The organism is Vibrio amylolyticus, from assembly GCF_023145695.1.
Classification (GTDB): domain Bacteria; phylum Pseudomonadota; class Gammaproteobacteria; order Enterobacterales; family Vibrionaceae; genus Vibrio; species Vibrio amylolyticus.
The window spans coordinates 1-57,671 of the sequence record NZ_JAJHVV010000008.1; the positions used below are offsets into that span (position 1 = coordinate 1).

A 57,671-nucleotide genomic window follows, 5' to 3' on the forward strand; every position below is an offset into this window, starting at 1 on the left:
GATCAACTTCACGCTTGGCATTTTCGCTTCGCAAAAGTCTATGCCAAGGTTTCGTGCGGGTTAGTTTGGCGTTTGCAAGCACTATTATGCGTGGCATATAAAAGTTTTGAACGTATTAGTTTGATTTATTAGTAAGCTGTTGCATAAGCTAGTTATGAAACAAATCTTACAATTGAGAACAAGGACGTTTAAATGAAAAAAATATTAATCCCAGTACTTGCTGTTTTGTTGAGCGCATGCGCTTCATCACCATATACCTACCACGTAGAACCAACACCACTAAAAAAGAAAGAAACGACCTATAACATTGCAGAAGTGAATGTAAACCTCACGTTGGGTCATGGTGCGAATGCGTCTAATGAAAGGTTTGCAACCCAAGAAGAAGTACAGCAGCAGTTTAAGAAATACTTGGTGAGAAATTTAGATGAAGAAGGTGTTTTAGCTAAGAACTCCGATGAAGCCGTCGATGTAATCGTAAATATTGATTATGTCCGTACATTCAATCACGGTGGTGAGTCTCTGAATAAGCCAGAAGTATCACATTCAGTGACCATCAGTTCAGATTCAACAAAGCTTGCCAGCTTTGCTCAACCAAAATACACAACAAAGTATGGGACGTTTGAAGAGATAGCTGTAAATCTAGAAATCACGGCATCTTCATGGGATGAGGAAGACGAACCTAAAGATATAGAATGGATTTCCAAATTTATTGCAAAAGACATAGCTAATGTGGGTTTGTAACTAAGCTTGGCTAACAAGGCACTAAACCCAAGACTTCACGGTTGGTAGTTTTGCTTCGCAAAAGCATATACCAAGGTTTCGTTCGGGTGAGTTTAGCGTTAGTCGGTTAAAGCTTTGAAAGATTTTTAGGTTAAAGCTAGTTCAGTATTCATCGCCCTATCGTTTTACTAGCAATGTTTTTTTGGCGCTAGTGGATCGCACGATGTTAATGTTCCATTTAGGGCGCTTGGTCTGGCCGAGTTAAATGTAAAGTTGTTGCCTAAGTAAGTTCTAAAAATGTCGAGCATTGGTTTTAATGACATTAGCTTGTGTCAATAGTCAGCATTCAATGGCAAAGCCACCGACTAACAAATTAATTAAGTGGACTTATCAACGCTCGGTACTTTCGGCTTGGAGTTTGATATGTTCGGAAAGGTTTGTGGTAACAGCCACTTATTAAGGCGCTAGTCGGCTAAAGCTTTGAAAGGTTTTAAGGTTAAAGTTAGTTCAGTAACCTTCACCGTATTGTTTCACCGGCAACGTTTTTTGGCGCTACTGGATCGCATGATGTTAATGTTCAATTTAGGGCGCTTCGTTTGGCCGAGTTAAATGGAAAGTTATTGCCCTAAGTAAGTTCTACAAATGTCGTGCATTGTTTTTAATAACAAAAGCTTGTGCTATTACTCAGCATTCAATGGCAAAGCCACCGACTAACAAGTTAATTAAGTGGACTTATCAACGCTCGGCTTGAAGTTTGGTAGGCTCGGCAAAGTCAGTGGTTACAGCCACTTATTAAAGCGTTATGACCTAGAGGGAACTATGAGATACAGTAAAATTACGCTCGTTCTGTATTTTTCTATGTATGTTTTGGCTGCTATGTTAGGCACTGAAGCAGAAAATAGTTTATTCAACGGACGTGAAATTATTCTAGCTACGGCTTCAATCGGACTGTTATTAGGCTTTAGTATTTATCGACGAAAAGATCCCCAAAGAATATATGCTCGATTTGAAGATGACCGTGCATTTCTTCGGAGACAGACACCTGATCTGTATGCTTGCTTCTGCATCGTATTCATAAGTACCATATGCTTTTCTACTTCCAAAGGTGATTCTTTTGAAGTGTTAGTTCCTGTCGTTGATAAATACAAAAGTTTATGGAGTAGAAATCCAGCCTATGTCTTAGATCTTGAAGATAATGCACTTGGAACACTTAGAAGGCTCACTTCAAAGCAAGAGTGGTTGCAACAACAACAGGGTAATCTGGTATTGCTTGAAGTACGTGAGAACATACTAGGCTTTCACTTAGTAGTCGAAAGTGAAGTGTTAGAGCAGTAATCTCAACTACGGTCATAACAAACGCTTCAAGAAGGATTCTGTAGTTGACCCGATCTAGTGGACACCTTCAATTCACATTGGAGGTGGTTATGCCAGCTTATATATCAGGTAAAAAGACGCAACAATATACAACTGAATTTAAGGTCACAGCAGTTCGACTTTCTCTTCGAGATAATTTTGAAGACATTAGTTTTGTTGTTTATGGTATACATGATCGTTTATTCGTTCGTTGTAGCAGTATCAGCAAAACGTACTCGTAACAAAGTTTTATTGCTCTTATTTACAGTTTTATTTCCTGCTGTGTCTGGATTTGTGCTGTATTACTGCCAAGGTAGGAAAGAATCTAGATATGACTCATCATACCCTAGAACAGCAGTCTGAGACGGGAAACTCCGTCTAACACTTTGGCAGGGTGATTTTAGCCTCAATGGTGTCGAATTTGACCGCAAAAGAAATGTAGGCTTGCATCATTTAGCAATACAAGATGCGTTAGAGTCTAAGCTATACAAGTTGTATGAAAAAATAAAAGCTCATCCTAGGTGCAATATGAAAGTTCTAATCGCAGGATCCAATGGTTACATTGGGTGTCATGTCACTCAGATGTTTGCTAAAAGTAGCCATGATGTCTTTATATACTGTAGAGATAACTGCATTAAGTCTTACTCGGGCGAGCATCAAAAACATAGTTCAGAGCTGGAAGGCTATTTTGATGTTGTTATCAATTGTGCCCGACCACATTGGTCACAATATTCGGCTAAAAATATCGCTGACATTGAGTCAAAGCTATTAGCAAGACTAGACAAATTAGCGTCCCAACAAGCAATGAAAATACATACGTCGGGGGTTTGGCTATTTGGACATGCCACGCCCTCTGAACTAGTACGTTTTCAGTTAAAACCATTTGATTCGGTGAGATTAGACGTAGCCACAATCAATACCGCGTTGAATAACAATTGGCATATCGTTTATTGCCCTAGTCTGGTTTATGGCGGCGAGAATTGTCAGCTGTTACGCATAACGGAAACTCTGCCAAATCAAACCATGCTAGTTGCAGTGCCGACTCAGGGTTTTAATCAATATATTCACGTAAACGACATTGCCAAATTCTATCGGCTGTTGGTTAGCACTCGAACAGAGGAAAAGCAGCACTTTATCGCTGAATCAATAGGGTACAGTCCTGAGGAGTTTTCTATGCTTTTACTCAATTTCAGCTTCGTGAAAAAGGTAAGTAGAATCCATTGGGAAGATTTTGAACGCATAAATGGTACCGGCGCTGTAGAAATAGAAAAGCTACATCTTGAGCTTCCAATTAGTCCATTGTTTAAAGCTACGGAGTCAGTTCAGAACTATGTGGAAAATCACACATAACAAAGCATGTAAGTTAGATTCATGAACGCGGTGTTAAGGCGTACCACAGTAAACTATAAGTACGCATCTATTCTAACTTATTGTTACGTTAGCTCACCTCTTCATTCTGAAGGCAAATGTTGCTTCAATTCTAGCAACATAAGATAAGCGCTTTTTCCTGTTAAATCATAAGGCTTGAACTCATCCGAACCCGAAAATTGCAAGTTGATTAACGAAGTTAAATGAGTTTGTGGCACGTCTCCCATAGACCAGTCACCAAACTGTCTCGAATGTATCTCTTCATAATATATTATCGTCACGTTGTTATGGCGTGAGTCGTTTATTATGTGGTTGTAGGTATTGTTTAGCTCTTCTCGAGAACCTTCTAAGCACTGTAAAAAATACTCGCTATTGTGACTCAACAGCCCTGTAATATTTCGCTCTTCGTTATGTTCACGTGATTTTGTTAAAATATCCTGAAGAGCTAGGGCATCACATTTTTCTGAAAGGGTACTAACGTAAATCAGTCGAGCTAAGGGCATAATGAATACTCAAAATTGTTCTTCAGTAATATAAAATATAATCTATATTACTGAAGTTGCTAATTAGTTATAGACCTGCTGTATTGCTAGAGTCAGCTTTTCTAACTATGTATAACAATTTCGCTGACAAAGATTCCGAAAAATCAGGCTGGTGGTAATGCTAGTTAAAGCGATTATTTGTGAGTCATTGAGTGCGTCCTTATATAACAGACTTAGCATGTATAGGGTTAGAGCATCACAACAGTTATAGCTACTCTGTAAAGCACTAGCTCTACACCGAAAAAATCCACATAACTAGTACCTCACCCAGCTAATCAGACGCTGGTAGCATCCAATACCCATCCCGCCCTCCCCCGCTTTAAAAGAGAGTAATACGTTAATCATCAAAAGGAACTTGTCTGAATCAGGTTCTTTGTATTCGTCGGCTTTTGTGGTTAAAGTGGTCAAACAAAGTTTAATATCAGTGTTTTTTTATTGATTAACAGATCGTTATTTTTCAATTAGGTTCGGCATTAACTAGGACGTTGTATGAATTTAGATAAAGCTAAGAAACGTATCGCAAAGCAGGTTAAGAAAGGCTTTAACGGTTATCCAAAAATCACAATCGCGTATTACGGCACAACCAAGGAATTGGCAACGGAAGTCGTCATTCAATTTGTGTTAGGCGAAGGAGACAGTGCTCAAGAAGAGCGGTTCAATTGTGACACTGAAATTCGAGATAACGAGTTAATTCAAACGACCTTACTAAAAATAATCGAAAGAGCGAATGTCAACTCAGTGATTGAGATTGAAGGCGTTAGCATCTTTTAGTTTCTATATCTTAATCTTAGGCTTTGCACTGCGTGATAAACATCTGAATTATTAAAACTGGCTGTCAAACACCGTATATCGTGCTCGTTTTTATTTAAGGGATCTGGTCGTATAGGTGAAGAGAAATTGGGAATTGTTTAACCACGACTGCCAGCAAGGTAAAGACAAGCACGGCCATACTGGGCCAGTATTTAATGACGACACAAAGCATTCAATAATGCACTAGACAACCATTCGGCCTGTCTAATTACAAGGAGGTAATATGTTTCAGAGAGTTCAGTCTCGAGCTTCAGGAAAGCGTGTATTAGTGTTGTTTTTGGCCGCTAATGCAGTCTACCTAACCATGGTTATTTATAGTATCCCTATGCTTATGGAGTACTCTGGTGGAGTGCCTATATTTGATATGACTCCTTTAGGGTACAGCTACCAAGAGGCAATGGCATTATTGACGGCGTTAGGTGAAGAAGGGCGTAACGCCTATATTTCAATTCAGCTAACCCTAGATCTGCTCTATCCAGCTCTCTTTGCGCTTTGCTATTTTACATTAGTCCAATGGCTAATCGTGACAGGTAAACTGACTCACCGTATTTGGCTGTATCTATCAATTATCCCTATATTTGCCTGTGTATTTGATTACGCGGAAAATATCTGTGTTTGGTTGATGATACAAGGATATCCAGTCATACCAGAGAAATTGGTGGTAACGAGTAGCGTTTTCACATTGGCCAAAAGTGTATCGACAATGATTTACTTTATCGGGTTGATATCGATACTAAGTATTGTTATTAAACGTTGGCTATTTCGCCGAATGTCAAAAAGAGTAAGCTAACAATACATGAAAACCAACACTGCAACACTTAACGACTATTTCCAATGAACATGTGACACAGTTAAATGCTATAGCGCGTTGCGTTATGGTTTCTCACTTGAAAAGGAGTTCAAGTTGAAAGATTTAGCCATGTTTGTTGTCGTTAGGGGAAGTCGACGACTTCTGGGACTCTTTTGTTATTGTTAAATACCCTTCTCGACAAGCTCTCATTGATATAACCCCATTTTAAAAATTCAAAGCATTAAAGGTTCACCGTGAAGCTGGCCTTAAAGGGCAATTAAATATCGAAACGTTAGTGTCTATTACTGATACAGACCAAGTATCGATGTAGCAACTGCTTGTTTTATCGTCAATCAGCCCCATATAAAATGAATAGAGATTGCATTAACAAGGATTGAGTACATGGAATACCTCTATGCTGTTGTTTTGTTTGCAGTGTCTTCCTCAGTAACACCGGGCCCTAACAATATTATGGTGATGACTTCAGGTCTTAATTTTGGCGCGAGAAAAAGTTTGCCACTATTAATGGGGATCTGTGTTGGCTTTACCGTCATGCTATTACTCGTCGGTTTTGGATTTTCTCAAATATTCGACATGTTTCCAGGCCTTCATTTCGTAATCAAGTGTGTGGGTGTTGCTTACTTACTATACCTCGCTTACTTAATCGCGGGGTCTTCTAGTACCGTTGAATCCAGTGATCAATCTAAGCCATTTACCTTTATGAAAGGCGCCTTATTTCAATGGATCAACGCCAAGGCTTGGGTTGTAGCGACTGGTGCGATTGCCGCCTTTACATCGGTAGGCGCAAATTTTCTTAGTCAAAATTTAATGATAGCCATGACTTTTTTTGTGGTTTCATTTCCTTGCGTTGGCGTGTGGTTATTGTTTGGATCACTACTAAAAAACGTGTTAAATAGCTCTAAAAGAAGACGAATTTTTAATTATATGATGTCAGGGCTATTGGTGCTGTCTGTGGTTCCAGTCGTCAGTGAGATTGTAAAGCAATTCTCAATATAAGCACTATGTCACTCTAATAATTAACAGCTATTAACTCACACGCCTACTGACCTTCATACTGAAGAATCTCTCCCCGGTAGTAGGCAGAAGCTCAACAAGTAATGGGGTTAAGTCGCCGATTCAAATGTGGGTTGACGATATTAGTAAACTTCCATTACCAAAAAATTCCCGTTACCATATCGCCAATTATAAGCAGAGTAAGTAAAGTTAATGTCACTACCTCCTTGTCCAAATTGTCAATCTGAATACGTTTATCAAGATCAACACGATCTCGTCTGCCCGGAATGTGCGTATGAATGGAACCCTTCTGAAGTCGAAGAAGTTTTCACCGTAAACGATGTAAATGGAAAACAGTTAGAACAAGGCGATAAGGTCACTTTGATAAAAGACCTCAAAGTAAAAGGAAGTTCATTGAACCTAAAAATCGGCACTAAGGCCGTAATTAAACGCATTAATGAAGGTAAAGACCATCAGTTAGATTGTAAAGTTGATGGCGGATCTGAAATTCTAATAACGGCTAAATACGTCAAAAAAGCTTAACAATATTAATGATATGCTTCGACTGAGATTGTAGCGTCAAATCGTTCAAACCACGCTACAATCTCAACCGTAAATACACAATTCTAAATCAAAGACTCAAAATCCGAACCAATACCAACTGCCCTTCTCAATTCTCATGTAACCTATCTTTCTAGGTTCATCGCTAAGAAGGCTGACATGTCTAATATCTATTCCAATATTCCCAACACGTTACCGCAAGAAATATTCACTGACCTTTTAAAGACGGAACACCTACGAGTTGAACGTATCGTGTCCGACGGACACAGTTCTCCAGAAAGCGGCTGGTACGATCAAAATGAAAACGAATGGGTGATTGTATTACAAGGTCAAGGCGTCTTAGAGTTTGAAGACGGTCGTATCATCACATTAAACGTGGGTGACCATCACAACATTAAAGCGGGTGAAAAACATAAAGTCCTCTCCACATCTGCGAATGAAAAAACCATTTGGCTTGCTCTATTCTACTCAAAATGAATGATATCGCAGTGAGTATTACTTTCCTTCTTAAGCCTATCCATTTCTCAAATAACTCTCCATAAATAAGGTGGTTAGTCTGCTAAGATAGAATTGTCTAACATTAATTGATCAGGGAAGTGATGCATGGAATACAACGAGGTTTTAACGTTTTGGTTTGACGAACTAGGCCCAGCGAAATGGTGGGTTAAAGATGAAGACGTCGATGAACTGATAAAAAAGCGATTCTTAGCGCAGCATGAAAAAGCAATGAAGTGCGAGCTTTTTAAGTGGCGAGATTCAGCAAAAGGTCGTTTAGCTGAGATAATAATCTTGGATCAATTCTCTCGAAATATGTTTAGATACACACCTCAATCTTTTGCATCCGATCCATTAGCTTTAGCACTCGCCCAAGAAGCCGTTAACCTAGGTGTTGATAACGAATTAAACACGGTTGAAAAAAGCTTTCTTTACATGCCATATATGCACAGTGAATCCTTATCTATTCACAATGTTGCCCTTAAACTCTACGAAGCCAATGGCGTCGAAGCGAATCTCGACTTTGAAATTAAGCATAGGGATATCATTGTCCAATTCGGCCGCTACCCGCATCGAAATGCGATATTAGACCGCTCTTCCTCGCCAGAAGAGATTGAATTTTTGACGCAACCAAACTCTTCTTTTTGATCAATACGATTTAACCTAATATTCGGCTAAACAGTAAATACAACTCGAAGTGCCAGTAGAATTAATACCACACCCGATAAGCGGTCGATAAGTACCGCTTTGGAGCGAATTTTGTCTAATAGCAGTGGGCTTGAAAGCATGAAGGTAATCAAGGTATACCACAAACCATCGACAACGAGTGGGGTCAAAATTATCAAGCTTTTACTTATTACATCACTACCAACAGCGATGAACTGACTAAACAATGCGATAAAAAACAGAGCAATTTTAGGGCTTAACAACGAGATAAGAAAACCTTCTTTTGCAGACTGCCATAAACTTGTGGTTTGCCCTGACTCCAATTTAGCCGCGACTCCACCTTTAGAGCGTAATGCATTCACACCCAAATACGCCAAATATGCGGCCCCTGCGTAGCTAATTGTTTTAAATAGTAAAGGCGATTGTTGTAAAACAACAGCAAGGCCTATTAAGGTAATGAAGGCGTAGATACCAATACCAAACGCATGAGCCCACGCAGCTGCTAAGCCGTTAGCACGCCCTCCCGCTAGACTGTGTTTTGCGACCATAGCCAGGCTAGGACCCGGTGACATGGCGCCTAATAAGCAGATGGTAAGCAGTGATAACCAGATGGTGAATGTCATGAGTTGCCTATTTGTTGTGTGCCATGTCATGCATGGCTGTTGTATTAAAAAATTCGGTAACAGTATGAGTAATAAGGTGGCGTAGTTCTGGATAGGACTGGAGTTCATCACGGATTTCATTCAGCCTTGCCATACTGGCGACCTCAACAAAGAGCATCATGTCCGTTTCACCACTGATTGCGTGACACCACTTAACACCATCAATCGAATAAATCTTTTTGGCGTAGCTTTCACAGTGTTGAGTGGTACTCGACATATCAAATTTCAATGCCAAATAAGCCTTAATCACTTCTTGTTGTTCATTTTGAACAATATTAGCGTGATAACCCAGTATGATTTTCTCTGTTTCTAGTTTTTTAATTCTAGCGGTCACAGCAGAACGCGATAAATTCGCTTCCCTTGCAATATCACTAATTGAGCGACGCGCATCGATGCGTAGTATCTCAACAATAATGTGATCAAACTTATCCAAATCAAACCTCACAATCCATCGTTTCCATCCACAAAAGAGTGTTATATCTATCGCTTTACTTTTAATGGGTTACGCGATTTCCTTTGTTTGTGAACTCTACAATTAATCATGTTTGCCACAGCTGTGCAAGCGTTGAAATTCTAGAATCTATCTCCTCGATCGCTATATTGCCAAAACCTAGCACTGCACCAGACCACGTCCTTTGCTTTGTAGCGTTTGACTCGTACATCGACAGTGGCCGAATTGTGATCCCTTGCTCCTTTGCCCTATCGCATAACTCTGTTTCTGAGACTCCCCCACTCCACTTTAACGTCACATGAAGACCGGCCGCTTGGCTTATTACCTCAACCTCGCCAGCGAAGTGTTGTTCAATGGCCGCTATCATCATTTCGTGTTTCTTCTTATAGAGACGTCTCATCTTGCGAATATGGCGTAGAAAATCCCCCTCCACAATAAAATCTGCGAGCGCGGCTTGAACGTGAGATGGCGTATCCCCACTTAATGCATCTTTAACCGCTAAACAGATAGGGACAAGCGATTTAGGTACAATTAAGTAGCCTAATCTGAGTCCGTTGAACATGACTTTACTCAGTGATCCCACATAGAAGACCCGCTCTTCAGCGCCTACCTGTTTCGAAAGGCCTTGCAAACTTGGGTAAGGCCGATGAGCAAATTGAAATTCACTGTCATAATCATCTTCAATGATCCAGCGCTCATGCTCTTTCGCCCATTGAACCAACTCAATACGCTGCTCTAGATTAATACTGGTTCCCATCGGATATTGATTACTTGGCGTAACATACAGCAGTTTTCCATCGCTCTGCTTTACCTGATCAACCCGTAAACCCGTTTTTACCTCTACTGGAATCGATTCAAATTGTAATTTAAGCAGCGCTATCACCTTTTTCATTTGCACGTAGCCAGGATTCTCCATCAATACCTTATCCTCAGGCTTGAGTATCGACATTAAGGCGATTGAAAGCGCTTGCTGAGCACCTGAAGTTATTATGATTTGGTCAACACTGCATGAGACAGAGCGGCTACTTGATACATAATCACACAAGGCTTGGCATAAACGTTTATCACCTTGGAGATCTTGACTACCCAATAAAGAGGTTCGAGAAGCGTGTCGCTGTAAAAATCGGCTCCACTTAACCATTGGGAACGCTTTTAAATCAGGTACGCCCGGTGCAAAACTTCGATTAAGATCATCAATCACATGCTCGTGGTTATGAGTATTGTTATGGATGGAACTATCGATAGAATTATATGGCTCAATCGACTGACTATTTTTTCGATCATTTAGGTTTTGTCTCGATAATACTCCCTCAGATTGACGAATTGAGACTATATCATTATCAAAAACAAAACTCGGTAATTCGACCGCCACGTAAAAACCAGAGCCCACTCTCGACTCTAAAAAACCTTCTGCCACTAGCTGTTCATAAACGGAAATGACGGTATTACGACTAATGGACAGTTCACTCGCGAGCTTTCGGGTTGAGGGTAATTTGCCACCTTTTGCCCATAAGTTTGACACTATTTTCTTGCTGATTGCGTTAAACAACTGCTTTTGCAATGACGATGAATGTCTGTCGAACGCTAAATCACCGGTATCAATCGGCTGCATAACTGGATCTACCTTTATTCAAAAAGTGGCTCTGTTTAAGCTACCAGTTCAACTTTATATTGCAACCATCAGCTTACGAAATAGAACGATAAGATTAAATAGCTCAAGGAGTGGGTATGCTATCGACAAGCCAAAGAACACAAATCAAAAAGAGCGCAAGAAAAGCAAATTTTGAACAGAAGAACCTGCATCAAATCATCGATGAAAGTTTAATTGCTCATATCGCGATTGAAGACAGCACCGGGCCTATTGTGATTCCCATGCTTGCATGGCGGGTCGAAAACAATGTCTATATTCACGGGGCGAAGAATAGTCGTTTGATTAGGCAGCTTAAGCAGGCAAAACAAACCTGCCTTACCTTCACTCTATTTGATGGTTGGGTGCTTGCTCGGTCTGCATTTCATCACAGTGCTCACTATCGCTCTGCGGTGGTTCTGGGGCAATTTTCTGCGATTGAAGACAATCAAGAAAAAGACCGTCTACTGAATCTTTTTATTGAGCAAATCGCGCCAAATCGTTGCTCTGATGTACGTTTGAGTAATCAAAAAGAGTTAACTGCCACCGACCTTTTGGTCATTCCTCTGACTGAAGCATCGGTAAAAATCAGTAACTCCGGTGTCAACGATGATAACGCCGATTTAGATGTACAGGCATGGGCCGGTGTTCTGCCATATCGAACGGTTGTTGGGCCGTTAGAACCAAGTGAAGACTTACACAGTTCTATCCCAACACCTGATTACTCTAAAGCTTACGATAACCGTTGGTTCGAACAGTAATAGGATAACCAGCAACAGAAAACAAAATGACGGAAAAGAGAAGTGAAACCGTCATTTTGACATTCAACTAAGACAAATTGGTAGCTGTGTTTCTATTGAAGAACCAGTAAGCTCAATAACAGGCCAAACACAAAGCCTACATAACTAACAAACGTACCACTCAAGGAGGGAAGCCATGAGTCAACTCAAAAAAGAGATCACCCTAATATCGGGAATCGGACAGCTCTCCACGACTTTAATGGGAACCGGGTTATTTATGATACCCGCGATTGCAGCAGGGATCGCAGCTGACATGTCGTTATGGGCATGGGGTATCCTATTTATTGCCATCTGCCCTATTGCACTTACCTTTGCTGAACTTGGAAAGCAATACCCGAGCGCAGGAGGCACAGCATTTTTCGTCCGTAAAGCCTTTGGTCGTAAACTAGAGCGCAGTGTTGCGTGGCTATTTGTGAGTGTTATTCCTGTTGGTGTACCGGCTGCAGTCGCGCTTGCTGCGGGGTTTCTACAACAAATCGTGCCCTCCCCCTTTGATACCGCGTTAATCACTCAAGTACTGACTGTTTTCCTGCTTGTAACGGTGAGTCTAATGGGCAGCAAATCCTCGGGTCGCCTTCAGACAGTGATTGCACTCAGTATCTTCGCGCTTATTGGGGCATTTTTATGGAAAGGCAACATAACGTCCGCTGATATGGTCATGCCGTCAGTCAGCAAAGAATCGATTTGGCCAATTACCGCCGCATTAGGGGTGATGTTTTGGTGCTTTGTAGGAATAGAAGCCTTTGCTCATATGGGGGAAGAATTTAAGAACCCACAACGAGACTTCCCTATTGCCATTCTCATTGGCTGTTTTATCGCAGGGGCAACGTATTGGGCGTGTTCTGTCGTCATACTTAAATTCTCAGCTTATGGCAGTTCAAACTTTGAATACGCCTCGATCCCTTACCTGAGTGATCTTCTTTTCGGGCCCAAATTTGCTCTGTTAATCAGCATTCTTGGATTCTCGGCCTGCTTCGCAAGCGTTAATTTATATACCCAAAGCCTTGCAAGAATGGTGTGGGCGCAAGCTCGGGAGTATCAACCACAGGGCTCCATTGCTAAGGTCTCCGCTAGAGGGGTTCCCGCTAATGCGACACTACTTGTCGGTTTTGTCTTATTGATATCGACGGTAGGAGGTGAAATCTCTGGGCTGAATTTAGAGTTTTTCTTGAAATTAGCCAATGGCATTTTTGTACTGGTCTATTTGCTCGCGATGCTTGCCGCCTATAAGTTGCTTACAGGGTTTCGAAAAGGATTAGCGATGGTCTCACTCATCTTGTGTACTTTGGTCTTCATATGCTTAGGTTGGTCGATGCTTTATGCCGTATCGATATTTACGTTACTTACTCTTCCATGGGGTCGCTGGTTAAAGAGAAATCGTCGCCAAACCACCTAGTGCTCTAAAACATGAAAGATCAAGGCGTTGTGTCTACTTGATCTTTCCTGCTTCCACCTGCTGCCAAAACTTCACAAGATCGCTAACTAGCTGAGGGTTTGTTAAAACCGTCGTATGATTTTCGTTATAGCCAGACAACTTTTCTGCCTGCTGCTGCGCTAACGGGGTTAGTTGACTGGTAAGATCAATGGTTCCATCGCCACTTGGGTTGGAAGAAATTCGACCATTATCAAAAGCAAACATCAAATAGTGTGGCGGTTTGTTGTCCGCTAACTCTTTATTAAAGAGGTTCGTTAAGGTTAACGAGAGTGCCGTGGGATAATTTACAATCCACACTTGATAACGGTCTTTATCCATTTGATTAATGATCGCTTCAAAATCACTTCCTGATGCGCCCATTCCGTGAATAAATAGTACTGGCGTTTTATTCTCGTCATAGCCTTCTAAAAACATCAGTCCCGAATAGCGCCTATCCACAAACTCTAAAGGGCTCCACATCCCCCCGTTAACAAAGAGAAAGTCAGTACCGATACTAAATAGATCAATTTCAGTGGAATACCCTTACCTTATCTCTCGCTTAAAAATGAAATATCAGTAATTAATGAGATTGAGCAATATCCGTAGGCCCCATTGAAACCCCTTTAATCTGAGCGTAAACATGACAACCTAGCCTCAGCCCTAAATCATCGCAAGCCCACGAGGTTACGTTGGCCCACAACTCATCGTCACCCAGTGCTACTTTAACGAGTACCTGCTCACCATTATCATTAGGATGTAATTCCTTAATCACACCACTGAGTATGTTTCTTATACTCGAGTTTTCAGGCTTGGAAGTACACAAAGAGACATGGTTCGCTTCCACTCTCACTTTTAGTGAGCTATTTTGCAGAGAACTGTCTAATAGTCCGTTCACCCATAAGTGATTTCCATCTTTTAGATCGAGTTGCGTCATCGGATAGTGCTCATGAGAGCCAACGACTTTGGCATTCAGTAATGAACTCAATTCTTGCGCTGCGAGCCATGGACGCATTTCATCACTATTCCACACCTCGGTTAGTGGCCCCTGTGCGACCACCTGACCTTCATTGAGCACAATCATGTAATCAGCCAATTGTAGAATTTCACTTAGACTATGGCTGACATATACAATCGGTATATTGAGTGATTTGGCGAGCGACTGAAGATAAGGGATCAGCTCTCTTTTGCGCGGAAGATCGAGAGACGCTAGCGGTTCATCCATTAACAACATCGTTGGTGACGTTAAAAGCGCTCGCCCAATCGCCACACGTTGCTTTTCGCCACCAGAGAGTGAGTTAGGATAGCGCTCAAGTAAGGCTTCAATACCCAGCAATTCAATGATCTGCGTAAAGTGCTCTTTATCCGCTTGCTTCACTCCGTAGTTCAAATTGCCTTTAACGGTATAGTGAGGAAATAAGCGTGCTTCTTGAAAAACATAGCCAATTTTTCGTTTCTCAGGGGGAAGGTTAACCGCTTTGGAACAACTGTCGGTATTAGTGAAAAGCGTTCGTTCGCCAAGTTGGATCTCTCCACTATCTGGCGTTGAAAGTCCCCCAAGGACATTGACCAATGAGGTTTTTCCTGCCCCAGACCGCCCAAAAATGGCACACACACCTTTGAGAGGAATGTGCGCTTGAACGTTTAGGTGAAGATCGCCTAATTGCTTTTCTATATTAAGTTTTAGCAACTGCCCGCCCCTTTCTGTTGTGCCTTTTTCGTCATCCACTGAGAGGCCATTAAAGAAGCAAGGGCGATAATAATTGAAATAATACACAAACGCATCGCTTCAAATTCAGCGCCAGGGGTTTCGATAAACGAATACATGGCTAACGGTATTGTTCTGGTTTCATCTGGAATGTTAGACACAAATGTTATTGTCGCGCCAAACTCCCCAAGGCTTCTCGCAAAACCAATGATCATGCCAGAAATAATTCCTGGAGCAGTAAGAGGTAAAGTAATAGTGGTGAACACACGCCATGGACTACTACCAAGCGTCCTGGCGGCGAACTCCAATCGATTATCTACCGCCTCAATAGATTGACGTATAGCTCGCACCATTAGCGGGAAGGAAACCACAGCAGAGGCCAACGCTGCTCCCTGCCAACTAAAAGAGAAACTAATGCCAAACCATTGATAGAGCCACTGGCCTATGAACCCTTGTCTTCCCATTGCAACAAGCAGCAAGTAGCCAATAACAACGGGAGGTAACACTAAAGGAAGGTGGATCAGGCTATCTAGTAGCGCTTTTCCTCTAAATTCAACTCTTGCTAATACCCAAGCGGCGAATATCCCAAATGGAAGGCTGACCAAGACAGCGACCGTCGACACTTTGATACTGAGCAATAATGCGGAAATCTCGTATTCAGTAAGCACTGATCAATACACCCCAAAACCGTGGTTAACAAAAACTCTCTTCGCGTCATCCGTTTGCAAATATTCAAAGAACTCAACCGTTGGCGACGACGGCGTCTTACTAACCATCACCATTGGGTATTCAATACTGTCATGGCTCTCTGAAGTGAAGGCGGCCAAAGCCTTTACTTGTTTAGACATCATGGCATCGGTTTGATACACGACCCCTAAAGGAGACTCCCCTCTCTCTACTAAGACTAGAGCACCTCGAACATTATTTGCCCTTGCCAAGTGCGGAACTAACGCATCCCACTGTTGATTACTTTGGAGGGCCTGTTTGGCGTAAAGACCCACTGGAACATGAGCTGGGTCACCCAGTGCTAATCGACCACCATCAAGTAATGAAAGAAGATCCCATTGCTTGTCGATTGTTGGGCTAATCGGTTCAATACCACTCTGACTCGACGCAATCAATACCAACGCGTTGCTCAACACTGTCACGCGGCTCCTCGCATCGACGGCATTTTGTTCAATCACATAATTTAGCCATTTTTGATTTGCCGGAAAGTAGATATCAGCAGGCGCTCCATAAGCAATTTGGCGAGCGAGAGCAGAAGAAGAAGCAAAGGATAAGCGGATACGGACATCATGCTGTTTCTGATACTGGGTAGATATTTCAGACAACGCGTTTGTCAACGAAGAGGCGGCGAATATAGTGACCGTCTCTTTAGCCATCGCCGTAGGCATTACCGTATTCCAAACCAATACAGTTACTACAAAAAAGTGCGATATCGCCTTTATTTTATTCAAATTCGTTAACATATCCCAATCAGAATGCTCTTTTAATAGTACAACAATGTATGACAACACAACGCGTTCACCTTTTAAAGCCTTAAGCGTTTATTCTGTGAGAGTTTAAAGCTCTAATGGCAAATAACGGATCTAAGAAAAGTGGATATTATGAGTAGCAGAAGAATCAATTTAAACTGTCATTCAAAATGGTGTTAAATGCAGAGTGTGGCGACTATGACCTGCCCGTGGGAGTAGTAGGGTTAGCACGGATTAAGTGGTAAGAAGCCCATTGCGTTGATGTCATTCCTAGATGTCATTTATAGCATTGTCATTAGAATGAAACCTCAACTCTATTTCTTCTACTCTGTTTAAGCTATGTGCTCGCGTTTATTAAAGTGAACAAGGTTGTGAATGAACGATATAGGTTTAATGCACTTAATTTTATATTCCAATTGCATTTTGCAATTATAATCGCACTATGCAAAAGCACTTTGCAAAACACGATGAATATAACAACAGAAAGAGACGGAATTGCAGTCAATTAGGCTCTATAAAACTTGGCACACATACTGCAATAGTAATACTGACCCTTCTTAAGCCGAGGGTCACCTAGCCAACTGACGTTGTTAGTGAACCTCTTTGTTCACACTATATATAAGCCAATTGCAAACTTGCAGTTGGCTCTTTTTTTGCCTCAATTTTGGTCTTGGTCATAGATTTTATTTCAAATCAGCCATTTTTGATCGCCTTTTTTCCAGCCTTGTTAGTAAAATGATTCATCTTGCTTATAGATTAAGGTTATTTTGATGGCAACGGATTATCATCAGCGTTTAACCCCTGTTATTCGTCACCTTGAGAAACATTTTAACGACCCACTCAACTTAGAAGAGGTCGCTAAACTTGCCTGTTTATCTCCCTACCATTTCCATCGAATTTTCAAGGCTGTTACCGGAGAGACGCTTAACGACTATCTAAGACGTCTAAGACTCGAGCAAGCGGCTAATGCTCTGTTTTACAAAAAGCCCGCGATCACTGCTGTTGCTTTAGAATTTGGTTTTTCAAGCTCCCAAAGCTTGGCAAAAGCATTCAAACAGTACTTCAACCTCACACCTAGCCAAATTCGCCAATGCGACACCATCGAATCATTTTCAATGCTACTAAAAGACAGCAAGATAGGACACTCGCTGCGCAAGATTGGACACGATTCAAACAATGCCAATTCATATACTGCTCCTGACCCCACACAAAGGAGTAACACCATGAATAACGACGCTTTAGAAATTAAAAATTTTGACTCATGCCAGCTTGCCTATGTTCGTGTAACCGGCCCGTACGGTGAAAATTATGAACCTGCCATTGGAAAACTTTATGGCTGGGCAGGGCCAAATGGCCAAGCTGGAAACACCAATATCTTTATTTATCACGACAATCCTGAAATCACACCAGATGAGAAATGTCGTACCGATATATGTCTATTTATCGACAACAATACCGATGTCGGAAATGGGATTGAGACCAAAGCGTTTCCAGGTGGAAAATACGCCGTCGTTCGCACAATGATCACTGACAAGTCACACTATGCATCGGCATGGGATTCCCTCATGTCTCAGATTGTTGAGCAGGGTATTGATAGCGATGATCGCCCCTGCTTTGAGCTCTACCACAGCTACGATCATAAAACAGGGCATGCCGATGTCAGTTTCTGCTCAGCCATCCGTTAACGGCTCCTAATCAGTTAACTAATCTCTCAATTGACCGTCACTGCTCAGGTTTCTACAAGCTTGTGCAGTGGCTAACCATAAACATGTTCCAAAAGCAGCACCTCAACACTGCTGCAACATTTTTTCAAATACAACACAACATCCAACCAGTTTTACCACACGCCTTTCTATATTTTTTCAATTAGCCAATCAGTTGATTTAATTGACAATTAACACATTAAGGTTTTGCGCAAACGTTTTTATCTATCGTCATCTATTGACTCATAGTTTTTTGGCATCATAATCCTCGCGTTTGCCTGCAATTTGGCTACTATTTTTACTAAATAATGTTGTGGAGAAAAAGATGTCTGCTGATAATAACTACAGTCTCGGGCCGGTTCCATCATCGGCTAGAAAGGGAGTATTATCCCTAACCATGGTAATGCTCGGGCTTACTTTCTTCTCTGCAAGCATGTGGACCGGCGGTTCGCTAGGAACTGGGCTCTCTTTCAACGATTTCTTCCTAGCCGTTCTTGTTGGTAACCTAATTCTTGGTATCTACACTTCGGCACTTGGCTACATTGGTGCGTCTACTGGCCTTTCCACTCATCTACTCGCTCGCTTCTCTTTTGGTTCGAAAGGTTCATGGTTACCTTCTGCGCTGCTAGGTGGGACTCAAGTTGGCTGGTTTGGTGTTGGCGTTGCGATGTTTGCTATTCCCGTTCACAAAGCAACAGGCATTGATACAAACACATTGATTATTGTCTCTGGCCTATTAATGACCGCAACGGTTTATTTTGGTATTTCGGCGCTGATGGTGTTATCGGCGATCGCTGTTCCAGCCATTGCACTACTAGGCGGATTCTCGGTATTTCAAGCGGTTGAGAGTGTTGGCGGTGTTGCTGAGCTGCAAAAAGTTCAACCAGAGCAACCTATCGATTTCTCAATTGCACTGGCTATGGTCGTCGGTTCATTCATCAGTGCGGGCACGTTAACTGCTGATTTTGTTCGTTTTGGTAAAAAACCAGCCAATGCCGTTCTAATCACCATGATTGCCTTCTTCATTGGTAATTCACTGATGTTTATTTTTGGCGCAGCAGGTGCAGCGGTAACTGGTCAATCAGACATCTCTGAAGTCATGATAGCTCAAGGTCTATTGATTCCAGCCATCATCGTTCTTGGTTTGAACATTTGGACGACCAACGACAATGCACTTTATGCATCAGGCCTTGGCTTTTCAAATATCACCGGACTATCAAGTAAATACCTTTCTATGGCGAATGGTGTAATTGGTACGTTGTGTGCGCTTTGGCTTTACAACAATTTTGTCGGTTGGCTAACCTTCCTGTCACTTGCTATTCCACCAATTGGCGGCGTGATCATCACAGATTTCATCATCAACCGTAAACGTTACCAAAACTTTGCTGAAATGGAGTTTAAGACCATTAACTGGGCAGGTATCATTGCTGTCGTTATTGGCGTTTCAGCGGGACACTTTTTACCCGGTGTTGTCCCTGTAAATGCGGTTCTTGGCGGTGCACTTAGCTACCTCGTTTTAAACGCTCTACTAAATAAAGAGACGCAAGCTGAAAAATCAGTAGCGTAAGGAATAATAATGACAACCTTGCTGATCGAAAACGCTCGACTAAATAACTCGCAAAAGCTAAATAAAATTCTTATTGAAGATGGGAAGATCTCTCGTATCTTTGATAACCATGAAACAACAAACCAGAGCATAGAAACACTTGATGCCCAAGGTGGTATTGCTGTCGCTCCATTCTGTGAGCCTCATATTCACCTTGATACCACACAAACCGCAGGGGAGCCAAGTTGGAATATCTCCGGCACGCTGTTTGAAGGCATTGAGCGCTGGTCTGAGCGCAAGCAAACCCTTTCTATTGAAGATGTAAAGTCACGAGCAAAGCAAACGCTAAAATGGCAAATCGCTAACGGTGTGCAACATGTAAGAACACACGTTGACGTCTCTGACCCAACGCTTATCGCCCTAAAAGCGATGGTTGAAGTTCGAGAAGAGATGAAACAGTGGGTCGATATTCAGATTGTGGCTTTTCCACAAGAAGGGATTCTTTCTTACCCAAATGGCAAGGAACTTCTTGAAGAAGCAGTTCAACTTGGTGCGGACGTTATTGGTGCCATCCCTCACTTCGAATTCACACGCGAATACGGTGTTGAGTCACTGCACTACGTCTTCGAATTAGCAAGAAAGTATGACCGCTTAATTGACGTTCACTGTGATGAAATTGACGATGAGCAATCACGTTTTGTTGAAACGCTAGCCGCACTTGCTCATAAATTTGAAATGGGCCATAAAGTCACAGCAAGCCACACTACTGCAATGGGGTCATACAACGGCGCTTACGCATCGCGCTTATTCCGCCTACTAAAAATGTCAGGCATCAACTTTGTCGCAAACCCACTGGTAAACATTCACCTACAAGGCCGCTTTGACGATTATCCGAAACGCCGTGGTGTGACGCGAGTGAAAGAGATGTTAGCCGCAAATATTAACGTCTGCTTTGGTCATGATGATGTGTTTGATCCATGGTATCCATTAGGTACGGCTAACATGCTTCAAGTTCTGCATATGGGGCTGCATGTTTGCCAAGTGATGGGCTATGACCAAATCAATAACTCACTGGATTTAATCAGCACGAATTCAGCGCGTACATTGAACATTCAAGATCGTCATGGTATTGAAGAAGGGAAGCCAGGAAGCCTACTGATACTGCCTGCTGAGAATGGTTTTGATGCGGTACGTCGCCAAGTACCTGTTCGCTACTCCATCCGAAACGGTAAAGTGATCGCTGAAACGAAACCTGCTGAGACAATCATCAACCTTGAGCAGTCTGAACCGGTCACGTTCAAGCGTTAAATAAGAAGAATTAGTTTATAAATACAAAAAAGGGAAATGAGGTTTACTATTGCCAGTAACGTCATTTCCCTTTTTATTATGTACTTTCCTAAAACGGTACTTCAACCTGCATCATGACGTCACCGTCGTACTTATCATGCCAGCGATAGTCTAAACGCATGCGAGGTTGGCCTGACTTCTTATCGCCAAACCCGACACTAAACTGAACACCATGGCTCATTAGCCACTCTTCTGTGCTCATAGAGCTGACTTGGTCTTCAAGAACTTGAGGCATCCATATGCCTAAGCCAAAATAATTAGACGAAATACTCTGTGTTAGCATTGGATCAGACGCAGACTCCAATACCCAATCATCCCAATAAGAACCAATGGTTGTTGGCTCTTCATCAAAAACATGACTCAAGGCGACCCACTGTTTTCTCGCGTAGTTTACTGTTTCGTCGACAGAAAAACAGACACCATTATTACTACTATCACTTAATACTATTGAGTCAACACGATAATTCGGTGAAGATTCAAAAAGATCACACGCATTAACTCCAAAAGGAGCAATGACCAGCAATGACAATACTGCTGTTTTGAGGTTCATTTACTCTTTCCAGATACACCATTCTGTAACGTATTGTCTAATATACTGATAATTCTTTCAATAATTTAGCCACTTTTTGTGTGGTTAAACCTTCAATACTGGAACCATGAGCAAGTTTTGTTCGTATGTCTGTGCTGCGTATCTTCACTTTTTCAGGGCAAGCCAGTACATTCCAGCGCGTTAAAATCTCTTGCGACTTATAAAACTTACCAAAATTCAATAGATTATCTGGGCCCACAACGAAAGTAAGTTCACTCCCTGGGTGTTGTTTTTCTAACGCTTCAAGGACAGCAAAAGTTGTCACTGATTGATCAGGCTGAAAGAGTGCTTCTTCAACCTCACTGCGTTTAACATTATTCACCGATAGATCATCAATAAACGCATCGACCAACTGGCAGCGAATACCATAATCAAGCATCTCTTTGCCCCAAGCATGGGAAATACTCGGAATAAGCAATACTCGTTCAAAATGTGCGAGCGACTCAATCACACTCTTATGCCCAAGGCTTGGTGGATTAAACGCACTCCCAAAAACCGCTATTTTGCTCATTTTATTTCCTATCCATTCACGAAAACTGTTTTCTCGGTTTTCTCACACCATGATTAAGGTATGATAATACTAAATAACCTGAATTCAGGTTAACAACAATTTGAATTTATATGCTTGCAGGAAAGGTACACTAATGGAACAGATAATCCGTGATGAAATGCGCGTGCTCCCATCAATTGATCCTAATTTTGAGATTTCGAGACGCGTCGAATTTATAAAAACTAAACTGCAGCAATCTGGCTGCAAATCTTTAGTTCTGGGTATCAGTGGTGGCGTCGACTCTACTACTTGTGGGCGCTTAGCACAGTTGGCTGTTAATGAGCTAAATGAACAGTCATCAAGTGACGATTATCAGTTTATCGCCGTCAGATTGCCTTATGGTGAGCAAAAAGATGAAGATGAAGCTCAGCTCGCATTATCTTTTATCAAACCAACCCAGTCTGTTTCTGTCAATATTAAGCAAGGCGTTGATGGCGTTCATGCTGCAACTCATACCGCTCTTGAAGGCACAGGGTTACTGCCACAAGATCAAGCTAAGATCGACTTTGTAAAAGGCAATGTAAAAGCGCGTGCCCGTATGGTCGCTCAATACGAAATCGCAGGCTATGTGGGCGGCCTAGTATTAGGTACCGATCATTCTGCCGAAAACATCACGGGGTTCTACACCAAGTTTGGTGACGGTGCTTGCGATTTAGCGCCACTCTTTGGCTTAAACAAACGCCAAGTTCGTGAACTAGCAGATACGTTAGGTGCGCCTGAGTTGCTCGTTAAAAAAGTACCTACTGCAGACTTGGAAGAGCTTGATCCACAGAAAGCAGATGAAGCGGCGCTAGGGCTGAGCTACGATCAAATTGATGACTTTTTGGAAGGTAAAGAAGTGAGTAAAGAAGCGTCTGATCGTTTGGTTCATATCTACACAGTGACGCAACATAAGCGCCTGCCTATACCGACGATTTACGACCAGTGAAGATAGATGCTAACCATTATCTTGGTTAGTAATCACTAGGCATAAAACAATAAAACCTTGCTGTTATTAGCAAGGTTTTATTTAACGATACAATCTTGGTCAATTATAAACTCAGTTTTCCTTCCGTCTGCATCGTAAATAACGTTAATGGGAAACTGTGCCACATTCATGCTGTAGTTTAATTTGGAACCTTTACTAACAGTGCTGGACATCCGGTTACCTGAATCGGAACGCAACTGTACCTTTCCAGATGAGTCACTCGTGGTAACAAGTAGTCTGATAAAAGAGTCTTGTTCACTGCACGCAATAGAAAGGCCTCTATGCTCTATCATAGGTTCACTTCCTGACGCTGATGTTGAGATGAATACAGCGGTGCTGAGCACCGCTTTTTTAACGTTTAGCATAATGTTGCAAAAGTCGTGGTGACTTATCGTTGTACAATAGTAACAGAGTTATAATCAGAACCCGTTAAGCTAACATTTGCCCAGTCTTGAGAAGTTTGTTCAATGTAAATGCCACCACGTACATCATTGTGATTAGAGTCAATTAGGTTAACAGTAGCCCCTGAACGCTCAGAGTTCTGTAGAACTTTAATCAAGTTATCGTCTGAGTCAGCTAGATCCACAATAGCAGTATTGTTTGTTTTTTGAGCCACAACAATTCGGTTATCATCAGAACCTACTAAGTCAATATCAGCACTATCTCTGCGTGCTTGCGTCACCTTAATATTGTTGTCATCAGAGTTATCTAAAGTTACAAACGCTCCATTGTCACCATGATAGTTATTTCTATTTTGATCTACATTGATGACATTATGGTCAGAGGCAGTTAGATCAACATCAGCTTTGTTAAACTTAGACTCAGAGTTTTGCACAATAGATATTCTGTTGTCATCAGACTCTGTTAGATCAATATACGCTTCGTCACCGTAAGTTTGCGTAACTTCTACACGATTTCGACTTGAATCAGCCATATTTAGCTCAGTCAGGTTCCACTCTGCTTGAGTAATTGTCACTACATTTTGGTCTGAACCATTACTTAAATCAACGTAAGCACCGCCGAAATGACCTTCATTACGTGAAGTCTGAGCAATTGTTACTCTATTGTCATCTGAATCAGAGATAGCAACTTCGGTATTGTTATTTTGACCTTGGGTGATACTCAATCTGTTATCGTCTGCGCTTGTTAGGCTAACAACCGCTGCATTGTTTGTAGCTTCAGATGTACCATGCTGCTCAATATAAACTCTATTATCATCAGAATTACCAATAACCTTGACCTGAGCATCGTCACTTTCACCCATCTGCTGCAACTCAACATAGTTGTCGTCAACGTCGCCGTCCATTTTTACAAAGCCTTCATTTAAAGAGCTTGCTTGATCAATCACAACTGTGTTGTCTTCACCACCTTTAACATCAACAACAGCGGTATTACCATCTAGCCCATAAGGAGAGGTGCTCGTTTGCGATATCTTTACCGTGTTGTCTTTGGTGCTGGACAATTTAACATCAGCTTGATTATCTTCATATTGAGAGTTCACAAATGAACTCAGATCATCAATAGCAGCTTCGTTGCCAGAAGATGCCAATGCACTGCCAGATACTAATGCTACTGAGATAGCAATCGCTAGTTGTTTTTTCATAATAAACGTCCTTTTATCCTAATACTCTATTGTTTAGTTGTTTAGCTGTTAAGTATTCAGTTACTGCTCAATACTGATGTTTCTTTTCATACTACTTTCAATTACAAAAGTCGCATCACCTGACTGATTAATGCTGTAGTCAGATCCGCGAAAGTCGATAATTCTTGTATAGTTACCACCATTCGACTGGGTCAAATTGACATTCCCTGAAATTCCAAATTGAGTTATATCTGCTCTATTGAAATCACCGTCTTGAATTATGTATGCCTCATGCCAATATCCCAACTGATTCAGCTTTGCCTCATTCGCGCCATTTCTTTGCTCGATCACTGCGATATTTCCCGACCCAATCTGATTCAAAAAAACTTCACTTCCTGATGCATTTGTCATTGACACTTTAGCTTTGTTGCTTCCATAACCAATTTGAACCTGCGTGACTACAACCTGACTATTGTGTGTATTACTTAGACTAACTTCTGCATAGTTGTTATAGGCAACATCAAGCTCAGAAAAACCATCTAGGTCTAAGTCACTGAATGAGTCTGTTGTATAATTAGGTGCTGCTGATACTGCCCCCGACAAAAGCAGGGTGGTAGTTAGAGCAATTGAGCCAACCTTCACTAAATCGAATCTCATCACTTTCTCCCTGCTCCGTAGCGTTAAAGTGTTCTCAATGAACGAGGGATATTATTGGTTTTTAGATGCTAAGCAGCAATAAACTTTGAATTGAATATAGGGGATAAATGATTTTCTTTTGATTGAATAATCATAAATATATTAGTAATAATTAATAAGATTTAAAACACCAAATTAGCACTAAAGTTTATTTACATTATAAATACTAACAAAGCCAAAAATCGCACTTATATCCCCCCCCTAAAGAGGCTATCTCAATAATGAGATTATAATATTTAACTAGATCAATAAAATTTTATTCGATTGATATGGCGTCAATATATATTTAGTATCACTCCTTGGATGGAGAGTACCTAACATTATTTATGCGTTCCGATTCGGTGAGCAGTATGAAAAGAAAAGTAGTAATCACATTAATGCTCAGTGCTGCTTTTATTAGTTTCAGAGCACACACCAGTAACAGTAAACCTAGTAATAATTTAGAACAAAGCGCCCCATTAGAAAGCGGCCAAATGATAGAAGAACAAAAAAACAAATTTCAAAACTTCGATGAGGTATCAGGTCTTATTGTGGATAGAACCATGACCAGACTTGGTGAAGATTTCTACTTTTTTTTCTCTCAGAAGTTAAACGACAGATATGAAGACTTGAAAGAAAACTTTGAGATAAGAGAGAGACCAACAGCACTTTCTGGGAGTATTGTTGGTGTCTATCACTCAAGAAAGCCAATTTACAGAACAGCGTTGTCACCAGGGCGCCGTCAAGCTCAGGAAAAAGCCGACGAAGCTGTAAAAGCTGTCAGTGACTATATCATTCGATGGCAGGCCGAAAGGTTGTTTCAAGATACCTTCGATCTAGAGCACGATGAATTTTAAGTGTAGAGGCAAGAATGAAAATCAAGATTTCAATGAGTTTACTCCTATATTTCACGCCTATTTTAAATGCGTCTGAGATGATATACACGCCAAACAACCCTAGTTTCGGTGGCTACTCAGGAAACAGCTCTCATTTATTAGGCGTAGCAAACGCGATAAACGATTATAAAGCACCAGCGAGTAGTAGTGCGTTTGAAGAAGAATCGGCAATAGACAGACTCGCATCAAGTTTGGAGTCTCGATTGATAAGCCAGTTGTTAGCCGATATCGGGACAGGGAATACGACTGGAAACCTAGTAACCGAAGCCTTCACTCTAAACGTACAAGAAGAAGGTTCCGGATTAGCGGTTATTATCATTGATAATGAAACCGGTGAGTCTACAAAAATTAATGTTAGTGGCCTAAACCCTGACTTATAGGAAATACAAGGAAGTACGATGAAAGGACTCGTTATATTAGTCACTGTGTTGAGTTTGGCAGGGTGTTCTAATTCACTCAGTGTTCCAGAGGCCGATGAAGCGCCCCGCCTTATGCCTCGCGGCGCAACCTACTCTGATCTAATTGCATTACCCAAACCTAAAGGTAGAATCCTCGTCTCTGTTTATGATTTTAGAGATCAAACAGGGCAATACAAACCGTCACCAAACAGTAATTTCTCTACTGCAGTCCCACAAGGTGGTACAGCTTTACTTACAACGTCACTGTTAGATTCGAACTGGTTTACTCCGTTAGAGCGAGAGGGGCTTCAGAACCTGCTAACAGAGAGAAAGATCATTCGAGCAGCGCAGAAAAAAGACCAATCGGTCTCCAATCATGGTGCTGACCTTCCCTCTCTAAGTTCTGCTAACGTAGTCATTGAAGGCGGTATCGTTGCCTACGATTCAAACGTAAAAACAGGTGGCTTTGGAGCACGTTACTTAGGTATTGGAGGGGCAACAGAGTATCGAAGTGATATGGTCACCGTTAACTTGAGGGTCGTCGATGTCCGGACTGGACAAATTCTACTAAGTGTCACTACCAGCAAAACGATTTTGTCAATGCAAGTCACTGGTGATGTATTTCGATTTGTGGATTATAAAGACCTGCTAGAAGTAGAGGCCGGATATACCAATAACGAGCCTGTTAACGTCGCGGTTATGTCTGCCATTGATGCGTCTGTGATTCATTTAGTTATTGAGGGAATAGAGCGAGGTATGTGGCAACCCGCTAACCTTGAAGAACTGAATAGTCCAATTATTGAAAGGTATGCAAAAGAACAACATCATATCTTATAGCAAGATTAGCATTACCAAAATTAAAATAAAAAACCTTAATTAGTTAAGGTTTTTTATTTGAGAGAAAATAAATTATACGAACTCTTCGTTGCCTATATTTTCTTTTGCCCAAATTAGTGCTTGTAACCTATTTCGAACATTAATTTTCTTGAATACATTATGTAAATGTGTTTTTACTGTATTTTCACTAACAAATAGTTTATCAGCAATCTCAATGTTAGTATCACCATTACCGAGTAGTTTTATAATCTGCTGCTCTCGTTTGGTTAGTTTACTGTATGAATTACTGGTTTTTACACTTGCTGTTTTTCTATAGTGAAGAATATACTCCTGTGCTAGTTTACGACTCAGCCATAGCTCACCATGCAAGATTTTATTTATGCCCTGAGCAAGAAGATCAATATCGTCAATATTATAAAAAACGCCCACCAGGTTCGTCCAATGCGTAAGATCCGAGTACTGGCAAGACTTATCACAGTTAATTAGTGCTTCAACACTATTGGGAAAATAACTCTCTCTGCACGTACTGTATATTTCAATCTTATCTTCAGTACAAACACTCATATCAATGATCACGAGATCATTTACACGTCGCCCCTTCAGAAAAAGAGACTCTGATAAAGTGTTAATGGAAATAATATCAATATCTGTCCCGAGTAGCTTTCCCAACGCATCTTTTAATAATGAAGATTGAAGGCTATTCTCGGTTATAAGTGTAATCGTCTCGTAGACTTTTTTAATGTTTTCCATAACGCCACTGAATTTATTATGTACTTAATAGACAACCTAATTCTCCTACCAGAGAATAGTGTCAAATTATGAATAGTTGGGATGAATGTCAAGTTACAGAGATCTAAATTCTATCGCCCAGAATCTTGATGTAGTTTTATCGCTTATATTTCATAACCTTACGTACCATCTCACGCTTGAGAATGTGCTAACAATTCTATTGATAACAGTGATGTATTAGCTAAGGTTCAATATTGGCGGGCGCTCGTATGATTAGCGATACGTTACGAAAAAGAAGTACAAGGTGATAGCACAGCTAGAGCAGGCTACAAATCGTCTGATGTAGATAGCAGGGATACCTCTTGATACTCTAGCTGCAACATATCCACCGACTAATGTCCCCAGCAACACGGCTCCACCTCGATTCCAGTCAATGACATCCTCAAACAGAAATAACCCGATAGCCGAAATAGAGACACATGATGAAATAACCAATTTAAGACCATTCATTAAGTGGATATTTTGGTAGCCTGCTAAAACAAGGTAGCTCAGTGCCACAATGCCAAGGCCAGCATTGAAAAATCCACCGTAGGCCGAGACTAATAAGAGCAATACTGAGGAAGTGATGGCGGCGATCCGATGGCTACTCTGCTGCTTAGACGCTACTCGCTGAATCATCGACTGCAACTGTTCACCAAACATAAACAGCATGGTCGCAAACGCAAGTAGCCAAGGGATGGAATTCAAAAAAGCACTATCAGGAATGTTGAGTAGTAACAATGCCCCTATAACGCCACCAAGGGAACTAAGCAGCACTATTTTTAATAGTGGCGTATTCTCACTGCGGAGTTCATGTCGAAAGCCATAGGCACCACTTAAATACCCAGCACTGACCGCAAAGGTATTGGTCGCATTCGCTGCTATGGGAGGCACACCACATGCTAAAAGTGCCGGAAAGGTAATAAAGCTTCCACCTCCCGCTATAGAGTTCAGTACGCCACCAGCCGTACCTGCGAGAAACAGTAGTATCCACTCAAGTGCCATCGACTCTCCTTGTCTGTGGCTAAATTAGATAGCTTGTGACAATACACTTAACTAGCTAAAAAGTAACCTATAACTATCAAGGGATACAAGCTCTGACTAGACTGATTCTGTTAGACTATGCACCGATAACTAAAACTAAGATTGATAAACTTGTTCTCCCATTTGAATTGTTTTGGTGACCTTCAATTCATCGTCCAAAAATACTAAATTCGCTTTATAGCCCTTTTCTAGCTTACCGTAACAGTCATCTACACCAATCGCTTTTGCAGGATAAATCGTGGCCATATTCAAAGCTTCTAATAGAGGAACTCGTGCATGGGTAACCAGATTTCGGATACTTTGACTCATGGTAATAGCTGCACCGGCAATAGTTCCATCTTCATAGTGACATTTACCGTTGGTTACGAATGCTTGCAGACCAGCCATGTTATAACAAGCTAAATCCGTACCTGCAGGAGTGACAGCGTCCGTCACTAAAAATAGCTTTTCTTCTAGAAGTTCACGGGCAATTTGCAACGAAGTGTAATCAACATGGATACCATCCGCTATAATCCCTGCATACGGCTTTTGATTAAAGACATACCCTACAGCTCCGGGCTCTCGATTGGTCAACGGTGACATGGCATTATATAAATGCGTTGCCATTTCGATCCCTTTTTTAGAAACAAGTTGGTCATAACTAGCATCGGTATGCCCCATAGAAACTGTAATAGACGACTTAGCAACGATATCTAGTACTTGCTGATCTATCTTTTCAGGGGCAATCGTTAATATTTTAATATACTGCTGATTATCAGATAGGTAATGCGCAGTGTTAATATCAAGTTCTCTAATATACTGCTGCTGATGCGCTCCTTTACGCTCAACACTTATAAAAGGCCCTTCTAAATGTAACCCTAGAACCCCCAGTTTTTCAGCTGAACCCAATTTAGAAACAAGATCAATTGCCTGTGTCATATGATCGACCTTACTAGTAATCAAAGTCGGCAAAAATTGAGTTGTCCCGTATTTCACGTTGGTGGTATTCATAATGTCTAATGTCTGTAAGGAAATATCAGTATTAAACAGAACACCTCCACAGCCATTAAGTTGTAAATCAATAAATCCTGGGCTAATCAGGTGATGCTGAGCATCAATTACTATCTCAGGGAGTTCACTAAATGCCGTTACTTCCCCTATGGCAACAATGGTATCTCCTTCGATTAGTATTATCTGATTATCTGCAATCTCGCCTTTCAAGAAGAGACGAGCATTCTTAATCGCGTATTTTTTTGCATTAGCTTGTTGAAGTGTATTTAGCGCGCCTTTTTTCATACTGACACCTTTTTATTCTGATAATACTCATTCATTTAATCTCTCATGGCTACATTTCTAGAACAAGAACATTCCATCAATCACTTCAATCGATATTTCCTATCTCAAAAACTGGGCTACGCCACCCTGTCTTCTCAAATTTAGGTAATCGAGAAAGTGCCTTACTGCTGTAAATCCTCGGCAACACTTTTCCATTTATTCACCTCTTTTTTGAAGTGCTTCCACTGCTTATCACTCATGCTTTTCGCGATCATCACAATGTGCTCTTCACTGACTGAACGATTGTGTTCAATCATTTCAATAAGTTCAGGGGTGAAAAGTCGGTCAGACTCAAACAACAGTCGCTGAAAATTAGGTTGGAAATAACTGAGGTCATCGCGCCGTTCCAGAACTGTCTGCCATTCATTATGCATGGTGGTTTGATACGCCATCCACTCATACGCAGAAATCATAAAACGATCACCCCACTGCTCGACAATCTGTTTTTGTTCTTTGCTCAAACGTCCTATCCACGTTTCCACTTTGTCACCAATTCGCTCCTGATAACGCTCGTGAATTTCTTCATCAGACAGTTCTTTATATTTATCTCGATACTCTTGGTGACGCTCAGCGATACTCTCTAGCAACTGCTCGACCTGTTCATCGGTTAGCGTCTGCGTCAGAGCATAAAGATCGGGGGCAACTCGGTTTAATAGACGCTCAGAATGAAGCTCAATTTGCTTAAAATGTGCAGCGATGTCTTCTTGAGTCAACGTTTGAGGAGCAAGAGATAATAGGGAGTCCAAATGTTGCACATAAAGTGGCAACTCTTCAGCTCTATGCCAGTCGCTTAGCTGTTCGATTTGTAGGGTGAGAATATCGTCCTGATCACTGGTTAAATCTACGAAATCATCGACGTACTCTAATATGAACCAGTCCATATTTCGATAAGCAAACTTTGTCCCGCAGCTAGCTAGAAGCACACAGACTAACGCAACGATAATGACTCGCATGGGTACTCTCCTTTATTGGGCGACTACCATTAGTACAATACAGCATTCACCAAAACTCCACTTATCCGCACTCAACCTTGAGACTCATCACACTCAATAACTGTAATTATATCAACCTATTGCGACTATCACTCTTAACACAACAGAGAAATTTTTATGTACAAAACAATGCGCCTTTCTCTCCCCCTGGCGTACATTGGACTTTGCTTATCAACTCATGACCTAGCCGAAGATCGTAACAAGTCTATCGAAGCGGGTGCGACATTTATCGGCGACCAAACTTTAGCAACTTTTGGCTATAGCCATGACCTTGGCAACAACGTTGACTACTCGCGATTAAAGATAAAGTCCATTTAGTAATGTTTTTCCTTTTTAAGTGCTGGTCTCCATGACCTAAAAATTCGCACGATGGCTTTCGATGATTCGAAAGCCATTTTTTATTGCTGAGCACCTACAAAATAGAAGCTACTCACTCTCAATAGAAAGCAGATGCTTTGAGATCATTTTCTCTATCTTCCCAATGACTGGATGTTGATAACAAGCTCTATGGAACTGCATACCAATATCAAACGTCATAGACTCTCCATTTAAGCTTAGCGGAACTTGCTTTAAGCTCTCGGGCATCAAATCTTCCATAATGTTAAAACAGATAAAGAGATAAGGGCTAACTTGAATACACTCTAGGGCGGCATGCACTGACGCTACCGTTAGTTTCTGGTTCAGTTGAATACCTGTTCTTCTATGTATTCGACCATAATAAGAATTGTCGTCTAGAGACCCCATAGAAACTCGAACGGTATCCATATCACTCAAAACACTAAGCTCAATACTCTCTTCATTTGCCAAGGGGTGGCTTTTAGATAAATAAGCATACAAAGAGAGTGTGCCTACCTTTCTTTCGACTAAGCGTTCATTAAGATCATTCGGGTACCCAGCAATCCCAATAGATAAACTGCCACTCTTTGGAAACTCTACGCCTTCTAAAGACCAGTCCACAAACGATACTTTAGGTTGAAACTCTTTATTGGTGAGCCCTTTTAGTAGTGGAACGGTCAGCAGTGAACTCAACGGGTTAGCAACGTAAAACATATACTCAATATCCGCATCATCGCCTTCAAAGCTCAATGACATCTGTTGAGCTTGCTCTAACTGCTCCAATGGCTCTTTAATAATTCTGATCAACTGATTGGTAAACAACGTTGGTTCATAGATCCCCTTCGTTGCAATAAAAAGCTCATTGCCAAAAAGATCACGACAATCTGATAAATGTCGATTAAATGTAGCTCGACTGATGTCCAGTGTATGACACACCTTTACCTGAGATTTCTGCTCAAACAGAAGATCCAAAAAGCGGTATAGATTCAGGTCGATGGTATTTTTCAAGCATCACCTCGATAGCAATTAATATCCATATATAACCCTAAGTTACTCGCCTAGTAGTAATAACGCGAGAAAATCACCCTTTATACCGAAAATCCAGGCTCATTTGTGAGCTTGGTCATACCCATAAACGGGAAGTAACGTCGCATCATAAATCAACTGGTTATTTATGAACGGTGAACCAATCGAAGAGACAGCGATACAACGAATAGAAGTCTATAACTTTTCAATGTCTGACGAGCTTGCCGATTCGCCACTAGCAATTCACGACCAACCGAGTAAAATCAGCGTCACATCGACTCAGTGCTCGTTTTGGTTCCTTTATGCCTAGCTCAAAAATGCCTCACCCTGCTCCTTGCTTTACGCCATTTATCGCTTCAACAGGTGGGGTTACACTTCCTGACCGTTTTACTTTTCCATTTTACTATCAACCGCATCCATTAAGTGAATTGGCAGCACAAGAGCTTCAAGACAAACTAGCAACGCAAACTGATTGGCAATACGATTTTGGACTAGAAGTTGGTTCAACATCGGGGACCGGAAAAATGTTTGGTGTGCTGGTCGTCAAAAATGGCCAAGGTGAGTTAGGCTACCTAAGCGCATTCTCAGGAAAAATCGCGGACCAAAATCTATTGCCCGGGTTTGTTCCTCCAGTGTTTGACATGCTAAGTAGTGATAGCTTCTTTCGTTCTGAACTGGCAGAAATCACCCGAGTCAGCGAAGAAGCTAAACGACGTCAATCCAATCCAGAACTTGGCAAATTGGAACAAGAACTGAAGCAGCAATCTTCTGATTTTGAACATAGAATGTCTGCGCACAGACAAGCGATGATAGAGGGAAGAGCGCATAGAAAACAGCAAAGAAGCCAGCTTGATGACAATGACGATCAACATAAACAAGCACTCATTCAACTTAGCCGAGAGAGTGTAACTGAGAAAAATCAGCTCAAGGCATTAAAAGATCAGCAAAAGAAAGTGCTCTCTTCATTAGAAGAAAAAATCTCGGTTTTAAGAGACGAGCTCAACCAACTACTCAATCAGAGAAAGTCGATGTCGAATGCGCTTCAGCATAAACTGTTTGAGCAATATCAGTTTCTTAATCAAGATGGCGTGCAGAAATCACTGAACGATATCTTTTCTGCTACAACAACGCCCATTCCACCAGCGGGCTCAGGGGAATGCGCCGCACCAAAACTTATGCAATATGCGTTTATTCATGATTTAACACCTATCTGCTTAGCCGAGTTCTGGTGGGGCGTGTCGCCAAAGTCTGAAATTCGCCAACATAAGAAGTACTACCCTTCATGTCAAAGTAAGTGCTTACCTATTTTGACCCATATGTTAGAAGGTATGGAGCTAGACCCCAACCCACTGCTTGAAAACCCAGCGGAAGGGAAAGAGCTGGATATTCTCTACCAAGACGACGCGATTGTCGTGGTTAACAAACCTGCTGATTTTCTTTCTGTCCCAGGTAAAAACATCAATGATTCTGCTTACTCTCGTTTGATAGAACAATTTCCCAATGTTGAAGGCCCATTTGTTATCCATCGCTTGGATATGGCGACCTCGGGGCTATTGGTATTCGCATTGACTCGTCGAGCTAATAAGAGTTTACAAAAGCAGTTTATCACTCGAACCGTCAACAAACGCTATGTTGCGCTGATTGACGGGGAACTGTCGGAATCCGAAGGTGACATCACACTTCCTTTACGTGGTGATCTTTATGATCGCCCAAGGCAACTTGTTTGCTTTGAACATGGAAAGCACGCTGATACACATTGGGAAGTTATTAACGTTCAAGATGGACGAACAAAAGTCTACCTTTATCCAAGAACTGGTCGGACCCATCAGCTCAGAGTTCACTGTGCTCATCACCAAGGCTTAAACATGCCAATTGTTGGTGATGACCTTTATGGGCTTAAGGCCGACCGACTTCACCTTCATGCCGAATCGCTAAGCTTTGAGCATCCGTATACAAAAGAGCCTTTAAGTTTTCAGGTTGATTCCGACTTCTAAGTAACACATGTAAATAGCACTTGTAAGTAACACCCGTAAGTAACAATGGAACTAGCGTACTAAACTGAACTCCTCTCCGTTTATCGCTCACTAAGCGCTAATCAATACCTTTACTGGTCGCCCTCGTTAACTTGGTTATCGCTAAGCAACTAGGGCAGTTTTCATCGTTCAACGACTCATTGAGAGCACACAACCTCCTTTGACAAAAAATAAAAGTGATCCTTAAGAAAAGATATTCCGTACTAATCTTCGTTATTCAAACACAACATTTAAAAATTAGAAGGACAGGATTATGTTTAATAAAATACTAACTGCTTTTGTATTTGTTTTAATGAGTTTTTCATTGGTTGCCTGCTCAAGTAATAAAGAAGCGACGCACAGTGATAATATGATGACAAAAGACAGCATGATGAAAAAAGACATTGTTGACGTTGCTGTTGAGAATGGCTCATTTAACACTTTGGTAGCGGCAGTAAAAGCAGCAGGATTAGTTGATACCTTGAAAAGTGACGGTCCATTTACTGTCTTTGCGCCAACCGATGAAGCGTTTGCAAAACTGCCCGCAGGTACAGTAGAGACGCTTCTAAAGCCAGAAAACAAAGACCAGTTGATTGATATTCTGACTTATCATGTTGTCTCTGGGAAAGTAATGGCATCAGATGTGGTTAAATTAAATAGTGCAACCACAGTAGAAGGGAAAGATGTCGCTATTGAAGTTAAAGGTTCAAACGTTATGATAAATAATGCCACTGTTATTGCAGCAGACGTGCCTGCTAGTAACGGAGTTATTCACGTCATTGATAGCGTACTGCTGCCTAAATAAATAGTTGAGTGTTACTGCCGTTTTATATTTTCCAAGCTTTTACATTCCTACAGTTTATATTCACTACAATAAAAAAGCCCCTCATAAAGAGGGGCAAAGTTTCCATCGCTTATAGTTATAATCTTTTACGCCAGTAAAATCCTAATTAACCGAAGTCGCCGTTCACATAACCTTTAGTACGATCATCTTTAGGGTTACTAAAAATGACTTGGGTTTCGTTATGTTCCACAAGCTCTCCCATTAAGAAGAAGGCTGTTCTATCTGAAATACGACGCGCCTGCTGCATTGAGTGCGTTACAATAACGATCGTATAGTCTTTTTTCAGCTCTTCCATCAGCTCTTCAATTTTATGTGTCGCAATCGGGTCAAGCGCTGACGTTGGCTCGTCCATCAGAATAACATCCGGTTCCATCGCAATCGTACGGGCGATACATAGACGCTGCTGTTGACCGCCAGACAAACCAAACGCGTGTGCTTTTAGGCGATCTTTTACTTCGTCCCACAGTGCAGCACCACGTAATGAGCGCTCTACAACTTCATCTAGATGCTTCTTATCTTTAACACCTTGCGCACGTAATCCGTAAGCTACGTTCTCGTAAATACTCATTGGGAACGGGTTTGGCTTTTGGAATACCATGCCCACTCGAATACGAAGATCCGCAACATCGATTTCGCCATAGATGTTCTGTCCATCCATATCTAGCGTACCGTTGATCGTCACACCTTCAATAAGATCATTCATTCGGTTTAAACAGCGAAGTAGCGTTGATTTACCACAACCAGACGGACCAATCAGCGCCGTTACTTGGCGAAGTGGAATTGGCAAGTTGATCGATTTAAGCGCTTGGTTTTCGCCGTAAAAAAGGTTTAGGTTTTCAATATTAAATTTATTCATTATCTTGTTCTCTAAATTCGGTCATTCGTTCGATTTCAGTACTCACCTTGAGCCTTTCTCTGAAATCATCTCCCTTAACCTCAATATTCGTTAAGGGCAACGTATCGTTGTAACGAGCTATATAAATAAGTAGCTATGTCAGTTAATTGCTATGTTGGTTAGTTGCTACATTAGTAAGTGGCTGTATTAAAGCGACTTGCAATAAACTTGGTTAATGTATTGATAAGTAAAACAACAACAATAAGAACCGTGGCAGTACCGTAAGCTTGGTTCCACTCGTCAATAGTGAATAACTCAGTCGTTAGCTTGAACAGGTGAACGGTTAATGTGCGTCCTGAGTCCAACAAAGTGTCAGGAATACGAGCCACCATACCTGCCGTCATAAATACTGGAGCAGACTCACCAATAACACGACCAATACTTAAAATAACCGAGGTAAGAATACCTGGCATTGCACTTGGCAAAATTAAACGCCAGATGGTGTAAATCTTTGGTGCACCTAGACCGTATGAACCTTCTCTATACGTCTGAGGCACCGCCATCAATGCTTCTTCTGTCGTGCGAATAATCACGGGTAGAATCAAAATACTCAGTGTTAACGCACCTGACAAGATTGAGAAACCAAAGCCCATAATGACAACAAAGAACGTCATACCAAACAGACCAAAGATAATCGATGGAATACCTGCTAGTGACTCAGTACAGAATCGGATGACTTTAACCAGCTTGCTCCCTACCTTCGCGTATTCCGTCAGATAGATTGCCGTCATAATGCCCAGTGGCGCCGCGACTGCAATTGAAGCAATGACCATGTAGATCGTAGAAACGATCATTGGGAAAATGCCTTGAGAGTCACCCGTTCGGCTATAATCGCCCGAAATGAATGCCCAATCGACATGTTGTAAGCCGTTCGACAGAATGTACCAAATAATCCAAAACAGGAACCCAACCGTCGCGGCCGCTGCTGCCCATACGAAGCCATTAAGAACGTTATCTTTGAACTCGCGAGAGCGCTTCAGTTTTGCGTAATCCATTTTTTTAACTTTAGACATAACTATTTCGCCTTCTCGCGGTTAAGGTATAGAAGAGCCGCATTAAGAATCATGATAAATACCAGCAGAACAACACCAGTCGCATAGAGTGCGTTCGCATGAATGCCACTTGCGTAAGACATTTCAATGGCGATGTTTGCCGTTAAAGTACGCGCCGAGTCTAAAATGCCTTCTGGCATAGCCGGTGCGTTACCCATTACCATGATGATTGCCATGGTTTCACCAAGAGCACGACCTATACCCAAAATCACACCTGTCATAATTCCTGAACGAGCCGCCGGCACAAGCAGTTTGAAGATAGTGAAGATTTTAGAAGCGCCTAAAGCAAGAGAACCTTCTTTATACGTGCGAGGTACCGCACGGATAGACGTTTCTGAAACTGTAATAACCGTTGGGAGAATCATAATACCCAGAACGATGATACCGGCCAGAATAGTGTTACCTGCTGGAACGTTAAAGATGTTCTGAATCAGCGGAACAATAATCACCAAGCCGAAAAAACCGTAAACTACCGAGGGAATGCCCGCTAACAGCTCTACTGCTGGACGAATGATATTCGCAACGCGTTTTGGTGCGATTTCAGCGATGAAGATGGCGGTTAGAACGCCAATTGGAACACCGACAACAACAGCGCCTAATGTTGATACGATAGAAGCAACAATCATGGTTGCGACGCCATATAACGCTGGCGGTAACCAGTGTTGCCCTAAAACGATACCTGATACACCGACAGCTTGAAACGCTGGGATGCTCTCTTTAACAATGAAGTAAGCGATAACGGCTAACGAGACAATACCAATAACGGCACTTGATAGAAATAGACCGTGAAAGATGCGCTCTTTCCAATCAATACGTTTTTTGGCTCGTAGTCCTGATTGACTCATTCGAGTTGTGTCAGTATTCATAAGCTTTTCACTATTTGCGATGGTCATAAAGAAATCTCAACTGTCGAAAACAACAAAAATTCGACATGGGATAGAATAGGCTCGGCCCAAAAAGTAGGCCGAGCAATATAAATTCGTTAAAGAGTATTAGTTAACTGAGATGTAGCCTTTCTTGTCTGCAATTGCTTGAGCTTCGTCAGCAACCATCCAATCTAGGAACTTTTGAGTTTCAGCTGATGGAGCACCCGCTTTGTATAGAACTAGGAATGGACGAGCAACTTTGTAAGAACCGTTTTTAACGTTGTCAACGGTCGCAGCAGCGCCATCAATTGATAGTGGTTGAACAGAGCTGTCTACTGTACCTAGAGAGATGTAGCCAATTGCGTATGGGTTGCTAGCAACAGAAACTTTCAGTGCGCCGTTACCGTTTGCAACTTGAGCACGTTGAGAGATAGCTGAAACTTTCACATCACCAATTTTCTTTTTAAGGCTCATGATGTCTTCGAATGCACCACGAGTACCAGAAGCTGTATCACGAGTAATTGCTACGATTGGCTTGTCTGCGCCACCCACTTCTTTCCAGTTTGAGATTTCACCTTTGTAAATAGCAGAAACTTGCTCTGCCGTTAGAGCTTCAACCTCGTTTTGCGGGTTTACAACAACTGCGATTCCATCACGAGCAATGACTAGCTCTTTCAAATCTTCCGATTTTTCTTCTGGTTTAAGATCACGAGAAGAAATACCTAGGTCAGCACTTCCATCTTTAGCCGCACGAACACCTGCTGATGAGCCCGGAGCTTGAATTTCAATGAACACTTGCTCACCGGCATTCATGTATGTTTCTGCAAAAACTTCAACCAGTGGAGAAGCACTGTTAGAACCAACTACAGAGATAGTTTCTTTAGCAGAAACTGAAGTCACTGCCATTGCGCCTAGTAGTGCTACTGCACCAATAACTGTCTTTTTCATCACATTTTCCTTAAGTGGCGTTATTGCCGTTGTGTTTTTCTCGAACGATGCTCACTTTAGGCTTTGAATATGACAGTTGTGTTTCAGTTAATTTAAGCCTCTATGACAAAAGTGACTTTGCTGCAAAATTAACCGTTCTTCTAAGAAACAGAATTAATACTGTTTTCCCTCCTAACGTTGGAACTCTCCGCCTAAAATAACCACTTCAAAAACAAGACATTAAGTTGCATATTGGTCGATCGCAAAAAGAAATAACTTAGTCAAAGAAGTGATTGACCTATTCATAAAGGTAATTACAATCGACAATCTATTTTCGCAAATGATAACAATTTGCATTTGAAGATTATTGAGAGGATCTCATGCGCCAGTTACTTAACGGCTTATCAATCAAGCTACAAGTAGTAGTACCGGTCATATTCACGATGTTGCTTTTACTTGCAGGAATGATGTATAGCACATCCAATTTAAAACAAGCATTTAGTCAGGTTTCAAACTCCACTGAAGAATTAATACTGCACAAAGATGAGTTAACCGATATCATCGACAACACTTATGCAATGCGAATCAGCGCTATATATAGCCTATTTAAACCCGACGAGGTAAAGATATTACCTAGCGTTTTAAGGCAAAAAAGAGAGCTAAATCAAGTGTTATTGAGCTCTCTAAACAAATTACAAGGCATGGAAAACGAAGTTCAAGCGATGAATCAAGCGATGGATGCGTACATTAACCATGCTATCAACATCATGATTCCTCTACTGAACACCAAACACGAGCAAGCCAACTTACCCGACAGCTTCGACATAAAGTACCAACGTGCTGCAGATGAGTATCGAGATGCGGGTAAACGAATGGTCAAAGCCATTTCCGATTTATCCAATAAACTTAATCAAATTTCTCTAAACAACGTTGAGACGAACGCGAAAGCTCACGATAATGTCATTACTAATGGTTTTATCGCTCTATCGGTGGTGATTGCAGTGTGCTTGTTATGTTGCTGGGCGCTTGCTGGGATGATAGTCAGACCAATTTTTGGTATTCAGTCGACAATGAAGCAGGTGGCAAGCGGAAATCTATTAGTTAAAGCGAGTGAGGAAGGCGACAACGAAATAACCGCATTAGCTAAAGATGTAAACGCAACCGTTCAACAACTGCACGGAACCGTAGATGCTTTAGCGAGAATCAGTGTTGATGTGGCCTCTGCATCCACTGAGCTTGCTGCGGTTATGACCCAATCAACCGTGAACTCTGATCAAGAGAAAAAAGAAGTTGAACAAGTCGCATCGGCAATAAATCAACTTGAAAGCACGTCTAGAGAGGTTGCAACTAACGCGAATATTGCAGATGGGGCATCCAACCAAGCCAACGAACTTGCCGTCAATAGCCTCGAAATGTTTGAAGAGAGCAATCGAGCCAATGCCAAAATGGCCGATCAACTCAGTGATGCCGCGCAAGTCGTTACATCGTTAAAAGATCAATCAGAGCAGATAGGTAAAGTTATTGAAGTGATTGAAAGTATCTCCGAACAAACGAACTTACTGGCGCTCAACGCCGCAATTGAAGCTGCTAGAGCAGGAGAAAGTGGCCGCGGATTTGCTGTTGTTGCCGATGAAGTGAGAATGTTGGCAGCTCGAACGCAAGAGTCGACAAAAGAGATCCAAGTCATTATTGAAGAGTTACAATCACAGTCAGGCAAAGCCAACGAAAGCATGCACTCCAGCTTAACTATGTTGCAAGACAACCAAACACTCTCTGGAAAAGTCAGCGCTGCTCTAAACGAGATTTGTGGGTCGATATCAAAATTAACCACTATTAATGCTCAAGTCGCCGTCGCTTCAGAAGAGCAAGGACAAGTCACCTCTGACATTAATACTAATCTCGGCAACATTTACGAACTCGTCAGCCAAAATGTTATCGGAATTACCCAATCGGCCGCGGCGAGCCAAGAGTTGTCAGAACTTGCTGAAAAACAAAAACAGCAGCTAGACTACTTCAAAGTATAGTCGGATAGAATCAATCAAAAAAAACCGCCTAGTTTCAAACTGGCGGTTTTTTGTATCAATCTTATTAAGCGATATCGAGTTAGACGATAAAGTATTACTCGTCGTCCACTTTTGGCGCGACTTTCTTCTTAGGGATGAATACCGTATCACCCACTGCCACATTATTGTGGAAGCTCTTATCGCGCTTGACTGGTTTCTTCGGCGTTTTCTTCGCTTGTGGGCGACCTTTCTTAACGTCTTTTTTGCCACCACGGTAATCTTTCTTAGGCGGTCTTAATCCTTTGAACTTACCTTTCAAGCCTTCTAACACAGAGAAAGTCAGATCTTGCTGAAGGTACGTTTCTACACGCTTAAAGCTGTCCCAGTCTTTCGGTCCAACTAAAGAGATTGCATCACCTTTGCTTCCTGCACGACCGGTACGACCAACACGGTGAACGTACTCTTCAGTATGTTTTGGCATATCGAAGTTGATTACGTGCGTAACATTCGCAATATCAAGCCCGCGTGAGGCTACGTCGGTCGTAACAAGAATTTTAAATACCGCTCGCTCAAACTGGCTCATGATGGTATTACGCTGAGGTTGAGTCAGGCTGCCACTTAATGCGACTGCCTTTAGCTTCTGCTCATTCAGCTTTTCCGTTAAACGTTCGGTATCCACACGGGTTGCAGTGAAGATAATAACCTGACGATATTTCGCTTCTTCAAGCACTCGCTCTAAGATCGCTTCTTTATGATCAAGGTGGTCACACAAGTAGAATTTCTGGGTAATATCTTTGTGTTCTTGGTTAGACGAGCCCACTGAGATGCGTTTTGGCATATCCAGCATTTCAGCGGCAATCTCATTCACGTCAGTATGCTCTAATGTTGCTGAGAACATTAATGTTTGACGCTTACGGTGTTTAGCCGCGTTATGGATTTTACGTAGTTCAGGTGCAAAACCAAGATCAAGCATGCGATCTGCTTCGTCAAGAACTAAGGTATCCAAGCCATCTAGAATAAGCGAGCGGTGCTCTAAGTGATCCGCAAGTCGCCCCGGTGTAGCAACGATAAATCGAGGGTAACGACGCAGCGCGTTCACTTGGTCATTGAAGTTTTCACCACCTAGTATTAACGTCGCTTCGTACGAAAGTCCACCAAGCATGGTTTTTAATTCACCGTAAACTTGTTTCGCAAGTTCACGCGTCGGAGCCAAAATAACGCCGCGAGGATCTCTTGCAGAAAATGCTTTGCTCTTTAGTGATTTATGAAGCATTGGAAGAACAAACGCTAATGTCTTACCTGAACCTGTTTTTGACGACGCCAATAGATCTTTACCAGCAATAGCCACAGGAATGGCTTTCTGTTGGATCTCAGTCGCTTTTCTAAAATCATAATGGCTAAGGTTTTTTAATAAGCGATTGTCTAAACCTAAATCTTTAAAGTGCAAAGTACTCTCCAGTTAATAACGAATTATTCCCAATTAAGTGTTAATGCGTAAGGTTAGAAACACAAGGGAAAACAAAAACGCGACATAATACCGTGAAACAGGCAGACAAGGATAGAGATCACACAAAATTAATCACGCGATACACAATTAATTTCAAGAGACAGAGCGATAATAGATTATTCACCCGCTAAGTATCCCGATTGAAGGGCAAGGTTAATGCATTCGGAAAACAAGATAAATTGCCTCCCCACGCCAACATATTGGATTCATTACCTTATTATTTGATCAAAGTAGCTGTTTTTTCTTAACCTGATTTTTTCGCATTTTGAGACGCGTTTGTACAAAAATTCTCTCTTATTTGTGAGATTCATCTGTATTCTCACGCTAATTACTTAAATTATTGGCTTTTTTTGACGTTCTTAAACTAGGAGTTCTGCTAAATTGTTACTACAATTTACTTCGTCACTATATTTGTTAAAAAATGTATAGGGCGATTTTTTGATACTGATAATTAAGGAATTCATATATGAACAAGATGTTAATCGCAGCTGCAGCGTCTTCAGTACTTCTACTTGCTGGTTGTGCATCAGGTCCAGACGAAGAAACAATGGCTAAAATGGATGACCTAAGTAGTCAAGTTACCCAGCTTCAGCAAGATGTAAATTCACTGAAAAGTGAGCATGCGATGCTAAAATCTGAAGCTCAGAAAGCGAAATCTGCAGTGATGGCCGCTCAAGAAGAATCTGCTCGCGCTAATGAGCGTATTGATAATATTGCTCAGTCTTACACTAAATAAATAATCAATATCATTCTATGATTTAAAAGGGCCTGTCTAAATGACAGGCCCTTTCATTTCTATTCAACAGTTACTCGACTAATTATACGGGGCAGCAACCACTTCTACAGGCACACCATTTTGCGCCAAAATAGCCGCTCTCGCTTTACTGTCTGGAATCTCAAATTCATCTAACCACCAACTCAGCTCTTGGGGTAGCGTTAGTGACTTCTTACTCCCATCATTTCTGGTTAACGGCTCATGCGCCTCTAGGAAAACACTTCTATCAGGCTCTAACGTCACTTTAATAGGTTCATCAATGATTTTGACAGGAACCCCAACATCAACTTGATTAAATAACCATTCGATATCTTTTGGATCCATACGAATACAACCTGAGCTTACACGAAGTCCAATACCGAAATTCTTATTGGTACCATGTATAAGGTAATCGCCAGCACCATACGCAAGACGAAGCGCATACTCACCCAATGGGTTTTCAGGGCCAGCAGGGACAACAGCAGGTAACTCAATCCCTTTTTCTAAGTACTCTTTACGAATCGAAGCAGGTGGCGTCCACGTTGGGTTAGCTCGCACCTGGCTAATTCGAGTCTCCATTTCCGGCGTGTCTCTGCCAATTTTTCCAATACCGACAGGGAATATATGGACGATATCTGAATCTGGTTCGAAGTAGTACAAACGCAGTTCCGCTAGGTTGATCACAATGCCTTTATATTCGACATGGGGCAGGATTACTTGAGATGGGATAGTTAATACATAATCCGTTTGAGGAAGAAATGGGTCAACCCCCTTATTCGCCGCCATCAATGAGAGAAACCCAACGTCATAGTGCTTGGCGATGTCCGCAAGGCTCTCACCCGCCTGAATGGCATGGTATTGCGTTCGGCCAACAATACTACTTCCTTCGGTTGGTAATTCGTAACTGGCTGAATACGCTGATGCACTCACAAAGCAGAGCGCAAATAATCGGTACAACATGTACTAATCCTTATAACGGCAATCGTGCAATGATAACTCATTCATCCCATGCTTTCTCCTCTATACGCCTAAAACCATATCTCACGAGAAAGTAATGTCACTCATATCGGCTCGTCTTCACATGACACTCTCAGTATACGACCTAAATCAAACCTTGGTTCTGCTCATCAAATCGATTGCCTTACCGCTTTCAACATATTTCGTTATCAACACCCACCAAAAGTCACTCTCAGACTAATTATGTGATGAACTTCTCAAGATACCCTGCTGTTACTCGCTAATATTGCCCCAACAGAATCAAAGCGATTCAACAAAATTGGTAATTTAGGAGCTATCCTTCCTTAAATACCGTCGATAACTTTGGAGAATGACAATGGCTACCCCTCATATTAATGCTAACCCAGGTGATTTTGCAGAAACAGTTTTGATGCCAGGCGACCCACTACGAGCAAAATACATTGCAGAAACATTTTTAGACGATGTTAAGCAAGTATGTGACGTACGAAATATGTTCGGTTACACAGGCACTTATCAAGGTAAAAAAGTCTCGGTAATGGGCCACGGTATGGGTATCCCTTCATGCTGTATCTATGTTCATGAGTTGATTGCTGAATACGGTGTGAAAAATGTGATTCGCGTGGGTAGCTGTGGTGCGGTGCGTGATGACGTTAAATTGATGGACGTTGTCATCGGTATGGGTGCTTCTACAGACTCTAAAGTAAACCGTATTCGTTTTAACAACCATGACTTCGCTGCGATTGCTGATTTCGGCCTTCTAGAAGAGTCGGTGAAACAAGCTCGCATCCAAGATGTACCTGTTAAAGTTGGTAATGTGTTTTCCGCAGATCTTTTCTACACACCAGAAGCTGACATTTTCGAGAAAATGGAAAAGCTAGGCATTCTAGGTGTTGATATGGAAGCCGCTGGTATCTACGGCGTTGCTGCTGACCTTGGTGCTAAAGCACTGACCATCTTAACGGTTTCGGATCATATCATCCGTGGTGAAAAGCTCAGCTCAGAAGATCGTCAAAAATCATTTAACGATATGATGAAGGTCGCACTAGAAACCGCAATAAATATCTAATTTCATCACATCATCGGCTATTGGGTTATCTCGATAGCCGTTTATTTCTCGAGGGGGTGATTGTGTCAGACGGCAAGCTACCAAAGGAAGCTGCAGGGTTACAACTCAACTTTTGTAAAACATTGGCGTGTGACAACTTTGGATTGAGCAACGCAGAACGTTATGTACTGCAACATACGAATCCTAAACGACCAGCGATGGTGTGCCGTGAGTGTGGCGCTTTCCCCCCCTTACTTAATAACCAAGAAGTTCTTAATGAGCTTCAACGTCTCCAGCACCTCCACAGTGAGGGGCTTCCCGCTTGTCGTAATGACGAGTGCGAAAATTTTGATCTCTCCGTACATACGCATAAACACCTTTATCATGCCTTCGGTTACAGTGGCGATCGCCAGCGTTATCGCTGTAAAGCCTGCCAATCCACCTTCGTCGATAAATGGTCTGGTGGAAATAAAAATCTCACTTTTCAAGAGAACCTTTTAGGGTTGCTGTTTATGAGTTATTCAGTAAGAGAAATCTGCCGAAAACTCTCAATTAACCCAAAAACGTTTTACGATCATGTTGATCATATTGCGAGTCGCTGCCGTCGAAAGCTTGCGATGATCGATGCTCGATGGATGAAGCATGGAGAGAGTTACCAACTCGCCTCGGATTACATGACCCTGCAACCAAACAGCAATAATGGTGTCTTTTGGATAGCGACAGGTGAAGCGAATACCGGCTATATCTTGTGTCAGCATGTTAATTACTCCGCACATGAAGAAGCAGACGGTTCCGCGGATCATGACCCTTACTCACTTCCTGCTCGGTTCGTTTCCAAGTTACACTCTTCAGAAGCAAATAGCAGCACAGACGCTCAAGCACAACCTCTTAGGACACGGATAGACAAAAAATACCAGACGATTCTAGCGAGAGGAAATGTCGAAGATCCTATGGGGAATTTAACAAGCTTTAAGTACCCATCGAAAGGAGCACTAATTCGAGCCCCCTACACGTCCTATGCCCATTATTTACACATCCTAGAACTTTGTGATGACAGTAAACGAATCAGCCTATTTATGCCCCAAGATCCTCTTTTACGGTCGGCAGCACTGAGTGTTTGCGTACCAAGAATTTCGAGTCAAAATGTTGACTTGATGTATGTCGAAGAAGATCATGGGTGGGAAAATGGCGCGACATTTAATAAAGTCGACATCGTACATATGGGGTGGTGGCGAGACCGTTGGGCAATCGCAAATCAGGAAGAACTCGCCAAAGGTATCTGTTACCTCGCGGGTGAGAAAACAGACCCAACCCATTGGTTACAAACCGCTTCTATTCAATACACTTCATTTTATCAACAGCGATTCCAAATCCTGTTCTCTACCTTTATCAATGAGCCAAGACGTAAGTTACGCCCTGGTGGCATTCTGCCCATGCTCGATATTTTTAGAGCGTGGCACAATTTATGCTACCAAGATAAACAGGGGAGAACCGCCGCTCAGAACCTTGGTATAGCCGAATCACCATTGACGCTAAGAGACTTATTATCCTAGGTATTCGTCGCCCTTTGTCCGTTTTCTAGAGAGGCGCGTGAACTACCCCGTAGTTTTCGTTATATAATAGTGAAGTAGTATATACTTGTGTAAGTTAGTTAGTGCTAAATAACTAAGAATTATTATAATCTTTTATAAAGGAACGAGCCTCAAACTCATTTAGGGATAAACTAGATTTGGACAAAACTCAGCACCTTCTGGAAGTTGAAATAGAACAGCTAAAAGCTCGAGTCGAATCCGAGCCAGAAAAGGTATTGGTGTCTGCTGAGCAGTGCCACATTCGAGCGACACAGACTCAGTTTCAAGAAGGCATCATACAAAGCCTGATCATCATGTCCCGATGCTCATGGTGTCTAATGGATTATCGCAAAGGGCTTAAATACATTAAAGAAGCCTTTAACTGCCAAAACGCTCTTGATACCGACGATTACCTCCCAGAGATTCTTCATGTACACGCCATGCAATTTTGGGGGCAAGCTAAATACTATTCCGCACAACAATATTGGATTAACGCGCTTGAGCAAGCGGCTTTGGTTGAAGAGGTTGAAATTCAAATCGAATGTCTCATTGGGCTTGGTAACGTTTGGCGTATTACTAATGAGTATAAACTGGCCTGTTCAACCCACGAACTGGCGGTAAAAGTCGCAAATAACATGCGCATCGACTGGTTAGAAGGTAAAGCGCGTATTCTTCTGGCTTGGGATCTCTATCTGCTAAACAACTTTATTGAAATGTTGACCGTACTTGATGGCGCGGAAGAAGTATTAAAAAACCACTACGATAAAACATGGAGTGCTGAGGTTTGGGACTTTAGAGGTTTGGCGTTACTCGGGCTTGAGCGTATCGACGACGCCGAACTTGCCACAAAAAAAGCCCATGACTTAGCGGTCAAAAATGACCTTGTTTGGATGAAAGCGCACTCCTACATTAGTCGAGCCCGATTAGAGCTTCTTAGAAAAAACCCAAATAAAGCATCAGAGCTTCTTATTGAAGCTGAATATTCTGCGGTTAAATTTGATAACGGCGAGCTTCTTTCACAAATTTGTTTCCAACAATCTTTAGTCGCCGAGCAGCAAGATGATTTTGAAAATGCATTTGTCGCGTTTAAAAAATACCGCAAATACTCACTCGAAATGCTCAGAGAACAAACGGCGCGTGTTGGCCTAGATAAGGCACGTACATCGAAACGACAACTAGAGCAACGAGCAAGAAAGCTGATTAATCGCATTCGCGGCCAACATGAATTTGATCCAGAAAAACACTTAACCAATATGGTGTCCGAAACCTATTGGTGGGAACAACTTGTTCTCTTTAAAACCGAGTTAAAACGCTCTAATCACGCCATTATCATTATTCAGCATAAAGAAAATGCCTACTTAGACGTATGCACACAGATTGCTCACTCCTTGTGTAATCATCAAGACCTTCTTTCTAGATTGAGTGGCGATAGAATAGCCCTCCTGCTCAGTGACAAAGACGATGTCGCAAAGCAAGTTTTTCAGATTTTAGCCAAAATGATCGAAATATACCCTTGGAGCCGTAAAGGGCTCAATAGCACCCTTCCAAAAGTGATCCTACAAGACATCCTTACTTTTCCATTCACGCTCGAGCAGCTGGAAGAGAGCCTAGATTCGGAGGAGTCCAATGGAATTATTAATTAATAAAATATCGGATTCCGGCCTAGATGCTTCCTCAGTATCTGGGGAAGAAGCGATTATTTTTTGGAACCATGTTCGGCAGCATATCGCTTCGACCAGCCAAGAGCGTGCGCAAACATACATAATCAGTGCTGAATATCGTTCTGAACTCAAACAGTTCCAAGCGTGTATCGATGAACTCAAATTGGCTCTAGGGCAACTTCAATTACCCGGCGATGCAGAAACTATACTATCGGTAAAAAATAGTCTCAGTGAGCATCTCGTTGATATCGGTGATTACTCGTCCGCACTATCTGAATACAGCTCCTCCTCAGCAATCGCTGTGGAACATGGTTTTATTGATGCGTATGCCCTTTCAATATTAGGGATGGGTAACTTATGTGATGCTTATGGCGACCATAATCGTGCGCTTCGCTATTACCAAAAGATTGATGGTATCGACCACGCTATTTCCAGTCGCTCATTGCGGTTAAGATATAAGCTTTATATGCTCTCGTGCTATATCGAGTTGGGGCGAATCGCTGCCGCTAACGATCTAATTAGAGAATGCGAAGAGCTCAGTATATTAGTGAGCAATAAAATCCTTGCGGGTCAGATTCACTTATATCAAGCAAAGCTTAACCGCCAGCAAGGCAACAGCCACGACGCGCTGCTTTCCATTTCCAATGTTCAATACAGTTCAGGTAACATCAATTCATCTTGGCTTTCTAGTATGGTCCGCCTTGAACTTGCATACTGTCTGGGCGACGTGAATAAACCTCAACTTGCAAAGTTAGTTCTTCACCATGTTAGTAAGCGGATCAAGCTCGATTCCGCACCTATTCTCTCTAAGCGCCTGTTTGATTCGTTAAGTGATATTTGTGAGATTCAGGGGGACTATAAACAGGCACTGCATTATCAGAAAAAAGGCTATCGGATAGAGTCGGACTTAATGAAGAACATCCCGATTACTGAACTTGGTGCGAGTCAATTACGCCGACTTTCTCGATATGAGTTGCAACTCAAACTTATTCTTTCTGAAATTGAGAATAAAGAGCTGAAAGAGACCACAGAAAATCAGAAAAACACCGTTAAAAAGCTCCAACAAGACGTCTTTACCGACCCTCTAACGGCTCTTCATAACCGACGTTGGTTAGATGTGAAGCTCAAAGATATGCTTCTCCATGAAACACCGTTCGCCTTAATGGTTATTGATATCGACCATTTCAAGTCCATTAACGATGAACTTAGCCATTTGGTCGGTGATAAAGCCATCGTTAACGTCTCTCATGAACTCTCAGCCTACTTCCGTTTTAGAGGCGCCTCGTGCGTACGTTTTGGCGGTGAAGAGTTCTTAGTGATCCTAGAAAAGGCCTCACTCGAGCAAGCAGAAATGCACGCGGAAAACTATCGAGAGCGGATTTTCCAATTTGGTTGGCAGGATATACTCGGTGAACGTGGTCTTACGGTAAGCGTGGGTATCACACTCCATCGCGAAGGCGAAAACACACAACGTACATTCTATCGCGCTGATAAAGCACTTTATCGTGCCAAAGCCAACGGTCGAAACCAAGTCTGTTGTGAATAATAAAGGGTCTATCGTAGACCCTCATCTTACATTCTATAAAAAGAACAACGATATTCCGAGCAACGCAAACAGAGTCCCAAATAAGCTCTGTTTGCTGATGGCTTCCCTCTTAATCGCATAAATGACGAGCATAAATAGTGGACTCGTCGCAATGAGTGTTTGCGCGATGGCTGGATTCGCGTGTTTCAAAGCAATCTGCTGTAACCATAAAGCCAAAAATGTACCGACGAAAATCGCACAAAATAACCACCAAAATGATCGATTGGTCATGGACTTTAGGTTTGACTTGATAGATTGAAAAGGCTTTTGTTCAACCCAGCCAATAATGAGTACGACGGCTAAAACACCAACCGATAGTCGAATTAATGCACCAAGCAAAGGCGGAAGGTTTCCTGCAACCAGAGCATAATGAGAAATCACGACCCCACTCGCCTGACATACACTCGCCACCAATCCGTAGCCAACCCCAGCTCGAGACACAGAGCCTGAATCTTTAGTCGGCTGAAACACCACAGAGGCCACCGCAATTGTTGTAATGACCACACCTAACCAAGCTTGTATCGATATGACTGTCCCTAAAAAAACCAAGGCGAGAACACCAGATAAAGGCGGAGCAAGCGATTCTAAAAGCAGCGTTTTGTTCGGCCCAATTCGTTTCAGAGCGGCAAAATACGCAGAATCCCCAATCGCAATACCAACAATACCTGAAATCGCTAAGATCCAAAGATACAAAGGCGTTAAGGTAAATTCAGGCATCGGCATCAATGGGAGAACTAGAAGCATCATTGCCGATGCTATTGTCCCTTTAACAATATTGAGCTGCATTGCCGAAAACTGATGACTAAATTGGCTATATATCCAAGTTGCTACTGCCCAAACTAGCGCCGCTGATAACGCAGCAAGCTCTCCATAAAACATCTTAATCTCCACTTTTCCCAATGCATGAGCACTATTTGCTCATAATCATGGAAACAATTGAAAAGGTCACTAACAACGCCCAAATTACTGAATTTTCTCTATACATTTAAATGGTAATTACATATCTTTTACATAATGCAGTAACTATTTGCATACGTTAGCATTTTTGACACAAGGAAGTACTTATGTTTCTCGATTATTTCGCCCTTGGCGTTCTTGTTTTTGTCGCCCTAGTTATCTTTTACGGCATCATTGTCATTCACGACATCCCTTACGAAATCGCGAAAGAACGCGAACACCCACATCAAGACGCGATTCATTACGCAGGTTGGGTTAGCCTATTTACGCTCCATGCTATCTGGCCATTTCTATGGATATGGGCAACATTATGGAGAAAAGAGCGAGGCTGGGGCTTTAGCAAGCTTGAAGCTGAACAGCACGATCTTCATCATCGTGTCGACAAGCTTATTGATCAGGTAGAAAAGCTACAAAATGAAGTTGCAGATCTAAAAATGCAATCGCTCGATATCGATGTTGATGCATCAGCACAACCTACGCAAAACAAGGAGGAAAAATAATGGATTTACTATTAATTCTAACTTACGCCGCCTTCTGTATTGCGATTTTTAAGATCTTTAACATCCCATTAAACAAATGGACGGTACCTACAGCCGTGCTTGGTGGGGTGGTATTAATTGGTACGCTCATATTATTAATGAACTATAACCATCCGTTTACTCAGATTGGTAATCAAGTTTATTCAACAACACCAGTCGTTTCAGGGGTTCGAGGCCGAGTAATAGAAGTACCCGTCATACCGAATCAACCGCTAAAACAAGGGGACGTGTTATTTAAGATTGATCCAATTCCATTCGAAGCTGAAGTTGCAAAAATTCGCGCTAAAGTGAAAGAAGCAAGCCAAGACGCTTTAGGCTTAGAATCTGGTGTTTCAGAAGCTCAATCAGAGCGATTTAAAGCTATCGCTGAACGAGATAAAGCGCAGCGTGAATATGATCGTTATCAGAGAGGTTTTGATAAAGGCGCATTTACAGAGCAGCAACTTGATACAAGACGCCAAGCGTTTAAAGCAAGTCAAGCCGCGTTAGAAGTTGCAGAAGCTCAGGTAGAACAAGCAAAGATCTCTCTTAATTCAGAGATCGGTGGAGAAAATACTGCCGTTGCAAGTTTACTCGCCGACCTTCGAAAAGCTGAATTCAACCTTGAACAAACAGTTGTGACCGCGCCTACCGATGGTTACGCCACTCAACTCGCACTAAGGCCCGGTGTGATGGCGGTTCCTTTACCATTAGCACCAGTCATGACGTTTGTGCACTCTGAAGAAAAGATCTATACCGCTGCATTTCGTCAGAACTCACTTCAACGCTTACAACCGGGTCATGAAGCTGAGTTTCTTTTCAGGGCACTCCCTGGGCGTGTGTTTAAGGGTGAGGTAATAGAAGTGCTTCCTGCTATTGGTGAAGGCCAATTCCAAGCGAGAGGCGCTCTACTCGGTACAGAAGCTCTGCGCACCAATGGCCGCGTACTGGTATCATTGCGTATTACCGATGACTTATCTGATTATCATTTACCAATGGGTACAGCAGTAGAAGTGGCGGTTTACTCTGAAAGTTTTACTCACGTATCGATTATGCGTAAAGTTTTGATTCGTATGAAGAGTTGGCAGAATTATCTATACTTAGATCATTAACCTGTTTCGATTTTTTAACATCAACGACTTGCGAGCATCAATATGATGCTCGCTTGCTTTAGACAAAAGGCTACGAGAGAGGGTTACCTTTGAACACGTCAAAACTGTCTACTTCAGCGCTTGCCAAAGTTCGAGAAATGGACGCTAAATCCCTCTTTTCTGACTTAAAAAAAGCAGGCTATATTAATCGCTATGAAGAGAAGTGGGTTCTCACCCAGCTAGGCAGCAAGTTTGGTGGTGAATATTTTGAACACCCTAAATTTGGCATCTATATTGTTTGGCCTGAAAAGCTACTCATTGACATAGACCGCTATAGCGGAGAGCTGCTCTCAGCGACAGATATTGGTGGTAAGTTCAACCTCAATGCAAAGAAGATCAACCAGCTACTTAGCGAGCTTGGTTGGATCACGAAAAATGCTCAAGGCTGGAAGTTAACCCATACAGGGGCTGCAGTTGGAGGTGTCCAAAAAGAGAATCCATCGTCTGAGCAGTTCTTTACGTTATGGCACGATTCCATCATTAAAAACAAACACCTCAAACAATCTGTTATTGAATTTCTTGGTCAAGATGCTGCCGAGCATTCTACCGATAAATCTATTTTTAATTTCCGACAAAAGTTTGAAGCAAAACATCGAACCTTAGACGGGCATTATGTTTGTTCCGTGGGTGAGCTACGTATCGATAATTGGCTCTATATGAATGGTATTCCCCACGCGTACCAACGACTGTTACCGATAGAAGCAACCGTTCTCAGCGGCTTTTACCTACCTACAGGTAACGTTTACCTGCAATACTGGGGAGGAGACATTGAAAACCCTAATAGTGAGCTTATCGCTTCAATTAAAAAACACTATCAACAAAATAACCTCAACTTAATCGAAATATTTCCAAAAGAAAGTGAACAACTAGATGACATATTGCCGAAAAGGTTGAGAGAGTTTGGGGTTAAAGGCTATTAAGGAAAACGTAGCAAGTCGCAATCCAATTAAAAGCACTTAATGTAGATGTAGACCAACTTAATTAGTCAAAACCACAATTGATGAGCTAAACAGTGACGATACCTATCGCGGATAACTAGAGGTTCCTTCATAGAGTGCTCACCAAAACTAAGTACATTCAATCTCAATAGGCGCGACTAATTAACTCAAACACCGTCACTATAATCGCTCTATACTCTAGCGATAAGAAGAATACTTAGCCGCAGCCGCTTCTTCTTTTGGTACAATCGTTTTTCCAATTGGCGCAAGAGAAATCAACGCCAACTTCAAATGCTGAAGGGCAAATGGAATACCAATAATCGTAATAAAGCAGGCCACTGCCGACATAATATGGCCGATAGCAAGCCAAACACCTGCTAGTAAGAACCAGATAACATTTCCGATTAAACCAAATGGTCCGGTACCGATATCAACTTCATTTCCAAGCTCATCTCTGGCGATCGCTTCTTGGCCAAATGGAAAGAACGAAAAATTACCCATCACAAAACAGGCTCGTCCCCACGGAATCCCGATGATACTAATAAACGCTAGCAAGCCAAACATCCACCACATCAGCCCCATAAACACGCCGCCAAATAAAAACCAAATAATATTACCTAATGTACGCATGTTTACTCCTTTAAATAAACTTGTTCATAGTGTTCTACCGTTGGGAAAGGGTCATAAAAATGATGCAATAACACTTTCCATTCTTGATACTGCTTCGAGCCTCTAAACCCTTCTGTGTGCGCTTCCAATGTTTGCCACTGCACGATTAAAATATAGCGGCTTGAGTTTTCAATACACCGTTGTAGCTGATGTTCAATATACCCATCCATACTTGAAATAATGCTCTGTGCTTTCTTAAAAGCAGGCTCAAATTCACCGACTAAATCTGGTTTAACATCTAATATTGCGACTTCCGTAATCATAATTCTCGCTTCCTTAACTCAACATGAACTCAATCTTTAGAATGCTTGCCACACGGCGGTAACCCCACTAACCGAACACAACAGCAACGCACCTATTCGTATTTTCTCTTTCGGTAACGATTGTGTCGTGGCTAATGCGAGTCTATACCCAAGCCAAGCGGCAGGAATAAGGGGAACGGTAATCCACAGATGGTGGCTGTTTAAAAACCCTGCGGGGATCTGAATAATCAATGAGATGACCGAACTGAATACAAAAAACGCAGATAAGTTTCCACGTAATTGAGCTGCCTCTTGATGCTGAAGTAGTAATGCCATCGGTGGACCACCAATGCCAGCACTGGTACCAAATAAACCTGAAAAGAACCCTGCGACACCCATTCGCATTGGTGTTGGCTCTAGGCGATACGGTAAAGAGCTCACTACCACAGCAAATAAGACGAGGATACCTAGCCAAAGTGCTAACGTATCAGTAGAAACTAAAACTAATAAAAAGCCCCCTGCTACCGAGCCAGGAACTCGACCAATCAACGCGGTTTTCAAGCCACCAATCGAAACACTCGTTCTGTGCTTCATGGCATTAAGAATGGATATGTACAACCCGACCAAACAAATAGGGGCAGGAACATAATCTGGCGAGATCATAAATAGCAGTGGCGCGGCAACAATGGCAAGTCCAAAACCAATGGCAGTTTGGACAAATGATCCTAGAAAGATCAGAAACATTGCAATCAATGCGGGGGTGGTGAGCCATTCAGACAAGACTTTGATCCTTAGAACTGTTCGTATGACCCCATCATAAGCTATCTATTTGAAAAATGAATGAATAAAGGAAAGAAATTAACAACAAAAAAACGAAGGGTTCGTCGCCTTTCTGGTAGTTGGACAACCACCAAATTTAATGCTTCAGAAGGCAATAGAGCCCGAACCAATTATTACTGAGGTACTAAACTCAAAGTTGAACATAATTAAGTCAGCGCAGAGCTGGCTGACTCAGTAATTAAAAAGACGAGAGACAAACTTTAGCTATTCAGTCTATGATGCACTTATTAACGTTAGTTCGTTTTAGATACAGCGTGTTGTTCAACAATGAACGCGATTGCCTCTTCATTTAAGCAAGATTTACTCACGTATTGTCGCTGTTTACCCATATGAAAGATAAACCCTAAATCGCTTTGTTGAACTTGGTCAATTTCACTCCAGGCGATGCTACGGGTATTTTTAAGGTTTTTATAGCTCACACCATTAGAGTCAACCTGAAACACCACTTTGCTGCCCGTACTCAAACTGAGCGTTTGTCGCCACAGCCACCAGGTTCTCTTAAATTTTATACTGAACGCTTCGATAATACTCAATACGATGAAGAACCAGCCAACGTGACCACTGGGTAATAACTCAAATAATACGAGAACTACACCGAAAAGAAGAAATAGCATTCCTTTTAAATAGGCTTTGGGAAATTCCGTAGGTAGGCTTGTTTGATCATAACATTCCGCATAAAAGCGTTTGTCGATGGTATATTCTGTTGTGAAATCAAAGTCTTTAGACATAGGTGGCTACTGTAACGTTTCCTGTGAATGAGTATCATACGCTGCGATATTGCAACGGGCGTATTGTACCGCTACTCGGTGCTTTTCTTTAACTCTTTTAGCCTTCTTTTTGTATCAAAAAGCACCGACAAACTTTACTCTTCAAATGAATCTGCATACCCTTTTGGCGGCGGTGTCCATCCACGTTCCGCTTTGGTATGTTTATCGCTTCTATCCACCTGCATCTCTTTTGCCATGTACTGCTCAAGGTGCATAAATAGGTCTCGATAGTTATTGTCGAAACGTTCTCCTTCTGAATCATCTTTCCAAGCATCGTAGAGAAGGTCAGATTTTTTCTGTTCGACCCGTTTATAAGTGACTTTCTGTTGCTCAACGTAGAAAGGATGTAGCCCCATCACTTTCATTACCTGCCCGCCCGACTCTAGGGCTGAATGATACGTTTCTAACTCAATGTAATCGGCACCCGCTTGGCGTAATCGATACCCGTGTCCTCGGTCAAAGGCACGTGCGATAATCGATATGTGCGGATAAGTGTGTTTAACGTATTTCACTAACTCAACACTACTTTCAGGATTATCCAACCCAATCACAATGACTTTGGCCTCTTCAATACCTGCCGTGTGGAGTAAATCAGGCCGTGTCGCATCACCATAATACGCTTTCGTTCCTATGCGCCTAACCACATCCACTTGATTTGCCTGATGGTCTAGCACCACTGTTTTTATGTTATTAGAAACGAGCAATCGGTTTACAATTTGACCAAAACGGCCAATCCCAACAATGATCACTGTCCCTGACTCTTCTATCGTATCGGCCTCTCTCTCATTCGATTTGTCTTGGTATTTTGGCAAAATCACCTTATCAAAAAGAATGAATAGCGCAGGCGTGAAAAACATCGATAGCGC

Annotated in this window: 61 protein-coding genes and 1 pseudogene (1 of these 62 running past the window's edge); 33 read left to right on the top strand and 29 right to left on the bottom strand. The window is 41.9% G+C overall.

Annotated elements, in window-relative coordinates; genetic code table 11:
- Positions 1-192: 192 nt before the first annotated feature.
- The 4 genes from KP803_RS13300 to KP803_RS13315 all read left to right on the top strand — a co-directional run bounded on the left by KP803_RS13300 (position 193) and on the right by KP803_RS13315 (position 3,423).
- The gene (locus tag KP803_RS13300) at positions 193-741 is read left to right on the top strand and encodes a YajG family lipoprotein (RefSeq protein ID WP_248009338.1); all 549 of its coding nucleotides are present in this window, start codon (positions 193-195) and stop codon (positions 739-741) included.
- A gap of 798 nt (positions 742-1,539) precedes the next feature.
- Positions 1,540-2,055, top strand: a complete 516-nt coding sequence (locus KP803_RS13305) for a hypothetical protein (RefSeq protein ID WP_248009339.1) — start codon at positions 1,540-1,542, stop codon at positions 2,053-2,055.
- 89 nt (positions 2,056-2,144) lie between these two features.
- Entirely contained in the window at positions 2,145-2,315 is a 171-nt protein-coding gene (locus KP803_RS13310; protein WP_248009598.1) for a hypothetical protein, read from the top strand.
- 286 nt (positions 2,316-2,601) lie between these two features.
- A complete protein-coding gene (locus KP803_RS13315) occupies positions 2,602-3,423 on the top strand; it encodes a Rossmann-fold NAD(P)-binding domain-containing protein (protein WP_248009340.1) in 822 nt (273 codons plus the stop codon).
- Between the two features lie 101 nt (positions 3,424-3,524).
- On the opposite strand, the gene KP803_RS13320 is transcribed toward KP803_RS13315, so the two are convergent.
- Complete coding sequence (locus KP803_RS13320) at positions 3,525-3,944, bottom strand: BLUF domain-containing protein (RefSeq protein ID WP_248009341.1); 420 nt, start codon at positions 3,942-3,944, stop codon at positions 3,525-3,527.
- Between the two features lie 528 nt (positions 3,945-4,472).
- Here KP803_RS13320 and KP803_RS13325 point away from each other — a divergent pair.
- The 6 genes from KP803_RS13325 to KP803_RS13350 all read left to right on the top strand — a co-directional run bounded on the left by KP803_RS13325 (position 4,473) and on the right by KP803_RS13350 (position 8,301).
- The gene (locus KP803_RS13325; protein WP_248009342.1) at positions 4,473-4,754 is read left to right on the top strand and encodes a hypothetical protein; all 282 of its coding nucleotides are present in this window, start codon (positions 4,473-4,475) and stop codon (positions 4,752-4,754) included.
- A gap of 262 nt (positions 4,755-5,016) precedes the next feature.
- Positions 5,017-5,583, top strand: a complete 567-nt coding sequence (locus KP803_RS13330; RefSeq protein WP_248009343.1) for a hypothetical protein — start codon at positions 5,017-5,019, stop codon at positions 5,581-5,583.
- Positions 5,584-5,985: 402 nt separating this feature from the next.
- Positions 5,986-6,600 carry a LysE family translocator gene (locus tag KP803_RS13335; protein WP_248009344.1) on the top strand — a complete coding sequence of 205 codons (615 nt, stop codon included), beginning with the start codon at positions 5,986-5,988 and terminating at the stop codon, positions 6,598-6,600.
- A gap of 210 nt (positions 6,601-6,810) precedes the next feature.
- Entirely contained in the window at positions 6,811-7,140 is a 330-nt protein-coding gene (locus KP803_RS13340) for a zinc ribbon domain-containing protein YjdM (RefSeq protein WP_248009345.1), read from the top strand.
- A gap of 177 nt (positions 7,141-7,317) precedes the next feature.
- Entirely contained in the window at positions 7,318-7,635 is a 318-nt protein-coding gene (locus tag KP803_RS13345) for a cupin domain-containing protein (RefSeq protein ID WP_248009346.1), read from the top strand.
- 126 nt (positions 7,636-7,761) lie between these two features.
- Entirely contained in the window at positions 7,762-8,301 is a 540-nt protein-coding gene (locus tag KP803_RS13350) for a DUF924 family protein (protein ID WP_248009347.1), read from the top strand.
- A 26-nt stretch (positions 8,302-8,327) separates the two neighbouring features.
- On the opposite strand, the gene KP803_RS13355 is transcribed toward KP803_RS13350, so the two are convergent.
- The 3 genes from KP803_RS13355 to pdxR form a co-directional block, all read right to left on the bottom strand.
- Entirely contained in the window at positions 8,328-8,942 is a 615-nt protein-coding gene (locus KP803_RS13355; protein ID WP_248009348.1) for a LysE family translocator, read from the bottom strand.
- Between the two features lie 7 nt (positions 8,943-8,949).
- Positions 8,950-9,414, bottom strand: coding sequence for an Lrp/AsnC family transcriptional regulator (locus KP803_RS13360; protein WP_248009349.1), 465 nt, complete (start codon positions 9,412-9,414; stop codon positions 8,950-8,952).
- A 106-nt stretch (positions 9,415-9,520) separates the two neighbouring features.
- Positions 9,521-11,044 carry a MocR-like pyridoxine biosynthesis transcription factor PdxR gene (gene pdxR, locus KP803_RS13365; RefSeq protein ID WP_248009350.1) on the bottom strand — a complete coding sequence of 508 codons (1,524 nt, stop codon included), beginning with the start codon at positions 11,042-11,044 and terminating at the stop codon, positions 9,521-9,523.
- A gap of 116 nt (positions 11,045-11,160) precedes the next feature.
- Here pdxR and KP803_RS13370 point away from each other — a divergent pair, with 116 nt between their 5' ends.
- Positions 11,161-11,820 carry a pyridoxamine 5'-phosphate oxidase family protein gene (locus tag KP803_RS13370; protein ID WP_248009351.1) on the top strand — a complete coding sequence of 220 codons (660 nt, stop codon included), beginning with the start codon at positions 11,161-11,163 and terminating at the stop codon, positions 11,818-11,820.
- Between the two features lie 175 nt (positions 11,821-11,995).
- On the top strand, positions 11,996-13,255 hold the full coding sequence (gene yjeH, locus KP803_RS13375) for an L-methionine/branched-chain amino acid transporter (protein ID WP_248009352.1): 1,260 nt from the start codon (positions 11,996-11,998) through the stop codon (positions 13,253-13,255).
- 33 nt (positions 13,256-13,288) lie between these two features.
- On the opposite strand, the gene KP803_RS13380 is transcribed toward yjeH, so the two are convergent.
- The 4 genes from KP803_RS13380 to modA form a co-directional block, all read right to left on the bottom strand.
- A complete protein-coding gene (locus KP803_RS13380; RefSeq protein ID WP_248009353.1) occupies positions 13,289-13,732 on the bottom strand; it encodes an esterase/lipase family protein in 444 nt (147 codons plus the stop codon).
- Between the two features lie 121 nt (positions 13,733-13,853).
- Positions 13,854-14,960: a molybdenum ABC transporter ATP-binding protein ModC gene (gene modC / locus KP803_RS13385; protein ID WP_248009354.1), complete on the bottom strand. Its 1,107-nt coding sequence runs from the start codon at positions 14,958-14,960 to the stop codon at positions 13,854-13,856.
- A complete protein-coding gene (modB, locus tag KP803_RS13390; protein WP_248009355.1) occupies positions 14,954-15,646 on the bottom strand; it encodes a molybdate ABC transporter permease subunit in 693 nt (230 codons plus the stop codon). The genes modC and modB overlap by 7 nt, the downstream gene beginning before the upstream one ends.
- 3 nt (positions 15,647-15,649) lie before the next feature.
- The gene (gene modA / locus KP803_RS13395) at positions 15,650-16,495 is read right to left on the bottom strand and encodes a molybdate ABC transporter substrate-binding protein (protein WP_248009356.1); all 846 of its coding nucleotides are present in this window, start codon (positions 16,493-16,495) and stop codon (positions 15,650-15,652) included.
- A 143-nt stretch (positions 16,496-16,638) separates the two neighbouring features.
- Between modA and KP803_RS13400 the strand changes: the two are divergent.
- The 4 genes and pseudogenes from KP803_RS13400 to KP803_RS13415 all read left to right on the top strand — a co-directional run.
- A pseudogene (locus tag KP803_RS13400) lies at positions 16,639-16,789 on the top strand (HlyD family secretion protein); the annotation flags it as partial.
- 434 nt (positions 16,790-17,223) lie between these two features.
- Positions 17,224-18,138 carry an AraC family transcriptional regulator gene (locus KP803_RS13405; protein ID WP_248009357.1) on the top strand — a complete coding sequence of 305 codons (915 nt, stop codon included), beginning with the start codon at positions 17,224-17,226 and terminating at the stop codon, positions 18,136-18,138.
- Between the two features lie 343 nt (positions 18,139-18,481).
- Complete coding sequence (gene codB, locus KP803_RS13410; RefSeq protein WP_248009358.1) at positions 18,482-19,723, top strand: cytosine permease; 1,242 nt, start codon at positions 18,482-18,484, stop codon at positions 19,721-19,723.
- Positions 19,724-19,732: 9 nt separating this feature from the next.
- Complete coding sequence (locus tag KP803_RS13415) at positions 19,733-21,010, top strand: cytosine deaminase (protein WP_248009359.1); 1,278 nt, start codon at positions 19,733-19,735, stop codon at positions 21,008-21,010.
- Between the two features lie 88 nt (positions 21,011-21,098).
- Here KP803_RS13415 and KP803_RS13420 read toward each other — a convergent pair whose 3' ends face one another.
- Together KP803_RS13420 and KP803_RS13425 are read right to left on the bottom strand one after the other, a co-directional pair.
- A complete protein-coding gene (locus KP803_RS13420) occupies positions 21,099-21,599 on the bottom strand; it encodes a hypothetical protein (protein WP_248009360.1) in 501 nt (166 codons plus the stop codon).
- A 37-nt stretch (positions 21,600-21,636) separates the two neighbouring features.
- On the bottom strand, positions 21,637-22,149 hold the full coding sequence (locus KP803_RS13425) for a nicotinate-nicotinamide nucleotide adenylyltransferase (RefSeq protein ID WP_248009361.1): 513 nt from the start codon (positions 22,147-22,149) through the stop codon (positions 21,637-21,639).
- A gap of 133 nt (positions 22,150-22,282) precedes the next feature.
- Here KP803_RS13425 and nadE point away from each other — a divergent pair, with 133 nt between their 5' ends.
- Positions 22,283-23,116 carry an ammonia-dependent NAD(+) synthetase gene (gene nadE, locus KP803_RS13430; RefSeq protein ID WP_248009362.1) on the top strand — a complete coding sequence of 278 codons (834 nt, stop codon included), beginning with the start codon at positions 22,283-22,285 and terminating at the stop codon, positions 23,114-23,116.
- 427 nt (positions 23,117-23,543) lie between these two features.
- Here the strand turns inward: nadE and KP803_RS13435 are convergent, their stop codons facing one another.
- Together KP803_RS13435 and KP803_RS13440 are read right to left on the bottom strand one after the other, a co-directional pair.
- Entirely contained in the window at positions 23,544-24,758 is a 1,215-nt protein-coding gene (locus tag KP803_RS13435) for a hypothetical protein (protein WP_248009363.1), read from the bottom strand.
- A gap of 60 nt (positions 24,759-24,818) precedes the next feature.
- Positions 24,819-25,394, bottom strand: a complete 576-nt coding sequence (locus tag KP803_RS13440; RefSeq protein WP_248009364.1) for a hypothetical protein — start codon at positions 25,392-25,394, stop codon at positions 24,819-24,821.
- 389 nt (positions 25,395-25,783) lie between these two features.
- Between KP803_RS13440 and KP803_RS13445 the strand changes: the two genes are divergently transcribed.
- The 3 genes from KP803_RS13445 to KP803_RS13455 are packed head-to-tail and all read left to right on the top strand — an operon-like array spanning position 25,784 to position 27,543.
- The gene (locus tag KP803_RS13445; protein ID WP_427916954.1) at positions 25,784-26,269 is read left to right on the top strand and encodes a curli production assembly/transport protein CsgE; all 486 of its coding nucleotides are present in this window, start codon (positions 25,784-25,786) and stop codon (positions 26,267-26,269) included.
- A gap of 14 nt (positions 26,270-26,283) precedes the next feature.
- The gene (locus KP803_RS13450) at positions 26,284-26,688 is read left to right on the top strand and encodes a curli assembly protein CsgF (RefSeq protein WP_248009365.1); all 405 of its coding nucleotides are present in this window, start codon (positions 26,284-26,286) and stop codon (positions 26,686-26,688) included.
- 18 nt (positions 26,689-26,706) lie between these two features.
- Positions 26,707-27,543 (top strand): CsgG/HfaB family protein, encoded by an 837-nt coding sequence (locus KP803_RS13455; protein WP_248009366.1) that lies wholly within the window; start codon positions 26,707-26,709, stop codon positions 27,541-27,543.
- A 72-nt stretch (positions 27,544-27,615) separates the two neighbouring features.
- Here the strand turns inward: KP803_RS13455 and KP803_RS13460 are convergent, their stop codons facing one another.
- The 4 genes from KP803_RS13460 to KP803_RS13475 form a co-directional block, all read right to left on the bottom strand.
- Positions 27,616-28,293 (bottom strand): LuxR C-terminal-related transcriptional regulator, encoded by a 678-nt coding sequence (locus KP803_RS13460; protein ID WP_248009367.1) that lies wholly within the window; start codon positions 28,291-28,293, stop codon positions 27,616-27,618.
- Positions 28,294-28,545: 252 nt separating this feature from the next.
- Positions 28,546-29,316 carry a sulfite exporter TauE/SafE family protein gene (locus KP803_RS13465; protein ID WP_248009368.1) on the bottom strand — a complete coding sequence of 257 codons (771 nt, stop codon included), beginning with the start codon at positions 29,314-29,316 and terminating at the stop codon, positions 28,546-28,548.
- Positions 29,317-29,451: 135 nt separating this feature from the next.
- Positions 29,452-30,630, bottom strand: coding sequence for an N-acetylglucosamine-6-phosphate deacetylase (gene nagA, locus KP803_RS13470; protein ID WP_248009369.1), 1,179 nt, complete (start codon positions 30,628-30,630; stop codon positions 29,452-29,454).
- Positions 30,631-30,791: 161 nt separating this feature from the next.
- Entirely contained in the window at positions 30,792-31,622 is an 831-nt protein-coding gene (locus KP803_RS13475) for a DUF6279 family lipoprotein (protein ID WP_248009370.1), read from the bottom strand.
- A 156-nt stretch (positions 31,623-31,778) separates the two neighbouring features.
- Between KP803_RS13475 and KP803_RS13480 the strand changes: the two genes are divergently transcribed.
- Entirely contained in the window at positions 31,779-31,979 is a 201-nt protein-coding gene (locus KP803_RS13480; protein ID WP_248009599.1) for a hypothetical protein, read from the top strand.
- A 108-nt stretch (positions 31,980-32,087) separates the two neighbouring features.
- Here the strand turns inward: KP803_RS13480 and KP803_RS13485 are convergent, their stop codons facing one another.
- On the bottom strand, positions 32,088-33,005 hold the full coding sequence (locus tag KP803_RS13485) for a LysR family transcriptional regulator (protein ID WP_248009371.1): 918 nt from the start codon (positions 33,003-33,005) through the stop codon (positions 32,088-32,090).
- Positions 33,006-33,171: 166 nt separating this feature from the next.
- Here KP803_RS13485 and KP803_RS13490 point away from each other — a divergent pair, with 166 nt between their 5' ends.
- The 3 genes from KP803_RS13490 (at position 33,172) to KP803_RS13500 (ending at position 35,840) form a co-directional block, all read left to right on the top strand.
- Positions 33,172-33,333, top strand: a complete 162-nt coding sequence (locus KP803_RS13490) for a hypothetical protein (protein WP_248009372.1) — start codon at positions 33,172-33,174, stop codon at positions 33,331-33,333.
- 7 nt (positions 33,334-33,340) lie between these two features.
- Positions 33,341-35,017 (top strand): RluA family pseudouridine synthase, encoded by a 1,677-nt coding sequence (locus tag KP803_RS13495; RefSeq protein WP_248009584.1) that lies wholly within the window; start codon positions 33,341-33,343, stop codon positions 35,015-35,017.
- Between the two features lie 292 nt (positions 35,018-35,309).
- Positions 35,310-35,840, top strand: a complete 531-nt coding sequence (locus tag KP803_RS13500; protein ID WP_427916955.1) for a fasciclin domain-containing protein — start codon at positions 35,310-35,312, stop codon at positions 35,838-35,840.
- 145 nt (positions 35,841-35,985) lie between these two features.
- Here KP803_RS13500 and pstB read toward each other — a convergent pair whose 3' ends face one another.
- From pstB to KP803_RS13520, 4 genes are all read right to left on the bottom strand, one after another.
- Positions 35,986-36,735, bottom strand: a complete 750-nt coding sequence (gene pstB / locus KP803_RS13505; RefSeq protein ID WP_248009373.1) for a phosphate ABC transporter ATP-binding protein PstB — start codon at positions 36,733-36,735, stop codon at positions 35,986-35,988.
- Between the two features lie 170 nt (positions 36,736-36,905).
- The gene (pstA, locus tag KP803_RS13510) at positions 36,906-37,769 is read right to left on the bottom strand and encodes a phosphate ABC transporter permease PstA (protein ID WP_248009586.1); all 864 of its coding nucleotides are present in this window, start codon (positions 37,767-37,769) and stop codon (positions 36,906-36,908) included.
- Between the two features lie 20 nt (positions 37,770-37,789).
- The gene (pstC, locus tag KP803_RS13515) at positions 37,790-38,719 is read right to left on the bottom strand and encodes a phosphate ABC transporter permease subunit PstC (protein WP_248009374.1); all 930 of its coding nucleotides are present in this window, start codon (positions 38,717-38,719) and stop codon (positions 37,790-37,792) included.
- Positions 38,720-38,818: 99 nt separating this feature from the next.
- Complete coding sequence (locus KP803_RS13520) at positions 38,819-39,640, bottom strand: phosphate ABC transporter substrate-binding protein (RefSeq protein ID WP_248009375.1); 822 nt, start codon at positions 39,638-39,640, stop codon at positions 38,819-38,821.
- 359 nt (positions 39,641-39,999) lie between these two features.
- On the opposite strand from KP803_RS13520, the gene KP803_RS13525 reads away from it, so the two are divergent.
- A complete protein-coding gene (locus tag KP803_RS13525; RefSeq protein WP_248009376.1) occupies positions 40,000-41,643 on the top strand; it encodes a methyl-accepting chemotaxis protein in 1,644 nt (547 codons plus the stop codon).
- 94 nt (positions 41,644-41,737) lie between these two features.
- On the opposite strand, the gene KP803_RS13530 is transcribed toward KP803_RS13525, so the two are convergent.
- Positions 41,738-43,069: a DEAD/DEAH box helicase gene (locus KP803_RS13530; RefSeq protein WP_248009377.1), complete on the bottom strand. Its 1,332-nt coding sequence runs from the start codon at positions 43,067-43,069 to the stop codon at positions 41,738-41,740.
- 526 nt (positions 43,070-43,595) lie between these two features.
- Between KP803_RS13530 and KP803_RS13535 the strand changes: the two genes are divergently transcribed.
- The gene (locus KP803_RS13535) at positions 43,596-43,865 is read left to right on the top strand and encodes an Lpp/OprI family alanine-zipper lipoprotein (RefSeq protein WP_248009378.1); all 270 of its coding nucleotides are present in this window, start codon (positions 43,596-43,598) and stop codon (positions 43,863-43,865) included.
- Between the two features lie 78 nt (positions 43,866-43,943).
- On the opposite strand, the gene KP803_RS13540 is transcribed toward KP803_RS13535, so the two are convergent.
- The gene (locus KP803_RS13540; protein WP_248009379.1) at positions 43,944-44,843 is read right to left on the bottom strand and encodes a L,D-transpeptidase family protein; all 900 of its coding nucleotides are present in this window, start codon (positions 44,841-44,843) and stop codon (positions 43,944-43,946) included.
- A 373-nt stretch (positions 44,844-45,216) separates the two neighbouring features.
- On the opposite strand from KP803_RS13540, the gene deoD reads away from it, so the two are divergent.
- From deoD to KP803_RS13560, 4 genes are all read left to right on the top strand, one after another.
- On the top strand, positions 45,217-45,927 hold the full coding sequence (gene deoD, locus KP803_RS13545) for a purine-nucleoside phosphorylase (RefSeq protein WP_248009380.1): 711 nt from the start codon (positions 45,217-45,219) through the stop codon (positions 45,925-45,927).
- A gap of 62 nt (positions 45,928-45,989) precedes the next feature.
- Positions 45,990-47,459, top strand: coding sequence for a lactate dehydrogenase (locus KP803_RS13550; protein ID WP_248009381.1), 1,470 nt, complete (start codon positions 45,990-45,992; stop codon positions 47,457-47,459).
- 176 nt (positions 47,460-47,635) lie between these two features.
- Positions 47,636-49,120: a hypothetical protein gene (locus KP803_RS13555; protein ID WP_248009382.1), complete on the top strand. Its 1,485-nt coding sequence runs from the start codon at positions 47,636-47,638 to the stop codon at positions 49,118-49,120.
- Positions 49,104-50,684, top strand: coding sequence for a GGDEF domain-containing protein (locus KP803_RS13560; protein WP_248009383.1), 1,581 nt, complete (start codon positions 49,104-49,106; stop codon positions 50,682-50,684). Before KP803_RS13555 ends, KP803_RS13560 begins: the two co-directional genes overlap by 17 nt.
- Before the next feature lie 33 nt (positions 50,685-50,717).
- Here KP803_RS13560 and KP803_RS13565 read toward each other — a convergent pair whose 3' ends face one another.
- Complete coding sequence (locus tag KP803_RS13565; RefSeq protein ID WP_248009384.1) at positions 50,718-51,602, bottom strand: DMT family transporter; 885 nt, start codon at positions 51,600-51,602, stop codon at positions 50,718-50,720.
- A 185-nt stretch (positions 51,603-51,787) separates the two neighbouring features.
- On the opposite strand from KP803_RS13565, the gene KP803_RS13570 reads away from it, so the two are divergent.
- The 3 genes from KP803_RS13570 (at position 51,788) to KP803_RS13580 (ending at position 54,269) form a co-directional block, all read left to right on the top strand.
- On the top strand, positions 51,788-52,180 hold the full coding sequence (locus KP803_RS13570) for a DUF3302 domain-containing protein (protein ID WP_248009385.1): 393 nt from the start codon (positions 51,788-51,790) through the stop codon (positions 52,178-52,180).
- Complete coding sequence (locus KP803_RS13575; RefSeq protein WP_248009386.1) at positions 52,180-53,310, top strand: HlyD family secretion protein; 1,131 nt, start codon at positions 52,180-52,182, stop codon at positions 53,308-53,310. The genes KP803_RS13570 and KP803_RS13575 overlap by 1 nt, the downstream gene beginning before the upstream one ends.
- Before the next feature lie 89 nt (positions 53,311-53,399).
- Positions 53,400-54,269, top strand: coding sequence for a glycerol kinase (locus KP803_RS13580; RefSeq protein ID WP_248009387.1), 870 nt, complete (start codon positions 53,400-53,402; stop codon positions 54,267-54,269).
- Between the two features lie 216 nt (positions 54,270-54,485).
- Here the strand turns inward: KP803_RS13580 and KP803_RS13585 are convergent, their stop codons facing one another.
- The 5 genes from KP803_RS13585 to KP803_RS13605 all read right to left on the bottom strand — a co-directional run.
- Positions 54,486-54,917, bottom strand: coding sequence for a YccF domain-containing protein (locus KP803_RS13585; protein WP_248009388.1), 432 nt, complete (start codon positions 54,915-54,917; stop codon positions 54,486-54,488).
- A gap of 2 nt (positions 54,918-54,919) precedes the next feature.
- On the bottom strand, positions 54,920-55,219 hold the full coding sequence (locus tag KP803_RS13590) for an antibiotic biosynthesis monooxygenase family protein (RefSeq protein ID WP_248009389.1): 300 nt from the start codon (positions 55,217-55,219) through the stop codon (positions 54,920-54,922).
- 36 nt (positions 55,220-55,255) lie between these two features.
- On the bottom strand, positions 55,256-55,942 hold the full coding sequence (locus KP803_RS13595; RefSeq protein WP_248009587.1) for a sulfite exporter TauE/SafE family protein: 687 nt from the start codon (positions 55,940-55,942) through the stop codon (positions 55,256-55,258).
- A 329-nt stretch (positions 55,943-56,271) separates the two neighbouring features.
- Positions 56,272-56,766, bottom strand: coding sequence for a YcxB family protein (locus KP803_RS13600; protein ID WP_248009390.1), 495 nt, complete (start codon positions 56,764-56,766; stop codon positions 56,272-56,274).
- Positions 56,767-56,900: 134 nt separating this feature from the next.
- Positions 56,901-57,671, bottom strand: the end of a protein-coding gene (locus KP803_RS13605) for a monovalent cation:proton antiporter-2 (CPA2) family protein (protein ID WP_248009391.1). It continues 1,146 nt past the right edge of the window; 771 of the gene's 1,917 nt are visible here — the last part of the coding sequence; its start codon lies beyond the right edge, outside the window; it ends in the stop codon at positions 56,901-56,903.

Coding starts and splice junctions, on each gene's coding strand:
- KP803_RS13330 (WP_248009343.1), top strand. CDS start 5,017: ATGTTTCAGAGAGTTCAGTCTCGAGCTTCAGGAAAGCGTGTATTAGTG.
- KP803_RS13315 (WP_248009340.1), top strand. CDS start 2,602: ATGAAAGTTCTAATCGCAGGATCCAATGGTTACATTGGGTGTCATGTC.
- KP803_RS13570 (WP_248009385.1), top strand. CDS start 51,788: ATGTTTCTCGATTATTTCGCCCTTGGCGTTCTTGTTTTTGTCGCCCTA.
- KP803_RS13525 (WP_248009376.1), top strand. CDS start 40,000: ATGCGCCAGTTACTTAACGGCTTATCAATCAAGCTACAAGTAGTAGTA.
- KP803_RS13440 (WP_248009364.1), bottom strand. CDS start 25,394: ATGAGATTCGATTTAGTGAAGGTTGGCTCAATTGCTCTAACTACCACC.
- KP803_RS13435 (WP_248009363.1), bottom strand. CDS start 24,758: ATGAAAAAACAACTAGCGATTGCTATCTCAGTAGCATTAGTATCTGGC.
- KP803_RS13575 (WP_248009386.1), top strand. CDS start 52,180: ATGGATTTACTATTAATTCTAACTTACGCCGCCTTCTGTATTGCGATT.
- KP803_RS13560 (WP_248009383.1), top strand. CDS start 49,104: ATGGAATTATTAATTAATAAAATATCGGATTCCGGCCTAGATGCTTCC.
- KP803_RS13415 (WP_248009359.1), top strand. CDS start 19,733: ATGACAACCTTGCTGATCGAAAACGCTCGACTAAATAACTCGCAAAAG.
- yjeH (WP_248009352.1), top strand. CDS start 11,996: ATGAGTCAACTCAAAAAAGAGATCACCCTAATATCGGGAATCGGACAG.
- KP803_RS13590 (WP_248009389.1), bottom strand. CDS start 55,219: ATGATTACGGAAGTCGCAATATTAGATGTTAAACCAGATTTAGTCGGT.
- KP803_RS13445 (WP_427916954.1), top strand. CDS start 25,784: ATGAAAAGAAAAGTAGTAATCACATTAATGCTCAGTGCTGCTTTTATT.
- KP803_RS13520 (WP_248009375.1), bottom strand. CDS start 39,640: ATGAAAAAGACAGTTATTGGTGCAGTAGCACTACTAGGCGCAATGGCA.
- KP803_RS13490 (WP_248009372.1), top strand. CDS start 33,172: ATGAACGGTGAACCAATCGAAGAGACAGCGATACAACGAATAGAAGTC.
- KP803_RS13460 (WP_248009367.1), bottom strand. CDS start 28,293: ATGGAAAACATTAAAAAAGTCTACGAGACGATTACACTTATAACCGAG.
- KP803_RS13300 (WP_248009338.1), top strand. CDS start 193: ATGAAAAAAATATTAATCCCAGTACTTGCTGTTTTGTTGAGCGCATGC.
- KP803_RS13340 (WP_248009345.1), top strand. CDS start 6,811: ATGTCACTACCTCCTTGTCCAAATTGTCAATCTGAATACGTTTATCAA.
- KP803_RS13350 (WP_248009347.1), top strand. CDS start 7,762: ATGGAATACAACGAGGTTTTAACGTTTTGGTTTGACGAACTAGGCCCA.
- KP803_RS13320 (WP_248009341.1), bottom strand. CDS start 3,944: ATGCCCTTAGCTCGACTGATTTACGTTAGTACCCTTTCAGAAAAATGT.
- KP803_RS13600 (WP_248009390.1), bottom strand. CDS start 56,766: ATGTCTAAAGACTTTGATTTCACAACAGAATATACCATCGACAAACGC.
- KP803_RS13500 (WP_427916955.1), top strand. CDS start 35,310: ATGTTTAATAAAATACTAACTGCTTTTGTATTTGTTTTAATGAGTTTT.
- KP803_RS13335 (WP_248009344.1), top strand. CDS start 5,986: ATGGAATACCTCTATGCTGTTGTTTTGTTTGCAGTGTCTTCCTCAGTA.
- KP803_RS13535 (WP_248009378.1), top strand. CDS start 43,596: ATGAACAAGATGTTAATCGCAGCTGCAGCGTCTTCAGTACTTCTACTT.
- codB (WP_248009358.1), top strand. CDS start 18,482: ATGTCTGCTGATAATAACTACAGTCTCGGGCCGGTTCCATCATCGGCT.
- KP803_RS13540 (WP_248009379.1), bottom strand. CDS start 44,843: ATGTTGTACCGATTATTTGCGCTCTGCTTTGTGAGTGCATCAGCGTAT.
- KP803_RS13480 (WP_248009599.1), top strand. CDS start 31,779: ATGTACAAAACAATGCGCCTTTCTCTCCCCCTGGCGTACATTGGACTT.
- KP803_RS13305 (WP_248009339.1), top strand. CDS start 1,540: ATGAGATACAGTAAAATTACGCTCGTTCTGTATTTTTCTATGTATGTT.
- KP803_RS13455 (WP_248009366.1), top strand. CDS start 26,707: ATGAAAGGACTCGTTATATTAGTCACTGTGTTGAGTTTGGCAGGGTGT.
- pstC (WP_248009374.1), bottom strand. CDS start 38,719: ATGACCATCGCAAATAGTGAAAAGCTTATGAATACTGACACAACTCGA.
- KP803_RS13420 (WP_248009360.1), bottom strand. CDS start 21,599: ATGAACCTCAAAACAGCAGTATTGTCATTGCTGGTCATTGCTCCTTTT.
- KP803_RS13495 (WP_248009584.1), top strand. CDS start 33,341: ATGCCTCACCCTGCTCCTTGCTTTACGCCATTTATCGCTTCAACAGGT.
- KP803_RS13370 (WP_248009351.1), top strand. CDS start 11,161: ATGCTATCGACAAGCCAAAGAACACAAATCAAAAAGAGCGCAAGAAAA.
- nadE (WP_248009362.1), top strand. CDS start 22,283: ATGGAACAGATAATCCGTGATGAAATGCGCGTGCTCCCATCAATTGAT.
- pdxR (WP_248009350.1), bottom strand. CDS start 11,044: ATGCAGCCGATTGATACCGGTGATTTAGCGTTCGACAGACATTCATCG.
- KP803_RS13595 (WP_248009587.1), bottom strand. CDS start 55,942: ATGTTTCTGATCTTTCTAGGATCATTTGTCCAAACTGCCATTGGTTTT.
- KP803_RS13355 (WP_248009348.1), bottom strand. CDS start 8,942: ATGACATTCACCATCTGGTTATCACTGCTTACCATCTGCTTATTAGGC.
- KP803_RS13475 (WP_248009370.1), bottom strand. CDS start 31,622: ATGCGAGTCATTATCGTTGCGTTAGTCTGTGTGCTTCTAGCTAGCTGC.
- KP803_RS13585 (WP_248009388.1), bottom strand. CDS start 54,917: ATGCGTACATTAGGTAATATTATTTGGTTTTTATTTGGCGGCGTGTTT.
- nagA (WP_248009369.1), bottom strand. CDS start 30,630: ATGAAAAAAGGCGCGCTAAATACACTTCAACAAGCTAATGCAAAAAAA.
- KP803_RS13345 (WP_248009346.1), top strand. CDS start 7,318: ATGTCTAATATCTATTCCAATATTCCCAACACGTTACCGCAAGAAATA.
- KP803_RS13325 (WP_248009342.1), top strand. CDS start 4,473: ATGAATTTAGATAAAGCTAAGAAACGTATCGCAAAGCAGGTTAAGAAA.
- KP803_RS13405 (WP_248009357.1), top strand. CDS start 17,224: ATGGCAACGGATTATCATCAGCGTTTAACCCCTGTTATTCGTCACCTT.
- pstB (WP_248009373.1), bottom strand. CDS start 36,735: ATGAATAAATTTAATATTGAAAACCTAAACCTTTTTTACGGCGAAAAC.
- KP803_RS13425 (WP_248009361.1), bottom strand. CDS start 22,149: ATGAGCAAAATAGCGGTTTTTGGGAGTGCGTTTAATCCACCAAGCCTT.
- deoD (WP_248009380.1), top strand. CDS start 45,217: ATGGCTACCCCTCATATTAATGCTAACCCAGGTGATTTTGCAGAAACA.
- KP803_RS13465 (WP_248009368.1), bottom strand. CDS start 29,316: ATGGCACTTGAGTGGATACTACTGTTTCTCGCAGGTACGGCTGGTGGC.
- KP803_RS13565 (WP_248009384.1), bottom strand. CDS start 51,602: ATGTTTTATGGAGAGCTTGCTGCGTTATCAGCGGCGCTAGTTTGGGCA.
- KP803_RS13450 (WP_248009365.1), top strand. CDS start 26,284: ATGAAAATCAAGATTTCAATGAGTTTACTCCTATATTTCACGCCTATT.
- KP803_RS13310 (WP_248009598.1), top strand. CDS start 2,145: ATGCCAGCTTATATATCAGGTAAAAAGACGCAACAATATACAACTGAA.
- pstA (WP_248009586.1), bottom strand. CDS start 37,769: ATGGATTACGCAAAACTGAAGCGCTCTCGCGAGTTCAAAGATAACGTT.